Source organism: Cupriavidus necator (assembly GCF_040578825.1).
Lineage (GTDB): Bacteria > Pseudomonadota > Gammaproteobacteria > Burkholderiales > Burkholderiaceae > Cupriavidus > Cupriavidus necator_E.
The window spans coordinates 1-48,373 of the sequence record NZ_JBEFLI010000055.1; the positions used below are offsets into that span (position 1 = coordinate 1).

Annotated in this window: 43 protein-coding genes, 1 pseudogene and 1 riboswitch; of the genes and pseudogenes, 23 read left to right on the forward strand and 21 right to left on the reverse strand. The window is 67.1% G+C overall.

What is annotated here, in order from left to right; genetic code table 11:
* Positions 1-2,292, reverse strand: a 2,292-nt coding sequence (locus tag AB1I47_RS23660) for a type VI secretion system Vgr family protein (protein WP_354686151.1), incomplete at its 3' end; no start/stop codon positions are given.
* Between the two features lie 345 nt (positions 2,293-2,637).
* Here AB1I47_RS23660 and AB1I47_RS23665 point away from each other — a divergent pair.
* Positions 2,638-3,567: a helix-turn-helix domain-containing protein gene (locus AB1I47_RS23665; RefSeq protein WP_354686152.1), complete on the forward strand. Its 930-nt coding sequence runs from the start codon at positions 2,638-2,640 to the stop codon at positions 3,565-3,567.
* Here AB1I47_RS23665 and AB1I47_RS23670 read toward each other — a convergent pair.
* Positions 3,536-4,075, reverse strand: a complete 540-nt coding sequence (locus tag AB1I47_RS23670) for an acyloxyacyl hydrolase (protein WP_354686153.1) — start codon at positions 4,073-4,075, stop codon at positions 3,536-3,538. The genes AB1I47_RS23665 and AB1I47_RS23670 overlap by 32 nt on opposite strands.
* Before the next feature lie 347 nt (positions 4,076-4,422).
* Positions 4,423-4,581, forward strand: a riboswitch (FMN riboswitch).
* Between the two features lie 180 nt (positions 4,582-4,761).
* Between AB1I47_RS23670 and ribB the strand changes: the two genes are divergently transcribed.
* The 3 genes from ribB to AB1I47_RS23685 all read left to right on the forward strand — a co-directional run bounded on the left by ribB (position 4,762) and on the right by AB1I47_RS23685 (position 6,529).
* On the forward strand, positions 4,762-5,439 hold the full coding sequence (gene ribB / locus AB1I47_RS23675) for a 3,4-dihydroxy-2-butanone-4-phosphate synthase (protein WP_354686154.1): 678 nt from the start codon (positions 4,762-4,764) through the stop codon (positions 5,437-5,439).
* 125 nt (positions 5,440-5,564) lie between these two features.
* Entirely contained in the window at positions 5,565-6,128 is a 564-nt protein-coding gene (locus AB1I47_RS23680; RefSeq protein ID WP_354686155.1) for a surface-adhesin E family protein, read from the forward strand.
* Positions 6,129-6,295: 167 nt separating this feature from the next.
* Positions 6,296-6,529 (forward strand): hypothetical protein, encoded by a 234-nt coding sequence (locus AB1I47_RS23685; protein ID WP_354686156.1) that lies wholly within the window; start codon positions 6,296-6,298, stop codon positions 6,527-6,529.
* A 255-nt stretch (positions 6,530-6,784) separates the two neighbouring features.
* On the opposite strand, the gene AB1I47_RS23690 is transcribed toward AB1I47_RS23685, so the two are convergent.
* A complete protein-coding gene (locus AB1I47_RS23690; protein WP_354686157.1) occupies positions 6,785-7,213 on the reverse strand; it encodes an RT0821/Lpp0805 family surface protein in 429 nt (142 codons plus the stop codon).
* 650 nt (positions 7,214-7,863) lie between these two features.
* Here AB1I47_RS23690 and AB1I47_RS23695 point away from each other — a divergent pair.
* Together AB1I47_RS23695 and mdoH are read left to right on the forward strand one after the other, a co-directional pair.
* The gene (locus AB1I47_RS23695; RefSeq protein ID WP_354686158.1) at positions 7,864-9,471 is read left to right on the forward strand and encodes a glucan biosynthesis protein G; all 1,608 of its coding nucleotides are present in this window, start codon (positions 7,864-7,866) and stop codon (positions 9,469-9,471) included.
* Positions 9,444-12,053, forward strand: a complete 2,610-nt coding sequence (gene mdoH / locus AB1I47_RS23700) for a glucans biosynthesis glucosyltransferase MdoH (protein WP_354686159.1) — start codon at positions 9,444-9,446, stop codon at positions 12,051-12,053. Before AB1I47_RS23695 ends, mdoH begins: the two co-directional genes overlap by 28 nt.
* 136 nt (positions 12,054-12,189) lie before the next feature.
* Here the strand turns inward: mdoH and AB1I47_RS23705 are convergent, their stop codons facing one another.
* A complete protein-coding gene (locus AB1I47_RS23705; RefSeq protein WP_354686160.1) occupies positions 12,190-12,774 on the reverse strand; it encodes a hypothetical protein in 585 nt (194 codons plus the stop codon).
* A gap of 369 nt (positions 12,775-13,143) precedes the next feature.
* On the opposite strand from AB1I47_RS23705, the gene AB1I47_RS23710 reads away from it, so the two are divergent.
* Entirely contained in the window at positions 13,144-14,349 is a 1,206-nt protein-coding gene (locus tag AB1I47_RS23710; protein ID WP_354686161.1) for a Bcr/CflA family multidrug efflux MFS transporter, read from the forward strand.
* Between the two features lie 10 nt (positions 14,350-14,359).
* Here the strand turns inward: AB1I47_RS23710 and AB1I47_RS23715 are convergent.
* Positions 14,360-14,832 (reverse strand): annotated as a pseudogene (locus tag AB1I47_RS23715) (mechanosensitive ion channel family protein).
* A gap of 218 nt (positions 14,833-15,050) precedes the next feature.
* Positions 15,051-16,253, reverse strand: a complete 1,203-nt coding sequence (locus tag AB1I47_RS23720; RefSeq protein WP_354686162.1) for an ammonium transporter — start codon at positions 16,251-16,253, stop codon at positions 15,051-15,053.
* A 493-nt stretch (positions 16,254-16,746) separates the two neighbouring features.
* Between AB1I47_RS23720 and AB1I47_RS23725 the strand changes: the two genes are divergently transcribed.
* The 3 genes from AB1I47_RS23725 (at position 16,747) to AB1I47_RS23735 (ending at position 18,216) form a co-directional block, all read left to right on the forward strand.
* Positions 16,747-17,028: an HU family DNA-binding protein gene (locus AB1I47_RS23725; protein ID WP_010814166.1), complete on the forward strand. Its 282-nt coding sequence runs from the start codon at positions 16,747-16,749 to the stop codon at positions 17,026-17,028.
* Positions 17,029-17,233: 205 nt separating this feature from the next.
* The gene (locus tag AB1I47_RS23730; RefSeq protein WP_354686163.1) at positions 17,234-17,719 is read left to right on the forward strand and encodes an acyl-CoA thioesterase; all 486 of its coding nucleotides are present in this window, start codon (positions 17,234-17,236) and stop codon (positions 17,717-17,719) included.
* Positions 17,720-17,736: 17 nt separating this feature from the next.
* A complete protein-coding gene (locus tag AB1I47_RS23735) occupies positions 17,737-18,216 on the forward strand; it encodes a CreA family protein (RefSeq protein WP_354686164.1) in 480 nt (159 codons plus the stop codon).
* A 9-nt stretch (positions 18,217-18,225) separates the two neighbouring features.
* On the opposite strand, the gene AB1I47_RS23740 is transcribed toward AB1I47_RS23735, so the two are convergent.
* The 4 genes from AB1I47_RS23740 to AB1I47_RS23755 all read right to left on the reverse strand — a co-directional run bounded on the left by AB1I47_RS23740 (position 18,226) and on the right by AB1I47_RS23755 (position 22,695).
* Complete coding sequence (locus AB1I47_RS23740) at positions 18,226-19,989, reverse strand: class I adenylate-forming enzyme family protein (protein ID WP_354686165.1); 1,764 nt, start codon at positions 19,987-19,989, stop codon at positions 18,226-18,228.
* 98 nt (positions 19,990-20,087) lie between these two features.
* Positions 20,088-20,852, reverse strand: a complete 765-nt coding sequence (locus tag AB1I47_RS23745) for an SDR family oxidoreductase (RefSeq protein ID WP_354686166.1) — start codon at positions 20,850-20,852, stop codon at positions 20,088-20,090.
* Between the two features lie 254 nt (positions 20,853-21,106).
* On the reverse strand, positions 21,107-21,964 hold the full coding sequence (locus tag AB1I47_RS23750; RefSeq protein ID WP_354686167.1) for an arylamine N-acetyltransferase family protein: 858 nt from the start codon (positions 21,962-21,964) through the stop codon (positions 21,107-21,109).
* Between the two features lie 26 nt (positions 21,965-21,990).
* The gene (locus tag AB1I47_RS23755) at positions 21,991-22,695 is read right to left on the reverse strand and encodes a Crp/Fnr family transcriptional regulator (protein ID WP_354686168.1); all 705 of its coding nucleotides are present in this window, start codon (positions 22,693-22,695) and stop codon (positions 21,991-21,993) included.
* Positions 22,696-23,007: 312 nt separating this feature from the next.
* On the opposite strand from AB1I47_RS23755, the gene AB1I47_RS23760 reads away from it, so the two are divergent.
* Together AB1I47_RS23760 and AB1I47_RS23765 are read left to right on the forward strand one after the other, a co-directional pair.
* Entirely contained in the window at positions 23,008-23,505 is a 498-nt protein-coding gene (locus tag AB1I47_RS23760; protein ID WP_354686169.1) for an Mpo1 family 2-hydroxy fatty acid dioxygenase, read from the forward strand.
* Positions 23,506-23,808: 303 nt separating this feature from the next.
* Positions 23,809-24,267, forward strand: a complete 459-nt coding sequence (locus AB1I47_RS23765) for an HU family DNA-binding protein (protein ID WP_354686170.1) — start codon at positions 23,809-23,811, stop codon at positions 24,265-24,267.
* A 243-nt stretch (positions 24,268-24,510) separates the two neighbouring features.
* Here the strand turns inward: AB1I47_RS23765 and AB1I47_RS23770 are convergent, their stop codons facing one another.
* The 3 genes from AB1I47_RS23770 to AB1I47_RS23780 all read right to left on the reverse strand — a co-directional run bounded on the left by AB1I47_RS23770 (position 24,511) and on the right by AB1I47_RS23780 (position 27,565).
* The gene (locus tag AB1I47_RS23770; protein ID WP_354686171.1) at positions 24,511-24,879 is read right to left on the reverse strand and encodes a 5-carboxymethyl-2-hydroxymuconate Delta-isomerase; all 369 of its coding nucleotides are present in this window, start codon (positions 24,877-24,879) and stop codon (positions 24,511-24,513) included.
* Positions 24,880-25,155: 276 nt separating this feature from the next.
* Positions 25,156-25,758 (reverse strand): HAD domain-containing protein, encoded by a 603-nt coding sequence (locus tag AB1I47_RS23775; protein ID WP_354686172.1) that lies wholly within the window; start codon positions 25,756-25,758, stop codon positions 25,156-25,158.
* Between the two features lie 190 nt (positions 25,759-25,948).
* On the reverse strand, positions 25,949-27,565 hold the full coding sequence (locus AB1I47_RS23780) for a methyl-accepting chemotaxis protein (RefSeq protein ID WP_354686173.1): 1,617 nt from the start codon (positions 27,563-27,565) through the stop codon (positions 25,949-25,951).
* 228 nt (positions 27,566-27,793) lie between these two features.
* On the opposite strand from AB1I47_RS23780, the gene AB1I47_RS23785 reads away from it, so the two are divergent.
* Positions 27,794-29,659, forward strand: coding sequence for an EAL domain-containing protein (locus AB1I47_RS23785; protein WP_407935897.1), 1,866 nt, complete (start codon positions 27,794-27,796; stop codon positions 29,657-29,659).
* 50 nt (positions 29,660-29,709) lie between these two features.
* On the opposite strand, the gene AB1I47_RS23790 is transcribed toward AB1I47_RS23785, so the two are convergent.
* Positions 29,710-30,477, reverse strand: coding sequence for a response regulator transcription factor (locus AB1I47_RS23790; protein ID WP_354686174.1), 768 nt, complete (start codon positions 30,475-30,477; stop codon positions 29,710-29,712).
* A 395-nt stretch (positions 30,478-30,872) separates the two neighbouring features.
* Between AB1I47_RS23790 and cls the strand changes: the two genes are divergently transcribed.
* From cls to AB1I47_RS23810, 4 genes are all read left to right on the forward strand, one after another.
* A complete protein-coding gene (cls, locus tag AB1I47_RS23795) occupies positions 30,873-32,309 on the forward strand; it encodes a cardiolipin synthase (RefSeq protein WP_354686175.1) in 1,437 nt (478 codons plus the stop codon).
* Between the two features lie 133 nt (positions 32,310-32,442).
* Positions 32,443-33,087 carry a TetR/AcrR family transcriptional regulator gene (locus AB1I47_RS23800; RefSeq protein ID WP_354686176.1) on the forward strand — a complete coding sequence of 215 codons (645 nt, stop codon included), beginning with the start codon at positions 32,443-32,445 and terminating at the stop codon, positions 33,085-33,087.
* A gap of 363 nt (positions 33,088-33,450) precedes the next feature.
* Positions 33,451-33,822, forward strand: coding sequence for a hypothetical protein (locus tag AB1I47_RS23805; protein ID WP_354686177.1), 372 nt, complete (start codon positions 33,451-33,453; stop codon positions 33,820-33,822).
* An 87-nt stretch (positions 33,823-33,909) separates the two neighbouring features.
* Positions 33,910-34,107: a hypothetical protein gene (locus AB1I47_RS23810; RefSeq protein WP_354686178.1), complete on the forward strand. Its 198-nt coding sequence runs from the start codon at positions 33,910-33,912 to the stop codon at positions 34,105-34,107.
* A gap of 87 nt (positions 34,108-34,194) precedes the next feature.
* Here AB1I47_RS23810 and AB1I47_RS23815 read toward each other — a convergent pair whose 3' ends face one another.
* Positions 34,195-34,620 carry a hypothetical protein gene (locus AB1I47_RS23815; RefSeq protein ID WP_354686179.1) on the reverse strand — a complete coding sequence of 142 codons (426 nt, stop codon included), beginning with the start codon at positions 34,618-34,620 and terminating at the stop codon, positions 34,195-34,197.
* 270 nt (positions 34,621-34,890) lie between these two features.
* Positions 34,891-35,868 carry a site-specific integrase gene (locus AB1I47_RS23820; protein WP_354686180.1) on the reverse strand — a complete coding sequence of 326 codons (978 nt, stop codon included), beginning with the start codon at positions 35,866-35,868 and terminating at the stop codon, positions 34,891-34,893.
* 262 nt (positions 35,869-36,130) lie between these two features.
* Here AB1I47_RS23820 and AB1I47_RS23825 point away from each other — a divergent pair, with 262 nt between their 5' ends.
* From AB1I47_RS23825 to AB1I47_RS23835, 3 genes are all read left to right on the forward strand, one after another.
* On the forward strand, positions 36,131-37,105 hold the full coding sequence (locus tag AB1I47_RS23825; protein WP_354686181.1) for a DNA-binding protein: 975 nt from the start codon (positions 36,131-36,133) through the stop codon (positions 37,103-37,105).
* Between the two features lie 296 nt (positions 37,106-37,401).
* Positions 37,402-39,708, forward strand: a complete 2,307-nt coding sequence (locus AB1I47_RS23830) for an ATP-dependent DNA helicase (RefSeq protein WP_407935898.1) — start codon at positions 37,402-37,404, stop codon at positions 39,706-39,708.
* 119 nt (positions 39,709-39,827) lie between these two features.
* Positions 39,828-40,151, forward strand: coding sequence for a thioredoxin family protein (locus AB1I47_RS23835; protein WP_354686183.1), 324 nt, complete (start codon positions 39,828-39,830; stop codon positions 40,149-40,151).
* Positions 40,152-40,185: 34 nt separating this feature from the next.
* On the opposite strand, the gene AB1I47_RS23840 is transcribed toward AB1I47_RS23835, so the two are convergent.
* Together AB1I47_RS23840 and AB1I47_RS23845 are read right to left on the reverse strand one after the other, a co-directional pair.
* On the reverse strand, positions 40,186-40,521 hold the full coding sequence (locus AB1I47_RS23840) for a cupin domain-containing protein (RefSeq protein WP_354686184.1): 336 nt from the start codon (positions 40,519-40,521) through the stop codon (positions 40,186-40,188).
* A 237-nt stretch (positions 40,522-40,758) separates the two neighbouring features.
* Positions 40,759-41,313: a hypothetical protein gene (locus AB1I47_RS23845; protein WP_354686185.1), complete on the reverse strand. Its 555-nt coding sequence runs from the start codon at positions 41,311-41,313 to the stop codon at positions 40,759-40,761.
* Between the two features lie 273 nt (positions 41,314-41,586).
* Here AB1I47_RS23845 and AB1I47_RS23850 point away from each other — a divergent pair, with 273 nt between their 5' ends.
* The 3 genes from AB1I47_RS23850 to AB1I47_RS23860 are packed head-to-tail and all read left to right on the forward strand — an operon-like array spanning position 41,587 to position 44,033.
* On the forward strand, positions 41,587-41,838 hold the full coding sequence (locus tag AB1I47_RS23850; protein WP_354686186.1) for an acyl carrier protein: 252 nt from the start codon (positions 41,587-41,589) through the stop codon (positions 41,836-41,838).
* Positions 41,835-43,037 carry an acyl-CoA dehydrogenase family protein gene (locus tag AB1I47_RS23855; protein WP_354686187.1) on the forward strand — a complete coding sequence of 401 codons (1,203 nt, stop codon included), beginning with the start codon at positions 41,835-41,837 and terminating at the stop codon, positions 43,035-43,037. Before AB1I47_RS23850 ends, AB1I47_RS23855 begins: the two co-directional genes overlap by 4 nt.
* Positions 43,038-43,046: 9 nt before the next feature.
* Entirely contained in the window at positions 43,047-44,033 is a 987-nt protein-coding gene (locus tag AB1I47_RS23860; protein WP_407935899.1) for an amino acid--[acyl-carrier-protein] ligase, read from the forward strand.
* 33 nt (positions 44,034-44,066) lie between these two features.
* On the opposite strand, the gene AB1I47_RS23865 is transcribed toward AB1I47_RS23860, so the two are convergent.
* The 3 genes from AB1I47_RS23865 to AB1I47_RS23875 all read right to left on the reverse strand — a co-directional run bounded on the left by AB1I47_RS23865 (position 44,067) and on the right by AB1I47_RS23875 (position 48,368).
* Positions 44,067-44,732, reverse strand: coding sequence for an acetyltransferase (locus tag AB1I47_RS23865; RefSeq protein WP_354686188.1), 666 nt, complete (start codon positions 44,730-44,732; stop codon positions 44,067-44,069).
* 272 nt (positions 44,733-45,004) lie between these two features.
* Positions 45,005-47,368 carry a cytochrome P450/oxidoreductase gene (locus AB1I47_RS23870; RefSeq protein ID WP_354686189.1) on the reverse strand — a complete coding sequence of 788 codons (2,364 nt, stop codon included), beginning with the start codon at positions 47,366-47,368 and terminating at the stop codon, positions 45,005-45,007.
* A gap of 25 nt (positions 47,369-47,393) precedes the next feature.
* The gene (locus tag AB1I47_RS23875; RefSeq protein WP_354686192.1) at positions 47,394-48,368 is read right to left on the reverse strand and encodes a Bug family tripartite tricarboxylate transporter substrate binding protein; all 975 of its coding nucleotides are present in this window, start codon (positions 48,366-48,368) and stop codon (positions 47,394-47,396) included.
* Positions 48,369-48,373 lie beyond the last annotated feature (5 nt).

Here is a 48,373-nt window from a genome sequence, read left to right on the forward strand (position 1 = left end):
GTCAGTGCTATAAGGCAAGGAGGGTTTCCGTACCTCCGAGCCCGGCTCTTGCCGCTGCCAGGACAAGGCTTTCTCCTTCATGTCGCCCGGCGTCACCTGTTCGATCCGGCAGGCGTCAATCCGGATATAGGAGCCGCCCGCGCCAATCCAGACTTCCTTGTCCGCCGTCAGGATCAGCTTGCCGTCCGTGCTGGAAATGGTGAGGTCCTTCAAGGCTGACATGGTAAGCTCATCGCTCTGCGCTTGAATCTGGACCTTGCCGCGTGCCGCAAATAGCTTGATGCCAAGGCTATGCGCGAACAGGGACAGGGCATCACCCGCCGCCATCGCGATATTCTTCAGCGCGCTGACGGCAAAGCCCGTGCCCGTTGCCACGTTCACGTCTTTTCCCGCGCCCACGCAGACGCGATCCGGCGTCGAGACCGCAATGCCCTTTGGTGCGGATATCAGCATCACAGCCTCTTTCAACTCGTTTACGCTCGCCTGGAGCCAGGCGTTTTCGGCCTTCAGGTCGGCAATCTCCGCCTTGGCGAGCGTGGCCGCATCAGCCAGCATCTGCGCCTGCTCCAGCGCGAGCGTTAGCTGGCTCATCGCGGCGGCGGTGTCGTTCTGCTTGCCGTTCGCCTGCTGCTGAATATCTGCCGACAGCAGCAGACCGCCCCCTGCGCGTACCGCGCCTTGCGCATCGGTGCGCAACTCGAACCCTTCGCCGCGTTTCTTGCGTTTTCCATTGACGATGTGGCCGAGGGTCAGCTGGCTTTTGCCCGAATGCTCGGTAGAGAACTTGACGTGTTCCTCCCCCTCCCAGTCCTCGATCTCGAATTTGCTGTCGCCCTGCGTGCGGATGATGTTGCGCGACAGCCAGCGGTCCTGATTGGTGATCAGGTCCGGGTGCTGGCTGTTGTGCTGCACGTGGGCGATGTACGGCTTGTTGGGATTGCCGTCACGGAAGGCCACGTCCACATAGGTGCCATCGATCAGCGGAAAGTGGAAGCCCGTCTGGTTCGCCCCCGCGAACGGCTTGGCGAACGCGAGCGGCACGCTCTCGCCGCCATTGGGCCATTCCTCAAAGTCGAAGTCGAAGCGGACGACATAACGGCCTTCCTGCGTGAGGTAGGCGTATTTGTACTGGCCGGGCGATGTGACGCGCGCGCTCAGCGTGCCGGAAATGCGCGGCCATTTCGCTTCGTCCATCGGCAGGCGGAAACGGCGGTCACATGGGATGGCCTGGTACGTGTTTCGGTAGGCGGCATCGCGCCCGCCGCTATGGATCACCTCGGTGATCACCTGGCCGTTGGGCGCATCGAGCAGCGCCTGGTCCATGCGCAGGATGCGTGCCGGGCACAGTGCCAGCACGTTGCTCTCGCCCGCGAAGATCAACTGCCCGGCATACTCCACCTCATGGCGCAATTGCGCCTCCCACTTGGCCCCCTCGAAGTCCAGGTGGTGGGTGCCATAGACATAAGACTGGCCGTAGGTCGTCTTCTCCTTGCGCGCGACGTTGGTCTCGCCGGTGGGGCGCTCCCAGGCCTTGTCGGGGTTGAAGTCCGCAACCCGGAACGATTTCGGTATGGTCTTCGCGTGCACCTTGAGCGAGAACACTGCTTCCTGGCCGGATTCCAGCCCGGCCGATTCCCGGTAGGGCACTCGCAGTTCCGGCTGGTAAATGTAGTGGTCGATGTCGTCGCCGAACACAATCATCTCGCCGAACTTGCCAAGGCTGAAATAGCTATATATGCCTTCCTGTTCCATGAGCAGCCGGATATAGTCCCAGTCCGCCATCTCGTACTGCATGCGGAAAGTGTGCTGCGCATATTTGCGGCGCAGCTTGAAGGCGAACTGGTGGCCCTTCAGCCCGTGGCGGCGCAGGATTGACTCGATGATCTGCGGGGCAGTTTTCTGCTGATGGATGCGGCTGGCGCGCGTAAGCCTCAAGCGCGCGACGAGCGGCTGGACTACGATCTCGTAGCCGCTGAAGTCCCGGGTCTGCCGGGTTCTGGAAAAGCGCGTGATGCAGCCGGCAAACTTGCGCGGCTCGGTGGCGTCGGCGGGAGTGATCAGGAAGGTGGCTTCCTTGCCCAGATAGTCGGCCCGATCCAGTTCGAGCGGGTGCGTCAGCTGGATGGTGACGGTATAGGGATCGCCCAGCCGCTCCACCGCTTCGAAAGACACCACCGACAGCGCGGAGGCGCTCACGGTGCCGGGCACTTTCAGGAAGTAAGCCTGCCGCCCGGTCACTCCCTTGCGCAGCGCATCTCCATACGTCTTCAGTTCTTCAACCAAATTCGCCATTGCTTGCGCTCCGTTGTCAGCGTGATCGAATTGCTGCAGGTGCCAAGCATCGTGCGACGCATCGCCCCGCGCACCACAAGTTAGCCGTGTTCCGTAACGCCGGAAACGCTGTAGGAGGGGGCTAATGCGCCTTTTCAGCTTGCATCAACGTCTAAGCACAAGTCCGAATGATCCTGTAGCGGTTGTCTCTCTTCCGTGTTAGCCATCGCCGGGGCGAGGGGCGAGTATGAACGGGCAAAAGGGTGGCCACTCAGAGGGCGACGTGGCGAGACGCTACCCGTTTGAATTGCTGCCATTACTTGCCAGGTAATCGTCACCCCCTGCCATCCATGCTGTAATGGAGCCATGGAAACGCTGACCCCCGCCTCCGAGACCACGCTGGATTTCCCCGGACTGCTGCGTTACTGGCGCAGCAAGCGCGGCTACAGCCAGCTCGCGCTGTCGCTGGCCGCCGGGGTGTCGCAGCGCCACATCTCCTTTCTCGAATCCGGGCGTGCCCGCCCCAGCCGCGAAATGGTCCTCGCGCTGGCCGACCGGCTTGGGGTGCCGCTGCGCCAGCGTAACCGGCTGCTGCTGGCCGGCGGCTTTGCGCCGGCCTACAGCGAGCACGCGCTGGCGTCGCCGCCGCTGCAGATGGTGCAGCAGGCCATCGCGCTGATCCTCTCCAAACAGGAGCCGTACCCGGCCGTGGTGCTGGACCGCTTCTGGAACATGGTCGACGCCAACCGCGCTTACCGGCGCATGCTCGATACGCTGCTGGACGGGCGCGCGCCGGCGTCGCTGTCCGATCAGCCAGGCGAGGATGGGGCGGATGGGGGCAGGCGCCGCATCAACCTGATGCTGACCGTATTCGATCCCGATGGCCTGTGGCCGGTGATAGAGAATGCGCGCCAGGTCGGCCGCTACCTGCTGCGGCGCGTGTGGCAGGAGTTGCAGGTGCAGGCCCACGACCACACCGCGCGCGAGATCTTCCGGCGCATCGCCGCGTGGCATCCGGACATGGTGGGCGCTGGCGGCGCGCTGCTGCCCGAGGACGACGGCACCGAAGGGACGCCGCCGCCGGTGCTGCCCGTGGTGCTGCACGCCGGCCCGTTCCGTGCGTCGCTGTTCTCGACGCTGACCACGCTGGGCATTCCGCAGGACATCACGCTGCAGGAGCTGCGCATCGAGTGCTTCTTCCCGGCCGACGACGCTACCCGCGTCCTCTTTGAAACGCCGGGCGAGCCGCAGCCACAGCCGGCGGTCAGAAGCGGTAACGCAGGTAAAAGACGTTGAAGGTGGTGCCGGGATTGGGCTCCTTGATGCCGGCGTTGGACAGGTGCTGGTAGCGATAGCCCACGGTCAGGCGCCGGTCCTTGCCGAAGGTCACGCCGATGCCGGCGTATTCCGAGAACTGGAACGCGGTGGAGATGACATGGTCATCGGAGGTGCGTGTGCCGGTCAGCAGGCGCGCCCCGACCGACAGCTCCAGGAACGGCACCCAGCTATGGCGCCACCACGCGACGCGCACCACCGGCGCCGCGCCAAACTCCCACAGGTCGTTGGGGTTGTTATCGCTGTCACTGAACCAGCGCGCGACATTGACCTCCCATTGCAGGTCCACCTGCCAGCCCTGCGGATTGCCCCACGCCCAGCCCGAATCCCACAGCATCGCCACCTCGGCTTTCTTCACATGGTGCCGGTCGTCGAAGCCGTAGTTGAGCTGCACCGCGGGCTCGGCGCGCGCCGCGGACGTCAGGCACAGGGGCAGGGCGACGAGGGCTGCAACAAGCGCTTGGCGCATCCAGTGCGGCGGCGAGCGCCATCGCGATCGCGTGGCAAGAATGGATGAATAACCCGGGTAGCAACTCGCACGGCGGTCTTGTCTGGCTTCCTGGTCTTGTCGGTGCATGGGACGCAAGGCGAAAAGATGCTGCGTTGTTGTCGGGCGCGGCATGCAGGCAACCCGGGTCCGGGTTGTTAGTACTGTGCCACTGTACCTATTTGTAGTACACGGGAAGCTGGTTGCCGAGTTCAGGCTTGCCCGGACATCGCCGCGGCCCGCATTTCACTCCATCGGTGCGCGCCAAGGGAAAAAACAATCTGCTAACATTCGCAGGCTGGTGCCGGCTCAATTGCCGCGCCGGTTCGTTACGTCTTCAGGGCGGGGTGAAAGTCCCCACCGGCGGTATGCCACGGTGCGCAGTGCGTGCCCGGCGAGCCCGCGAGCGCTCGCATTCCCGTGCGAGGTCAGCAGACCTGGTGAGAGGCCAGGGCCGACGGTCATAGTCCGGATGAAAGAAGATGGGCGGAGCTTGCCCGCGTTGGCCTGGCGCAATTGCCCGGCCCGGCGGTGTTGCCGTTTCCTGCGCCGTTGCCTCGTGCCACGCGTGCAGGGCGCGGCTGTCCGCGCGCATGTGCGCGGCGTGGCTGCTCCGTTTGATCCTTCCCCTGGAACGCCCAAACCATGCAGAACAAAGGAGCGTTTCAATGCCTAGCCTTTCCACCGAAGCTGTTGTCGCTGATGCATCCACGGCGGTTGCCGCCGATGCGCATTCGCTTGCCGCGCGTATCGCGCACGCGCTTGAGGCCATGCGCGAAGGCCGTCCCGTCGTATTGCTCGACGATGACGACCGCGAGAACGAGGCCGACCTGATCCTCGCCGCCGAGCGCCTGACCACCGCCAACATGGCGATGATGATCCGCGAATGCAGTGGTATCGTCTGCCTGTGCCTGACCGAGGAAAAGGTGCGCCGGCTCGGCCTGCGGCCGATGGTCGAGAACAACCGCAGCCAGTACGGCACGGCCTTCACCGTCTCGATCGAGGCGCGCGAAGGGGTCAGTACCGGCGTCAGCGCCGCGGATCGTATCACCACCATTCGCGCCGCAATTGCAGCGGATGCGGGCACCGACGCCGTGGTCAGCCCCGGCCATGTGTTCCCGCTGGTGGCGCGCGACGGCGGCGTGCTGGTGCGCCGCGGCCATACCGAGGGCTCGGTCGACCTGGCGCGCATGGCAGGACTGTCGCCTGCCGCAGTGCTGTGCGAACTGATGAACCCGGACGGCACCATGGCGCGCCGGCCCGAGGCACTGGCCTTCGCAGGGATGTACCAGTTGCCGGTGCTGACCATCGAAGACCTGGTGGCCTGGCGGCGCACGCACGACTGACTCCGCTGCGGCAGCCGTGCCTGCCGCGCGCGTTCCGGTCTGAAAATGTATCGGAATGTGTCGGCATGTGGCCCTCGTATGCGACAATGCCGATCGCTTTTTCCCGTCAATACGAGGGCAATTCCATGACGTTCCGCATTTTTAGGGTCGCTGCCACGCTCGCTGGCTGCGTACTCGCGCTGGCCGCGCCGCTGGCGCATGCCGAGGACGGCACCAGCCAGGCCTCCCGACCGGCCGCTGCCGCCGGCCTGTACGAATGCCAGGTTCCTGGCGCCGGCACCGTGTTCCGCTCCACTCCCAGGGAAGGCTGCCGCCTGGTAGCGCCACCCGATCCGGGCGCGCCGGACCCGCAGCGCTGGATTCCGCTGATGGGGGCCAACGGCGTGATCTCCTATTTCGACCAGACCGCGGTGCGCCGCCAGGGCACTGAGATTGGCGTGGTGGTGATGCGCAATTCGCCGTCGGGCGTGATCCGCACGGCCAGCGGCGAGCCGATCCGCTCCTCGCTCAAGCGCATGGTGCTGAACTGCGCCACGTCGATGTTCGCGGTGGTGGAGCAGACGCTCTACAGCAAGCGCTTTGCCCGCGGCGATTCGCTCTACACGATTCGCGCGCCGCAGGATGGGACTTTCCAGGCGGCCGGGCCGGGCACCATCGCCGGCGAACTGCTGCGACGGTTGTGCCGCTGACCGGATAAGCCAGCCGGCGCTCGCCGATCAAAAAAATCCATCGTCTCAGGGTTTGTCCTCGTCAACCGCGGCCAAACCAGCCTCGTTGATGCGGATGACAGGGCGCGGGCCAATGCGCCCCGGTCATTGCAGGCATTCCCACACGCAGGGCTCAAGAGGAGAGCAACATGAAGAAGTGGATCGTCATGCTGTCGATGGCAATGTTCGGTGCAGGCGCGATGGCGCAGACGCCGGCCACCCCAGCCACCCCGGCCACGCCCGCTACACCGGCAGCACCGGCTGCTGACAAGGCGGCGCCGAAGGCAGACAGCGGCAAGACCAAGGCGAAGAAAACCAGCACCAAGAAAAAGCACGGCCACTCGCACAGCGCCAAAGAAACGAAGGCCAACAAGGGCGCCTGAGCGGCGGTGCCATGGGCGGCGGGCGCACGGCTCCCCGGCAAGCGGGGACGCAGGCGGCGCCCGGTCCCGCCATGCCGCCACGCATCGACAGCGGGCCGCGCCGAAAGGCACGGTACTGCTGCGCGGTTGACAGCCCTGTGGCACGCAACGCGTGCCGTCCGGGGGGAAGTCAGGGTTTGTCAGGCGGATCAGCACAGGAGGCTTCGGCCTCCTTTTTTTTCGTCCCGGCAGGCGGCGCTGCCGGATCAGCAGGCCTTATTCACCCACATGCCGCGACTTCCACTGGCCGTTGGACTGCTTGCAGAACCAGCCGGCCCAGTGTTCCTCGGAACTGCCGCGCTTGAGCTCGGACTTCAGGCGCCGGCACGGCTGGCCCTTGTCGGTCTTGCTCTCGACCGGCGTGATGGTGCCGTCGATCTGCTGGCGCCGGCCCGCGGCCGGGAAGGTCCATGCGACCGCCTGGCCATCGGCGGTATCGTTCAGCGCCTTGCGCACTGACTTGGCGAGCGACGCGCCTTCCTTGTCGTTCAAGGTGCCGATGATGGTGCCGGTCAGGTAATTGTCGAAGTACGCCTGCGCGGGCGCGGCCATGGCGAACAGCAGCGCGGCGCCGAGCGCGCCGGATATGGCGGCACGCAGGGCAGGGCGGGTACGGACAGCAGAGTCGGTTTGCCGAGGCAGCATGACGATTCCTTGTGGCTTCGTGGTGGCGTTCGGGTGGCATTGTAAGCGCATTGAACGCTGCGGACGACAGCAGCCATGCGCTGCGGCGGCGCGATCGGCAGCCATGCATGCGTCGCGGTGCGGTTGACACATGCGAGGGCCTGACCTAGCTTTGAGTGCTGCACGTCGCCGGCCCCATCCCTCTGCAGCGAGGGCGGCATGAACGGCGGCAAGCTCGATACGTATTCAAAAGACGCCAGCAGCGGCAAGTCCGATACGTACCCGAAAGGGGCCAAAAAGTAACACGCTATTAAAGGGCCAGCCGACCGGCTGAGCCTGTCACGCGGGGTCATGTCATCAGCCGGCAGGCATTGTCCGCGCCGGGGAAGGAGCGAGTGTGACTCCGGCGCCCGCAAAGCCTTGCCTGGAGCGGCTTCCAGGCGACCTGGCAAACATTTTGTTTCAAACCTTGCGTGATCGAAACGTGACTTCCGCGTCTCGAATTGTTATGGTTTATTGCGCATCGCAACAAACCGGACACAGTGCCCCACGGGCCTACCGCTTCGTGTCCGGGCCACGCCACCTGGCGCCGGGCCCGTCTCTTGCTGTGCCGTCCTTCGATCTGACCGCTGATGCCGGTCGCCCCGATTCAACCGTTCACCCTGGCATACATGTCACAGACCGCCACGCCACGCCTGTCCGCTTTGCTTTTCCCGACCGCCAGCGCGCCTGCTGCCCGTGTGGGCGCCCGCCGCCGCGCGCCGCGCCTGGGGTTGCATATTGCGACATGGCTCGGCGGCAGCGTGCTCGCGCTGTGTGCAATGGCGGCGCATGCGTTCGACTTCGACACCGTGGCGACGCGCGCGCGCCAGCTTGCCGCATCGCCCTACAAGGCACCGCCGCAGAACCTTCCGCGCGAATTGCGCGAACTGACTTACGAGCGCTATCGCGAAATCGAGTACAAGCCCGAGCGTTTCGCGTGGCGCGGCACGCGCTCGCCGTTCGAGCTGTCGTTCTTCCACGAAGGCATGGTGTTCGACCAGCCCGTGCGCATCAATGAAGTGGTGGGCAACAGCGTGCGCGAATTCCGCTTCGATCCCGCCGCGTTCAACTACGGACCGCACAAGGTCGATGCCGCCAAGCTCAAGGGCCTGGGCTATGCGGGCTTCCGCATCCTGTATCCGCTCAACGGCAAGCGCAAGGACGAGCTGGCATCGTTCCTCGGCGCGAGCTATTTCCGCGCGCTGGGCAAGGACCAGTGGTACGGGCTGTCGGCCCGCGGTCTGGCGGTGGACACCGCGCTGAATTCCGGCGAGGAATTCCCGCGCTTCGTCGAATACTGGATCGAACGACCGGGCCCCAACGCCAAGGAAATCATCGTCTACGCGCTGATGGATTCGCGCCGCATGAGCGGCGCCTACCGCTTCACCATCAAGCCTGGCGAAGAAACCGCGATGGAGGTCAAGTCGCGCCTGTTCCTGCGCGAGAACGTGACCAAGCTGGGGCTGGCGCCGCTTACCAGCATGTACCTGTTCGGCGAGAACCAGCCGGCGCCGGCGACGGATTTCCGGCCCGAGGTGCATGACTCGGACGGCCTGTCGATCCACCTGGGCACCGGTGAATGGGTGTGGCGCCCGCTGGTCAATCCCAAGCGGCTGCTGGTCACGTCCTTTGCCGCCACCAATCCGCAGGGATTCGGGCTGATGCAGCGCGACCGCAGCTTCAACAGCTACCAGGAACTCGGCGCATGGTACGAGCGCCGGCCCAGCGGCTGGGTGCAGCCGCGTGGCAACTGGGGCTCGGGCCGCGTGGAGCTGGTGCTGATTCCGACGCCGGACGAGACCAACGACAACATCGTCGCGTACTGGGTGCCGGACAACCCGCCCAAGCCGAAGCAGCCTTTCGATTACGAGTACCGGCTGCTGTGGCAGAAGGACGGCGAACAACAGCCGCCGCTGTCGTGGGTGACCCAGACCCGCCTGGGGCAGGGCCAGACCCGCAACAAAGAGGACACGAGCTTTTCGCTGGTGGTGGACTTCGAAGGCCCGGCCTTCCGCCGGCTGCCGGCTGACGTTCGCATCGACCCGGTGGTTTCGGCCGATGCCAACGGTGAATTGCTGAAGACGTCGGTGCAGCGCAACGAGGCGACCGGCGGCTGGCGCATGACCATGGTGATGCGCCGCAAGGACGAAACCAAGCCGGTTGAGTTGCGCGGCTATCTTCGCAACGGCAATACGACCCTATCCGAGACATGGAGCTACATCTTACCCCCCGCCTAAAGCATCGACCGGCCCAGGCGGCGGCATGCGAGCGCTATGTCGACCGGCTGCCGCTACCGCCTGAAGTGCGCAACGAACTGCTGGCCGATGGCGTCAGCATGCCGGTTGCGAACGTCGGCCCCGCGCTGCCCGTGATCGACGCACGCGATGCGCAGGACGCGATCCAGCGCCTGCAGTCGCGCCTTGCGGCCAAGGACACGGCCCGCGAAGCGCATGCACCCGCCACGCCAGGCGGCAGCGCCTACGCTTCGGTGGGCCGCCGCTTCACCATCGCCTACGGCAATCCGCAGGTCGGCGGCGAACCGCTGCTGCAGCGGCGCGAAGACGGCACCGTCAAGGTCGACACGGGCCCCGAGCCCGAGCGCAGCTCGATGGTGCCGCGCCAGTGGCCGCCGCATCTCGTCACCGGCTGGTTGCGCAACACCTGGCGCCGCATGCTGGGCCGCCCCCCGGTGCCCGAGACCTGGGACACGCTGCACGACGGCCCCGATGCCGAAGGCAAGTGGCACCCGGCGGGTTCGCACCGCCGCTGGTTCCTGCTGGGCCTGGTCGTGATCCAGACTGTGCTGGCCACGTACTTCATGACCAGCGTGCTGCCGTACCACGGCGCCGACCCGCTCGAGATCGCGATCCTGGCGCTCTTTGCCGTGCTGTTCTCGTGGGTGTCCGCCGGCTTCTGGACGGCGATGATGGGCTTCCTGGTGCTGGCCAAGGGCGGTGACCGCCACCTGATATCGCGCTCCGCCGCGCCGGAGGGGCCGCTTGCGCCCGAGGCGCGCACCGCGATCATCATGCCGATCTGCAATGAGGACGTGACGCGGGTGTTCGCGGGCCTGCGCGCCACCTACGAATCGCTGGCGCGCACCAGCCACCTGTCCAACTTCGATTTCATCGTGCTGTCAGACAGCGGCAACCCGGACCTGCGTACCGCCGAACACGATGCGTGGATGGAACTGTGCCGCGCGGTCGGCGGCTTCGGCCGCATCTTCTACCGCTGGCGCCGCCACCGCGTGAAGCGCAAGACCGGCAATGTGGCCGACTTCTGCCGCCGCTGGGGCAGCAAGTACCGCTATATGGTGGTGCTCGATGCCGACAGCGTGATGAGCGGCGATTGCCTGGCCACGCTGGTACGGCTGATGGAAGCCAACCCCGGTGCCGGCATCATCCAGACCGCGCCGCTGGCAGTGGGTCGCGAGACGCTCTATGCGCGCGTGCAGCAGTTCGCCACGCGCGTGTACGGGCCGCTGTTTACCGCGGGGCTGCATTACTGGCAGCTTGGCGAGTCGCACTACTGGGGCCACAACGCCATCATCCGCGTCAAGCCGTTCATCGAGCACTGCGCGCTGGCGCCGCTGCCGGGCCGCGGGCCGCTGTCGGGCGAGATCCTGTCGCATGACTTCGTCGAGGCCGCGCTGATGCGCCGCGCCGGCTGGGGTGTGTGGATCGCGTACGACCTCGAAGGCTCGTACGAAGAACTGCCGCCGAACCTGCTCGACGAGGTCAAGCGCGACCGCCGCTGGTGCCAGGGCAACCTGATGAACTTCAGGCTGTGGCTCAAGCAGGGCTTTCACGTGGTGCACCGCGCGGTGTTCCTGACCGGCATCATGGCCTACCTGTCGGCGCCGCTGTGGCTGCTGTTCCTGCTGCTGTCCACGGCGATGCTGGCCAAGCACGCACTGGTACCGCCGGAGTACTTCACGCAGCAATACCAGCTGTTCCCGACCTGGCCCGAATGGCATCCCGAGAAGGCCTTGGCGCTGTTCTCCGCCACCGCGACGCTGCTGTTCCTGCCCAAGCTGGCCAGCGTAGTGCTGTTGATGAAGCAGGCGCGGCGCTACGGCGGCGCGGTGCAGCTCTTCGCCAGCATGCTGATCGAGGTGCTGCTGTCCGCGCTGCTGGCACCCACGCGCATGCTGTTCCACACCAAGTTCGTGATCGCCGCCTACAGCGGCTGGGGCATCTCGTGGAAGTCGCCCCCGCGTGAAGACGCCGAGACCACCTGGGGTGAAGCCTTTCGCCGCCATGGCTGGCATACCGCGCTGGGCCTGGCGTGGGGCGGGCTGGTCTACTGGCTGAACCCGTCTTACGTGCTGTGGCTGCTGCCGATCGTGGGCTCGCTGGCGCTGTCGATTCCGCTGTCGGTGATGCTGTCGCGCGTGTCGCTGGGCCGCGCGTCTCGCAATGGCGGGTTGTTCGTGATCCCCGAGGAAACGCTGGTGCCGCGCGAGATCGTCGAAACGCAGCAGCATGTCGAGGCCGCCGCCGATACGCCGGACTTTGTCGATGCCGTGGTCGACCCGGTCACCAACGCGCTGATGTGCGCCACCGCCACGCCGCGGCTGGTCCAGCCGGAATCGGCCCGTATGCGCCACGACGCGCTGGTCGAGCATGCGCTGACCAACGGTCCGCGCGCACTGACGCCGGCGCAGAAGCATGTGCTGCTGGGCAATCCGTTTGCGCTGGCGCGCCTGCATGAACTGGTGTGGGGCTCGCCGCTGGCCGATGCCGGCTGGAAGGATACCCGCATGCTGGTGCGGCGCGCGGCCAACGTGCTGCCGCTGCGGCCGCGGGCGGCTGCATGAAAATGGCTATGGGCTAACGACCCGCTGCAGGTTGGCTCTTCTCTCCCGCAAGCGGGAGAGGGAGAGCCCATGAGTCATTCAAAAGCAATGGCTCTTGGTGCGCGCCGTTGCAACCGATTCTTGTTTGCCTTCTTGTTCAACGCAACGCCGCAGTACAAATCGGCGCGTTGATATACACATCGCCCACGCGGCGCTCGCCGCGGTCCTTGCGCGTCATGTAGCGGAACATCAGGCTGACGCCGAGCTTGGTCAGGATTTCCACGTCACGGTTTGCACAGATATTGCGTTGCAGCGGCGCGGCGTAGTTGACCTCGAAGCTGGCCAGGTCGAGCATCGGCCCGCGATAGTTAGTCAGTTCCAGCTGGAACAGCACGTGCTTGCCTGGCACCGACTGGCAGCGGCGCAGGCGCGTTTCGGCATCGATCTCGATCGGCAGCGCGTCGTTAAGCAGACGGCAGGCGCGCGCCAGCACATTATCGGGGCGGGTGGTGTTGCGCAGCAGTTCGGGCACGCCGGCGGCGCCGGTGTTCTGGCCGGTGGCCGCGCCCTTGAGCATGCGCGACAACGCGTCGGCTTCGTCGATCGCGGGGGCGGGCGCCGAGGCGGCGCTGCGCAGCATTGCCGGTGCGGCCGTCGCCGTCAGCGGCAAGGGCAACAGCAGCGCAGCCGCTAGTGCGGCCGGGCCAAGCGAAGAGGAAAGCGGCGTTTGTCGTATTCTCATGCAGGCTAACGTTGCCGGGACCGGTACTGTCGTCCGTCTCTGCGTGGCCGCCGGCGCCAATCGTGAGCATTGATTTCGTGCGCCGACAGGGACGCATTGTACCCTCCACCCCGGCGGGCGCGAAAGGCACGGCACACTGCGAGCATCCCCGCATGGCATTGGCGGCGCGCATCTGCATGGGCTGATGCGCGGCCGCGTGACATCCCATTGCCGCACGGCAGATGTTTTCTCGCGCTGACAGCAATTTTCCTGAACAACTGTTTCAAACCGCTGCGCGCCCGTGCCCGGCTGCTGTCGTTATGCTGTGCAACAATTGCGCCCTCTGTACGCACCATCTGACTCGTTTTGACGAGACCCCGGATCCTTCCCATGTCCCATTCCCCGAGCGCTGCCACATCGGCACGCTTTCCTGCCTGGCTGCTGATCTGCGGCTCGCTGATGGCGATCGCGCCGCTGTCGATCGACATGTACCTGCCCAGTTTCCCGTCGCTGGCGGGCGACCTTGGCGTGGACATCGGGCAGGTGCAACTGACGCTCGGCACCTTCCTGGTCGGGCTGGCGCTGGGCCAGGCCTTCTACGGGCCCTTCAGCGACCGCTTCGGGCGCAAGCCGCCGCTGTATGTCGGGCTGGGCCTCTATGTGGTGGCCGCGGTCGGCTGCGCGCTGGCGCGCAACGTGGAGTCGCTGATGCTGTGGCGCTTCCTGCAGGCGCTGGGCGGCTGCGCCGGCATGGTGATGGCGCGCGCGGTGATCCGCGACCGGCTGGAGGCGCATGAATCGGCGCGCGCGTTTTCGTCGCTGATGCTGGTGATGGGGCTGGCGCCGATCCTGGCACCGATCATCGGCGGCGCCATCCTGACGGCGTCGGGCTGGCGCACGATCTTCTGGGTGCTGGCGGGGGCCGGGACCCTGATCCTGCTGCTGGTGCACTTGCGCATGGAAGAGTCGCTCGACCACAGCCGCGCGGCGCCGCTGCGGCTCGGCAGCGTGGCCCGCAGCTATGCCGAGCTGCTGCGCGATCGCGAATTCCTGGGCTATTCGCTGTCGGCGGGCTTTGGCTCGGCGGGCATGTTCGCCTATATCTCGGGGTCGCCGTTCGTGCTGATCGAGTTGCACGGCATCGCGCCGTCGCACTACGGCTTTGTGTTCGGCGCCAATGCGCTGGGGCTGATCGCGATGTCGCAGCTCAATGGCCGGCTGGTGCGCGGCCGCTCGCTCGATCATGTGCTGGGCGGCGCGCTGCTGGGCGGCTGCGCCGCAGGTGTCGGACTGGCCGTCGCGGCGCTGGCCGGCGTGGCCGTGCTGCCAGTGCTGCTGGCCGGCTTTTTCGTGTTTATCGCTGCGCTGGGCTGTGTCAACCCGAATGCTTCGGCGCTCGCGCTGGCGCATCAGGGGCATCGTGCCGGCACCGCGTCGGCGCTGATGGGCACGCTGCAGTTTTCACTGGGCACCCTTGGCGGCGCGGCCGTCAGCGTATGGCGCGACGGCACGGCGCTGCCGCTGGCGGTGGTGATGGCGGTCTGCGGCATCGGCGCGGTGGTGATGCGGCACTACGGCCGCTCGGGCACGCGCTGACGCCGCTGGCTCAGGCCGCGGCCTGCTGCACCACCACCATGTGGGCGGGCATCGGCGCGGCATAGCCGGCCTGGCCGAAGCATTCGCGGATGATGCGGTTGGTATCGAAATAGACCTGCCAGCAGTGGTCGTTGTGGCAGTAGGGGCGTACCGCCAGCACCGGGGGCCCGACCACGCCATGCCGATGGCCACGCCCGCGGCGGCGATCAGCGCGGCAAAGGTCGTGGTCTGGATGCCGAAATAGCCGAGGATGCCGATCACCAGCACCACGTTCAGCGTCACCGTGACAATCGAGCCGACATAGCGCAGCAGCGTCGGATCCACCTTCTGCTTGCCCAGCGCGTTCTGCACCAGGCGCACGACGAAATGGATCAGCCAGCGGCCGATGACCCAGAAGGCCAGCGCGGCCAGGATCTTGATGCCGAACTGCGTGGCATAGGCGACAACCAGGGTCTTGAGGTTGTCGAAGGTGGAGGCGTCCATCGGCATTTCCTTTCGGTATTGGAGAAGTCCCGGCCAGCTGCCGGCGGCAGACCTCCCCACCGACGCAGCCGGTTACCGGGTGCAAGCCCTGCGCGTTGACGCGGCGCAATACGTGGGCACGGCAATTTTTGGAATGCCGTGCAACGAAGTGCAAGGAAACAATGGTGAAGACAGGCTGCCTCCCGGCAGCCCGTTCATTTAATTCACTGCCGTGCGGATTACCAGTTGGTTTCGCGCTCCGGCGTCGCGGATATCCGGTGCAGCGTCAGGTCGGCGCCGTTGAACTCGGCCTCGGCGTCGAGCCGGATGCCGACCAGTTTCTTCAGCATGCCATACACCAGCGTGCCGCCGGCCAGCGCAATCACGATGCCGAGCACGGTGCCGATGACTTGCGCGCCCAGCGACACGCCGCCCAACCCGCCCAGCGCTTTCGCCCCGAAGATGCCCGCGGCAATGCCGCCCCAGGCGCCGCACAGGCCATGCAGCGGCCACACGCCCAGCACGTCATCGATATGCCATTTGTTCTGTGCCAGCGTGAACAGGTAGACAAAGAGCGCGCCGGCGACGCCGCCGGTGATCAGCGCGCCCAGCGGGTGCATCAGGTCCGAGCCTGCGCAGACTGCCACCAGCCCCGCCAGCGGGCCGTTGTAGGCGAAGCCGGGATCGTTGCGTCCGGCCGCCCACGCGGCCAGCGTGCCGCCGGCCATCGCCATCAGCGAATTGATCGCCACCAGGCCGCTGATCTTGTCGACGGTCTGCGCGCTCATCACGTTAAAGCCGAACCAGCCCACCGCCAGCACCCAGGCGCCCAGTGCCAGGAAGGGGATATTGGACGGCGGATGCGCGCTGATGCGGCCATCCTTCTGGTAGCGGCCGCGGCGCGCGCCCAGCAGCAGCACCGCGGGCAGCGCGATCCAGCCGCCCACCGCATGCACCACCACCGATCCGGCAAAGTCGTGGAACGGTGCGCCGGCGACGCGCGCGATCCAGTCCTGCACGCCATAGCGCTGGTTCCAGGCGATCCCTTCAAAGAAGGGATAGACAAAACCCACCAGTACGAAAGTCGCCACCAATTGCGGATTGAAGCGCGAACGCTCGGCAATACCGCCAGAGATAATCGCCGGAATGGCCGCGGCAAATGTCGCCAGGAAAAAGAACTTGACCAGTTCGTAACCGCTTTTCTGGGCCAGCGTTTCTGCCCCGGACATGAATTGCACGCCGTAGGCAATGGTGTAGCCGATAAAGAAATAGGCAATCGTCGAAACCGCAAAATCCACCAGAATCTTTACCAGCGCGTTGACCTGGTTCTTCTTGCGCACCGTGCCCAGTTCAAGGAAGGCAAAGCCGGCGTGCATGGCCAGCACCATGATGGCGCCAAGCAGTATAAACATGGCGTCGGTGCCAGTCTTCCAGTTGTCCATTGTGACCTCATGCTCAAAATGGGAGCGTGGGTATGCAAAAAGTATTCCAGCGGTGGCTACATCCTGGTGCTTGTTGCACCTTCCTGAGCAAAACCGCACCGGAATGCCGCATGGCGGGTGCCAGGGGGCGATCGGGGCAGATTAGGGACTTCGGTCAGCAGAGCTTCGGATGCGCCAGAATGGCGCGTGGCAGGGTGTGCGGGCGATCTGTTGTGGTGCAATGCCCCATCAATGGGCATTTGTCCCATCGCGGGGAAGTGAATGAGCGCGTCGGAGCTGTCACCGGCGACCTTGCAAATCGGGCCTCTGGCAAGCGGAAAAAGAGCGGTAAATTGCCCGCTAACCGGCCTCAATCAAGGATTTGCGGGTTTTTTCGTTGCATTGGTGCCACTGGGGATTGCTCAACGCGCGAGGGGCAGATTAGACTGCGCCGATCGATGGCTTGCCGCCAGGCCGGCTCATCGGTGACGACGACCAACAAGGGAAATCAGCCATGAATAAAGGTGAACTGGTATCGGCCATCGCCGCGGAAGCAGAACTGAGCAATGCCGCCGCCGAGCGTGCGCTCAACGCAGCGCTGGACAGTATCAAGAAGGCAGTGGCCAAGGGTGACTCGGTAACGCTGGTGGGCTTCGGCAGCTTCAGCGCCGGCAAGCGCGCCGCCCGCACCGGCCGCAACCCGCGTACCGGCGAAACCATCAAGATCCCGGCCGCCAAGACGGTCAAGTTCTCTGCCGGACAGGGTTTCAAGGACGCCGTGAACAAGAAAAAGTAAGCGGTTTGCGTCCACAGCGAGAAAAGCGGCCTGGCAGGCCGCTTTTTCTTTGGGGCCGTGCCGCCGGCCGCACGGCGGACGGCAACGGTTGCCGCGAGCGGGCCGGATCGGGTTAAACTGCCGGCGCCCGGGGTCGCCGCTGGCGACGCCCGGGCATCCGCCCCCGATTTTCGCCCCCAATCCGCCCCGCACTCCGTACTGCATCATGAACGACCAGTCCCACCAGCTTTCCATGACCGTGCTGATGACGCCGGACATGGCCAATTTCTCCGGCAACGTCCACGGCGGCACCATCCTGAAGTATCTGGACATGGTCGCCTATGCCTGCGCCAGCCGCTATGCCGGGCGCTACGTGGTAACGCTGTCGGTCGACCAGGTGGTGTTCCGCCAGCCCATCCATGTGGGCGAGCTGGTTACCTTCCTGGCCTCGGTCAACTACACCGGCCGCAGCTCGATGGAAATCGGCATCAAGGTGGTGACCGAGAATATCCGCAGCAAGCTGGTGCGCCACACCAATAGCTGCTACTTCACCATGGTGGCCGTCGATGACAACGGTACGCCCGCCGAGGTGCCGCCGCTGGAGCCCCGCGACGAAGTGGAGCGCCAGCGCTTTGCCGCCGCGCAGCAGCGCCGCGCGCTGCGCCAGGAAATGGAAAAGCGCCACGACGACATCAAGACGTCGGTGACCTGAGGAGCGCGATCCCAGCCATGAAGTCCAACAGCATCCGCATTATCCTGGCCGCTGCAACGTGCGCGTTGGCGGCTACCGGCGCGCACGCCGAGGAAATCGGCAGCGTCAGCACCAATTTCCGCGTGACCGGTTCCGACAAGGTCGTGATCGAAGCCTATGACGATCCGCAGGTGGACGGCGTCACCTGCTACGTGTCGCGCGCCCGCACCGGCGGCATCAAGGGCCAGCTCGGCATGGCCGAAGACCCGCCCGAAGCGTCGATCGCCTGCCGGCAGGTGGGCACGATCGCGTTCAAGGGGCCGCTCAAGCAGCAGGACAACGTCTTCTCCGAACGGATGTCGATCCTGTTCAAGACGCTGCACGTAGTGCGCGCGGTGGACCGCAAGCGCAATACGCTGGTGTACCTGACGTATTCCGACCGCATCGTCAGCGGCAGTCCGCAGAACAGCGTGACCGCCGTACCGGTGCCGGCCGGCACGGCGATCCCGGTCAGGTAGGGCGGCAGATCAGGGCACGCTGTTGCTGGCGCCTGTTTCGAACAGCTTGCGCAGGTTCGACTTCATGATCTTGCCATTGGCATTGCGCGGCAGCATCTCGGCGAGCAGCAGGATGCGCACCGGCACCTTGAACGCCGCCAGCCGCTCGCGCACGAAGTCCTGCAGTTCGGCCTCGGTTGCCTGCATGCCGGGCTTGAGGCTAACCACCGCCGCGGGCTCTTCGCCCAGCGTCTTGTGGGCCAGGCCGACCACCGCCGCATCCATCACCGCCGGGTGTTCGTACAGCGCGCTTTCCACCTCGATGCAGTAGATGTTCTCGCCGCCGCGGATCAGCATGTCCTTCATGCGGTCGACGATATAGACAAAGCCTTCCTCGTCGAGCCGCGCGATATCCCCGGTGCGCAGCCAGCCGTCGACAAAGGTCTGCGCGGTGGCTTCCGGCTTGTTCCAGTAGCCGCGCACGACATTGGCGCCGCGCGCCATCAGCTCGCCGGTTTCGCCCGGCGGCAGCGCGTTGCCGCGCCCGTCGACCACCTTCATCTCGCCGATCGGCAGGGCCGGGCCGCTGCTGTCCGGGCGCGCAACGTATTCCTCTGCGCTGTGGCTGGTGAAGGTCGACGACGTCTCCGTCATGCCCCAGCCAATACCAGGCGCTGCCTGCGGAAATACCTCGCGAATGCGCCGCACCAGTTCAGGCGATGCCGGCGCGCCGCCGTAATTGACGTTCTCCAGCGATGACAGGTCGAAGCGCGCGCGCTCCGGATGCTCCAGGATCTGCCAGGCGATGGTGGGCACGCCGCCGGCCGAGGTGCAGCGCTCGCGCTCGATCAGTTCCATGCCGCGCAGGGCATCCCAGCGGTGCATCAGCACGAGCTTGCCGCCGGTGGCCAGCGCGCCGTTGAGCACCGCCATGCAGCCGGTGACGTGGAAGAACGGCACTGCCAGCAACACCGCCTTCTGCGGCGCGGCGGGGTCGGGCGCGGGGATTGGTTCGCCCCGGCGCAGCAGGTTGCGGATCTGGCTGAAGGGGCCCGCTGCCGCAACCGCGGCGGAATTGCGGTGCGTGCCGAGCGCGCCTTTGGGTTTGCCGGTGGTGCCCGAGGTGTAGAAGATGGTGGCGTCGTCTTCGGGGTCGATGTCGATTCGCGGCGGCGCCTGGTCCGGCAGTGTCGCCCAGCCGATGGGAGGGCCGATCAAGTTTTCCAGCGGCGCCACGCGCGGCTCGGCCACCGTGCCGCCGGCGCGCGACACGTAGACACGCTCCAGCGCCGGGCAGCCGGGCAGGTGTTCAAGGATGCGGTCGAGCCGTTCGGCATCGACGATGGCCACGCGGCTGCCGGAATCGGCCAGGCCGTATTCCAGTTCGGCGCCGGTCCACCACGCGTTGAGCGGGGTCACGATGGCGCCGGCCAGCAGCGCGCCGTAGAACGCCACCGGCCATTCCGGCAGGTTGCGCATCGCCACCGCGACGCGGTCGCCCTTGCGCACGCCGTCGCGCACCAGTGCATGGGCCAGCGCGATCGCAGCGCGCTGGAACGCATCGTACGAAACGCGCTCGTCCTCGTAGACCACGAAGGTGCGGTCGGCGAACGCGCGCGTGGCCAGGAACAGCTCGCGCAGCGTGTGCGGGCCGTTCTTCCAGACGGTGGTGGGGATGCCGCGGATGGTGCGCGTTTCGGTCTCGAACGGCGCGCCGGGCGCGGTCAGCCGGGCATGGGCCTCGGCCAGGGACATGACCGGCCAGGTGCCGGCCGCTTGCGGATTGCTTGACATGACTGCCTCCCGGAACTGCACTGCAGGTTGAGGGAAATGCAGGAAAGCGGCGGGCGCCGGCCATCGCCGGCACCCGCGCAACGCTTGGCGTCAATAGCTCAGATGGTGACGCCGCCGTCGACGACCAGCGCCTGGCCGGTCATGAAGGTGCTGGCGGCGGAGGCCAGGTAGACGGCCGCGCCCGCGATCTCCACGGGCTCGCCGATGCGGCGCAGCGGGGCACCCTGGGTCGATTGCTTGTAGCGCTCGGGGTCTTCCCACAGCGCGCGCGCGAAGTCGGTCTTGATCAGCCCCGGCGCAATGCAGTTGACGCGCACGTTGTGCGGCCCGAATTCCACCGCCAGGTTGCGCGCGAGCTGGAAGTCGGCGGCCTTGGAGATGTTGTAGACGCCGATGGTCGGCGAGCCGCGCAGCCCGCCGATCGACGACACGATGATGATCGAGCCATCCTTGCGGTCGATCATCTGCGGCGCCACCATCTGGATCAGCCAGTGGTTGGAGATGACGTTGTTGTCCAGCACCTTGCGGAACTGGTCGTCGGACACGCCGCTCATCGGGCCGTAGTACGGGTTCGAGGCGGCATTGCAGACCAGCACGTCGATCTTGCCGAACACGCGGTTGGTTTCGTCGACCAGGTGCTGCAGGTCGTCCTTGGAAGAGATGTTGGCGGGGACCGCGATCGCGGTGCCGTCGCCGTGGCGGGCATTGATGGCGTCCACGACTTCCTGGCAGGCCTCGGCCTTGCGCGAGGAAATCACCACCCTGGCGCCCTGTACCGCCATCTGTTCGGCGATGGCGCGGCCGATGCCGCGCGAAGAGCCGGTGACGATGGCAACCTTGCCCGTCAGATCGAACAATGACATGGAGTCTCCTGTATGGCTGTGCCGGCATCAGGGGCCGGCTTTGTGCAGGCGGCGTATGCCGCGCTGTTGTGCTGGCGATGCGCCACATGGGCACCATCGCCGGAACATTATGGTGGCGGCTTGGCACCCAGTCCACAGCGCAAGGGGCTGCGCGGCAGCCATATCAGCAATCTTTCTGCGGGCAATGCGCGCCGTGCATGGCGGCATGCTGCATAGCGGCACGCAGCCGTACTCCGGCGCTTCAGGTGGCGGCTTCAGGTGGCTGTTGATGCAGCCAGCAGCGGCGGCAGCGCCGCCATCACCCCGCGGCGCAGTTCGTCGTCAAGCTGTATGCCGAAGCGCTCCGACAGCACCTGCACCACGGCTTCGGCCGAGTCCAGCCGCTGGTGCCGCACGCTGCCGTCCGGCGCGCGTTCGGCCAGCTCGCCATCGGCCAGCGTCACACGCGTGCCGGCATCGGTGCGCGCGGCCATCAGCCGGCGCAGGAAGAGGCTGTCCGGATGCGTCGATACGTACCAGTTGCGCGACACGTAATCGATCCACGGCTGGGGCGTCAGGTCGAAGCGGTAGATCTTTATCCAGCCGGCATCGCCGCGCGCCTCGAGGTCATAGCTGTGGAACGCAGTGCCGGCCGCTTCCGGCGGCGAGTTCACCAGCCGGTAAGGAAAGCTGTCGTCCATCGGCGCCGACAGCGGCATCGCCCTGAACGGCGTGGGCCCGCCAAAGCCGACGTCGGCCAGGTAGCTTTGATGCGCCACTTCCACGCGCAGCAGCATATGCGAGGTCATGGTCGGCACGTCGTCCGGCACGCCCCAGCGCACACGCGCGGCCAGCGGCGTCACGCTGAAGCCGAGCGCGGTCAGCGCGGCCGCCAGCAACGTGTTCTGCTCGAAGCAATAGCCGCCGCGTCGGCGCGTGACCAGTTTGTCGAAGACCGCATCCGGTTCGATGCGCACCGGGCGGCGCAGCAGCGGATCGATGTTCTCGAACGGGATGCTGGCCAGGTGCGCGGCCAGCACAGTATCCAGCGCTTCCAGCGTGGGCGAGGGTGGGGCGGCAATGCCCAGACGCGCCAGGTAGGCGTCGAGCTGAGCCGCGTCGAGGGAGATCATGGCGTGGGGACTCCGGTCAGGATCATTCAGTTGAGCGCTTCCAGCGCGGGCAGGTCGAGCAGTTCGATGCCGCCGTATTGCAGTCGCAGCAGGCCACGCGCTTCCAGTTCGCGCAACGCATGGTTGACGGTCTGGCGCGACAGCCCGAGCATCTGCGCCAGCTGCTCCTGCGGAATGCGCACGCGCAGCATCGCATGCGCCTGCGCCGGCAGGTTGCCGTAGCCATGCGCGATGGCAGCGAGGCGCCGGGCGATACGCGCGGCCGGCGGCAGCAGTTGCGCCTCTTCGACGTAGTTGAAGGCCTGGCGCGTCTTGGCCGCCAGCAGCTGGCCAAACGCCTGCCACCACGCCGGCTGCTGCGCCAGGCGCCGTTCCAGCGGCGCGCGCGGCACGTGCCACAGCGTGGTGGCGCTCACCGCGCGGGCGTCGTGGGTGCGCGGCAGGCCGTCGAACAGGCAGATCTCGCCGAACCAGGTACCGGGTTCAAGCAGCCCGAGCAGCGCCCCCTTGCCCGATGCGCCGCTGGCGTGGATCTGCACGGTGCCGCTGGCGACACAGTAGAGACCGTCGAAGCGGTCGCCGCGGGCAAAGAGGGTTTCGCCGGGCACGAGCCGGCGCAGGCTGCCGTCATCGAGCAGCGCCTGGCGCAATGCCGGCGGAAGCTGGCTGAACCAGGCGCCGGCGCGGACCGCGGCGAGCGGATCTTCGCTGTGCGCTGTGGCTTCGGCCAATGCGCCGTGCGTGGGGCCTGGCGAGTGCGCTGGTGGATGCATGTGGGGCGGTGCGGCGGGGGCGCGAGGCCCATGCCGGTCTCCTGTCGATTTAAGGTCTTGAGCCGCTGTATCTGCCAGAACACGCAACGGCACGCGGCGCCGGCGCGACTGTCAAAAACCTGACAGACCCGCGGCGGGCGCGCCCACTACTATAAATCCACATCGCGCCCGACGTTCAGCAGCGGGCAGCAGCGGACGGCAGCGCCTGGCAGCACAGAGCCCCCCGGCGCGCGCCCGCGCATCGCGCCCGCGCATATAAGGAGACGCCCAGTGAAAACCCTGATCGAACACCTGGCCAACTACGCCGCCTACCACCGCGACCGGCGCAACATCTTCACGCATTTCATCGGCATCCCGATGATCGTGCTGGCGGTGACCACGCTGCTGGCGCGCCCGGCTCTGCCGTTGGGCGACGGTTCGGCCTACCTGACGCCGGCGATGCTGGTGTATATCCTGTCGAGCCTGTTCTACCTGCGCCTGTCGCTGGGTTTCGGCGTGGCGATGGCGGCGATCCTGGCGGTGTTCCTGTATGCCGGCGCGCAGATCGCCGCGATGCCCACCGTGTGGTGGCTCGTGATCGGCATCGGCCTGTTCGTGGTGGGCTGGATCATCCAGTTTGTCGGCCACTACTACGAGGGTCGCAAGCCAGCCTTTGTCGACGACATGGTGGGGCTGCTGATCGGGCCGCTGTTCCTGGTCGCCGAAACTGCCTTTGCGCTGGGCCTGGCCCGCGAAACGCGCGAGGCCATGCTCGCCCGCGCGCACTGATGCCCCGCACGCGTGAGTGAAAAACGCCGCGCTGCGGCATCGCATCGCAGTGCGTGCGGACCCTTCGCGCAGCCGTCGCGAACGCCAAAACGGGGGACGTAGGCCCTCTTTGCGAATGACTGAGGCAAAGCCGCGACAAAACACGGGATTTTCACGGGGTTTTACGTTTCGCATGCACGAAAACCCCTTGACTTACGGCTGTTTCCGCTATGATTCAGTGGGCGCCGGCAGGGCGATTCAGCAACGCTGCGAAGCGTGCATGACGACCGCCGGCATCCATCGTTCAAACTCACGTATATCGATATGGCGACCAAAGCGAAACCGACCGCGAAGACTGCAACCAAGCCCGCTGCCAAGAAGGCTGCGGCAACCAAGGCACCCGTGAAGGCTGCCGCCAAGAAGGCCGCGCCGGCCAAGAAGGCTGCTTCCGCTGCTGCGCCCGTGGCGCGTCCGCTGAAGGACACCTTCAACAAGTCGAGCCTGGTCGCTCACCTGGTAGCCCAGACTGAACTGGAGCCCAAGGCCGTGAAGACGGTGCTGGCCCATCTGGAAAACACCATCATCAGCGCGCTGAACAAGAAGGGCGCCGGCGAATTCACGCTGCCCGGCCTGCTGAAGGTCACGGCCCAGCAAGTGCCGGCCAAGAAGAAGCGCTTCGGCAAGGACCCGTTCACGGGCGAAGAGCGCTGGTTCCCGGCCAAGCCGGCCAGCGTCAAGGTCAAGGTCCGTCCGCTGAAGAAGCTGAAGGACGCGGCAGCCTGATCTGCGCCACGTTGTACTGTATGAAAAAGGAGCCGGCTTGCCGGCTCCTTTTTTTATTTGCGCAGCGCCGGTAGCGATCCAACCTGGCTTCATTTAAGCCAGGTCAAATCCCTGGCACGGCGCCACGCCTAGAATCCGGAACGTCATGGGTGCGGGGGCGCTCCCCATGACAGGGCTCCGGCGTCTTCCCCGGAGCTTCCGCCCGCGGCCATCGGCCGCGGGTTTTTCTTTGGCTGCGTGGATTCAGGCCACTACCTGCTTGGCGTACGTGGCGCGCTCCATCTCGCAGACTTCCACCGATACCTGCACGTTCTGGCCGCTGTCGGTGCCGGTGCGTACCGCTTCGGCGATCACGTCACAGACTGCCTGTGCCAGCGCCTGGCGCACGGCGGCGTCGCGGCCGTCGAGGATCGACAGGCGTGCGTGGACGAAGGCCCGCTCGATGGCATCCACGCCCTGGCGGTAGGTAGACAGCGTGACGCAGCGCGACTTGATGTCGGCTTCCTGGAATTGCCCCGAGGCTAGCAGCGCCGCATTGGCTTCATCGAGCAGTTCGTCCGGCGAGCAGTTCAGGCGGGTGTTTTCGGTGAGTTCGATGACGAGATGCGGCATGGCGTGGTCCTGGCGAAAGAGATCGGCGAAACTCCGCATGATACGGGAATCGCGTGACGCGCAGGCCCGCCGCCTCCGCCCTGCCGATTGCAGCACCGCATAGAAGGCGTTGAGCAACTGCTCGACTTCCCCGGGATATACGTGAAGCCCGAGCGGATGATGATTTCCTCGGAACGGCCGACGATCGACACGCGCCGGCCGGGTCCGCCCCAATGCAAAACGGGGCGCCAAACTGGCGCCCCGTCAGGACTACGGCAATTAACTTTGAATCAACGCTCAGGCGTGCACCAGGCTCTGTTCCACTTCGGTGCCGGCACGCGCCGCGCTATTGAAGCGCTCCGGGTTTTCCCGGGCCAGTTGTTGCAGTTGATCGAGCTTGGCCTTCAGGTCCGGGTCCAGCCGCGGTGCGGGTGCAACCGTGGAGGGGCAGGCCACGCCCAGGATATCGAGGGCCTGCTGGAAGTTCTCGACGGTCAGGCCGACGGCCGGATCGACGCTGACCAGATGTGCGCGCTGCGGCTGGGGGATCGATTCCGGCGCCGCGCACGACATGATCACGTAGTGGATCGGGGTATTGCCCTGCGCAAAATAGGCGGCGATTTCCGCACCGTGGCCGCCTTCGGCCGGCGGGGTCATGCCTTCGACCTGCAGGTCGAGCTGTTGCAGGATCGCGGCCGGCTTGCCGCGGCGCCACGCGTCGGATACCACTACGCGCGCCCCGGCAACGCCGAACAGCCTGCGTACGAATCCCAGTGCGATGGGGTCGAAGAACCTGACATCGCGCACCGTACCCGAATCCGGGATACCGCCGAGGCGGGTGCGGGAGCGGTCGGAGTACAGGACGCCGGGGATGTCCAGCATGATGATTCGTTCAGCCATGATTTCCTGTGCGGGTGCCAGATCAGTTGGTGTGAACCAAGATTACCCGCCACGGGCCGGTCTGCACGTAACCAGTGCCCGTGTAGTTGAAACAGATCTGTAACTTTGTGGGGAAGACGTAAATGCCGGTTACTTCGGCATGTCAGATGTTTCATGCAGACACATCTTTGCGACACATGCCGAAAAAACCTTAGAACCGGAAGCGCGCCACATCGTCGACGAGCGCCGCCGCCTGGTGATCCAGCCGTGCCGCCTGCTCCGCCAGTTCCCCTACCAGCGCGGCGTTCTGCTGTGCCGTCTGCCGCAACTGCGACACCGAGGCGCCCGCGGTCTGCACGCTGCCCGCCTGCTCGTCGGCAAGCGTGCGCAGCGCCTCTGCCAGCGCATGGCTGTGTTCGACGGTGGCGGCAATCCGGTCCATCGCCGCGACCACGTTTCCGCTCAGCCGCGCGCCTTGCTCGATCTCATGCGTGGCGGTGCCGATAATGCCACCGATCTCGCGCGCCGCATCGGCGCTGCGCTGCGCCAGCGCGCGCACTTCCTGCGCCACCACCGCGAAACCGCGGCCGGCAGGGCCGGCCCGGGCCGCTTCCACGGCGGCGTTGAGCGCCAGGATATTGGTCTGGAAGGCGATGCTTTCGATCACGCTTACCACCTCGGCGATATGGCGTGAGTGGCCGTGCAGCGCATCCATGGCGCCGCGCATCTGCCGCACCACGTCGGCGCCGGCATCGGTGGCGGCGCGCGCCTGGCTCGCCATCTGGCTCGATTCGGTCGCCTGCGCATGGGCGTCGGCCACGCGCGCGGCCAGCGCCTGCATGCTGTCGGTAGTGGCGTCGAGTGCGCTGGCCTGCTGCCGGGTGCGCGCCGACAGCGCCTGGTTGTCCTCGGCGATCTGCTGGCTGGCGGCGGTGATCTCGTGCGCGGAGCCCTGGATGCGCGCCAGCACGCCGGCGAGCTGGTCGCGCATGCCGGCCACGTGGTGCAGCATGCTGGTGCGGTCCGAGGCACGCAGCGCGATGTTGGCGGTCAGGTCGCCACCGGCGATGCGGCGCGCGATCTCGGCGGCGTCGCGCGGCTCGCCCCCAAGTTCCGCACGCAGGCTGCGCGCCGCGACCCACGCCAGCGCCGCGGCGGCCAGCAGGCTGGCGCCCAGCAGCGCCACCATCCATATCTGCGCACGCAGCTGACTGGCCGTCACGCTGGCTACCGTCGCGGCGGCCTTCTTCTCCTGCAGCCGCCGCACTTCTTCGACCTGGTGGCTCAGCGACTGCAGTTGCTCGGTGACGAAATGGCCATCGACCGAGACCGCGCTGTCGAACTGCAGCGGGTCGAGTGGCTGCTTGCGCAGCAGCCCAATGTAGCCCTGCACTAGTTCGGCGGCGCGCTGCCGCTCGCGCGCCAGCAGCCCGGCGTGCGCGGCGCCCGCCTGGCGCACACCGGCCAGCGCGGCGTCGAGCTGCGCCAGCGCGCGGCCGACATCGTCGGCGGCGGCGTCGCGCTCGGTACTGCTGGTGGCCATGGTCAGCGCCAGTTGCGCACGGCCCAGGCCGGCGAGCGCCGATTGCGCGCGCTCGGCCGAGACGGCGCCGTGCATATCGTGCTGGTACAGCGTATCGGTGCGTGCCTTGATCGACACGAGGTTGACGATGCCGGTCAGTCCGACGGCGGCGCCGAACAGGTAGACCAGGGCAAAGGCGGCGCACAGGCGCACCACCAGCGGCAGGCGGACCAGCCGCGCAGCCAGGCGCACCGGCGCGGCGGCAAGGCCGGTGCCGGGATGGTTTGTCTTGATGACTTGCAACACGGAGATGACTCCAGACGGGCGCGCGAACGCTGAGGACGCGCAGCCCGGGGTTGACCCGAATTGCCGGCGCGCCGTCCTCTGGACGGGACGGTGGCGGACGGCGCACGGATGGTCGGGCATCAATGTGATGCCGGCGTGACATTGCGCCAGGAGGACTGTCATCGTGCTGTCATATCGATGTCATGCAATGTGGCCCGCCCACCCCCTTGCACACTCCCGGATTCCGTCATGACCGGCAACCCTGCTGCCGCGCTTGCGCGCGACCTCACCCCCGGCACACCCGCCGCGCCCGCTACACTTGCCGCCGCTGCGGCACCGGCACTGCCGCTTGCGCGGATGCCGCCGCTGCACGCGGTATTCCAGCCGATCGTGCTGGCGGACAATGCCGAGATCCTGGGCTACGAGGCGCTGATCCGCGGTCCGGTGGGCTCACCCTGGGCCGCGCCGGATGTACTGTTCCGATTGGCGCAGGGCGTGGCCGCCACGATCGCGCTGGAGGTGCACGCCGCCCGCACCGCGCTGGCCGCGTGGCGCAGCCTGGACCTGCCCGGCAAGCTCTTCCTGAATTTCAGCCCGCAGACCTTGCGGCACTTGCTGGCCGACCGGGGGCGGCTGATGGCGGCGCTGCTCGAGGTTGGCATCGCGCCGTCGCAGCTGGTGATCGAGGTGACCGAGCAGACCCCTATCGGCGATGCCGCCAGCTTTGGCCAGGCCATGTCGGTGCTGCGCGAACTGGGCATGCAATACGCGCTGGATGATTTCGGTACCGGCCACGCCAACCTCGATCTGCTGGCGCACCTGTCGCCGCAGTTCGTCAAGATCGACAAGTCGCTGGTGCGCGGCATCGCCTCGTGCTCGCGGCGGCTGGAGATCCTGCGCGGGGTGCTGCGCATGATGAGCGCATTCGGCGGGCGCGTGATCGCGGAAGGCATCGAGGATGAGGAAGAACTCGCGGTGATCCGCGACCTTGGCGTCACCGGCGCGCAGGGTTATTACATCGGCCGGCCCGTGGCGAAGCCGGCCGCGCGGGCCGCGACGCAGGTGCGCCAGGCGCTGGCGTCGCGGCATATCGCGGTGTTTCCGCAGATGGTGCGCTCGGGCTGGTCGGGCATGACCGCCGGGCGGCTGCTGCGGCCGGCGCCGACGGTATCGCCCGGCACCAGCAACGATGCGGTGCTGCGCACCTTCCAGGACCAGCCCGAGCTGCAGGCAGTGGCCGTGGTCAACGACGAAGGGCGGCCGCTTGCCATCATCAGCCGGCAGGCCTTTATTGACCGCTACGCGGCGCCGTTCCATCGCGAGCTCTATGGCAAGAAAGTCTGCATTGCCATGGCCAATCGCGAGCCGGCGTGCTTCGACCGGCGTGCGAGCCTCGAAGAAATGGCGCAGATCCTGTCCGGCGAAAATACGCGCTCGCTGGCCGATGGTTTCGTGATCACGGACCAGGGCCGCTATATCGGCCTGGGCACCGGCGCGGACCTGATCCGCGCGATCACCGAGGTGCGCATGGAAGCGGCGCGCTATGCCAACCCGCTGACCTTCCTGCCGGGCAATATCCCGCTGAACCAGCATATCGAGCGGCTGATTGCCGCCGCCAGCGAGTTCCACGCGTGCTATGTCGACCTGAATCACTTCAAGCCCTTCAACGACAAGTACGGCTACTGGAAGGGCGATGAAATGCTCAAGGGCGCGGCCGCGATCCTGGCCGAAGCGTGCGACCCCGCGCGCGACTTCCTTGGCCATGTGGGCGGCGATGATTTCCTGGTGCTGTACCAGAGCGGCGACTGGTCGGCGCGCATAGAAAATGCGATCTGTCGCTTCAACGACGCGGCGCGCGCGATGTACTCGGCGGCCGATCGCGCGGCCGGTGGCATGCATGGCGAAGACCGGCGCGGCAGCCCCGTGTTCTTTCCGCCGGTGTCGATGGCGGTGGGCGTGGTGTGCGTGAGCGGCGAGGGCGTGGCCGGCTTGCAGCGGCTGGGCAGCCAGCAGATCGGCGCGGCCGCGGCGGCGGCCAAGCGCGAGGCCAAGCGCTCGGCCACGGGCATGGCAGTGCTGGACTTCCTGGCGTTGGCGGCGACGTTGCCCGGTTAGTGTTGCGCGGATGTCCCCCTGATGTCTCCCTGATGTCCCGCTGGTGCCGGCTAGCTTTCGGTAAAGCGTCGCACCACGGTCCTGCGGCCCGCCGCGGGCAGGCGGGGCGCGGCGTCTTCTTCCAGCACGTCGAGCCGGTACCCGTGCGCATAGACCACAGTGATGGTGACGCCGTTTTCCGCGCCGATGCGCAGCGTCTTGCGCAGCCGCGAGACCAGCCCCGCCAGCGCGCGCGACAGCGGCGCCAATTCATGGCGCCACACGGTCTGCTCGATGCGGCTGCTGGGCAATACCCGTCCGACATTGGAAAACAGCAGCATGGCCAGGTCGAACTCTTTCGGTGTCAGCGCGATGCGTTCATCGCGCAGTGTGGCAAAGCGGCCGACGCTGTTGAGCTGGTAGGGGCCGGCACGAACCACCAGCCCCTGGCGCAGCCGCTCGCCGGTGACGCGGCGCCGCAGCGCCGCGATACGCGCCATCAGCACGCGTGAACTGAGCGGACGGCACACGTAGTCATCAGCGCCGGCGTCGAGTGCATCGACCAGGCTGTCTTCGCTGCTGTCCGTCGCCAGCAAGATGATCGGCACGTCGCGGGCGGGGGCGCCGCGCACCGCGCGTACGACGTCGATGGCGGGGATGTCGGGCAGCTCGTCGTCGATCAAGAGCATGTCGTAGCGCACCTCGGCCACGCTATGGATCAGGTCGCGTCCGGCCTCGAAGATGCTGCAGTGAATGCCGGAGCGGGCCAGCAGTTCGGACACGGCCTGCAACTGGGGCGACTTGCCCATCAGCAGCGCAATAATGATCGACGGCGACATACGAGACTGGACGAGGAACGGTGAACCGCGGCGGACCGCGCGGACCTGTGACGACGGGGACCCAACAGGGTAAGAAGGTGCGATCCGCTAAACAATCGGACATTTCTGAAAGATCTGCGGTTTTTGCTCCGGTTTGCGGTACCGGAAAAAGCCGCGCGCTGATGGCGCGACGCAGGGCAGCAGGCGAGCGCCTGGCCGGCGTAAAAAGTTGTCCACAGTTCCTGTGGACAAGGCGGGGGTAGGGCGCCGGACTTCGGCCTGGCACCGTCAATCCATCGGCGTGCCAAAAAAGGAGGCAGCACGGTGCGGCACTGCGGGAGACCTGCCGTCAACACCGGGACGGCGGTGTGCCAAAATGGCGCATCGCGTTCCGGTCCGGGGACTCAAGCCCACTGATGCTGCAGAGCCCGAGTGTCATCGTCATCGTCATCCTTGCCTTTCACGCTGTCGGCGTGGTGGCAGCGCTGCATGCCGTCATGACGGTACGCACCGCACCCGGCGCGATCGCGTGGGCCGGGTCGCTGGTGATGATGCCTTACTTCACGCTGGTGCCGTACCTGATCTTCGGGCGCAGCACCTTTGCCGGCTATGTCGACGCGCGCCGCTTCAATGACGACCGGCTGCGCGAGATCCGCCACGGCATGACCCCGCGCGAGCGCGAGGCGCGCAGCGCCTGCGTGGTGCACACGCCGCCGCAGGCCTGCATGCGCGCGCTGCCGCGGCTGACGGGCATGCCGTGCCTGGCCAACAACGACGTGCAGTTGCTGATCAACGGCGCGGAGACCTTCGAGGCCATCTTTGCTGCGATCGAGCGCGCCAGGCAGGTGCTGATCGTGCAGTTCTTTATCGTGCATGACGACGCGCTCGGCCAACGCCTGCAGGCGCTGCTGTGCGAGCGGGCGCGGGCAGGCGTCAAGGTGTACTTCCTGTTCGACCGCATCGGCTGCCACGGACTGCCGCGCCGCTTTGTGCGCACGCTGCTGGAGGCTGGCGTCGATGCGCGCCCGTTTTCCACGCATCGAGGGTTCGTCAATCGCTTCCAGCTCAATTTCCGCAATCACCGCAAGCTGGTGGTCGTCGACGGGCGCGAGGCCTTTGTCGGCGGCCATAACGTCGGCATCGAATACCTCGGCGAGCGTCCGCCGCTGGCGCCATGGCGCGACACCCATATCGTGTTGCGCGGCAGCGCGGTGCTGGACCTGCAGATGGCCTTTGCCGAAGACTGGTACTGGGCCGCGCGCGAAGTGCCGCACCTGCTGATTCCGCCACCCGAGGAGGGCGGGCGCATGACCTGCCAGGTGGTGCCTTCCGGTCCGGCGGACTCGCAGGAGACCTGTTCGCTGTTCTTTGTCGAAGCGATCCAGTCCGCGCGGCAGCGGCTGTGGATCACGTCGCCTTACTTCGTTCCGGACGAGGCCGTCTTCGCGGTGCTGCGGCTGGCGGTGCTGCGCGGTGTCGACGTGCGCATCCTGATCCCCGCGCGCCCCGACCACCTCGTGGTTTATGCTGCCTCCACCATCTACGCCTACCAGGCCGAGGTCGCTGGCATCAAGCTGTACCGCTACCAGCCGGGGTTCCTGCACCAGAAGGTCATCCTGATCGACGACGAGGCGGCCGCGGTCGGCACCGCCAACCTGGACAACCGCTCGTTCCGGCTCAACTTCGAGCTGATGGTGATGACCGCGGACAAGGGCTTCGCCGCCAAGGTGGCGACGATGCTCGAGGCCGATTTCGCCCAGGCGCAGCGCATCGGGCTGAACGAATTCCTTGCCGCGCCGGCGCCGCTGCGCGTGGCCATGCATGTCGCCAAGCTGTTCGCCCCCATTCTTTGAGCGACCCCCTTCCTTCGCAAATTTCTGAACTGTGAGAAACCTGTGACGGTTTGATTGTGTACACTGTTCACTATAAGTCGTTACACATGATGAACCGCGATTCGATTCACCATCCGTATTCAAGGGAGTTCGCATGACCCGGGTTGTCCCCGCGCCGCCGGCGCGCGCGACCTATCGCCACGGCGACCTGCGCCGCGCGCTGCTCGACGCCGGCATCGACCTGGCGCGCGAGGGCGGCCCCGACGCCATCGTGCTGCGCGAAGCCACGCGGCGCGCCGGTGTCGTGCCCAATGCGGCGTACCGGCACTTTGCCAGCCGCCAGGACCTGCTGCAGGCGGTGCGCGCGTCGGCGCTGTCGTCGCTGGCCATTGCCATGGAGGCCGAGATCGGCGGCCTGCGCCCGGGCCGTGGCGCTGCCGCCCATGCGCGCGCCTGCCTGCGCGCGGTCGGTACCGGCTACCTGCGCTTTGCGCTGACCGAGACCGGGCTGTTTCGCACCGCATTCTCGGCGCCGGATGAAGTGGAAAACGATGCCGACCCGGCCAAGGCCGGCAACAGTGGGCTGAACCCGTTCGAGCTGCTGGGCGCGGCGCTTGACAAGCTGGTGGAGGCTGGCGTGCTGCCACCGGAGCGACGGCCCGGGGCTGAGTACCTGGCCTGGTCGGCGGTCCATGGGCTTGCCATCCTGCTGATCGACGGGCCGCTGCGCAGCCGGGCAACGGAGCAGGCCGAGAGCCTGGGCCAGCGGTTGCTCGATATGGTCGAGAAAGGGTTGTAGCGAAAGGGGCAGCGAAAGGCGTGCAGCGCGACGGGTGACGCCGCATCGCGGATTCGCCTAAAAAGACTGCCACGATGGCAGGGACCATCGTGGCAGCGCAAGGAACCAGGAAGGGGGTCAACCTGGCTCAGTCGGGGCACCCGCGGGTCGGGTGCAACACGACTGTATTACGTGGTTTCTCATCCGAAAATCGGACTAGTCCTAAATTCATGCGTGATTTGTCCCGACGTGCGCGTCCAGTGTCCGTCTCTCCGATAAGACCGGACTGTCACTGGCGCGTTTTTTGCGGAATTGCCTGACACGGACTGCGGTCTAACGTTGGCAGACGGCCTCTGCAAGGCCGGCGTCACAGGGGAGGGAATCATGAGATTCGGCTTTGGATTCATTCCCGCTGTGGCGCTGGCGGCACTGACGGGCTGCGTGGCATATCCGTATGCCGGCGATGACTACGTGGGCTATCCGGCCTATCCGGTCAGTTCCACCTATTACTCCGGCTACCCGGTCGCAGCGGGCTATCCGTACTACGGGGCCTGGCCCGGCTACGGCGGGTTCTACGGCAGCCTCAGCTTTACCCACCGCAGCGGCCACGGTGGACACCACTGGCATCACGGCGGTCACCGCCACGGCGGGTGGCACCACGGCGGTCACCGCCATGGCGGATGGCATGGCGGCGGTCGCGGCGGTGGCAGGGGTGGCTGGGCCGGCCGGGGCGGGGACGGCGGCAGGGGTCGATGACACCCGCATCACGACGATGGCCATTGCAACGCGGTCTCAGGGTCCGGTCATGGTCGCCAACACAGCCCTGAACGGAGCCTTATCGCCATGAGCAAGCCTGCACCGCAGAAGCACCAGACCCCTTCGACAGCGCGCAAGCCGTCCCCGGTCGAGCAGAAGAAGAAGGATCAGGACGAGGCCCTCGAGCGCGAACTGGACGAGGGACTGAAGGAAACCTTTCCTGCCAGCGACCCGGTGGCCGTGGACACGCATCAGCAGCCACGGCCGCGGGTAGAAGGGAAGTAGGCAAGCGCAGGCCGCACCGGAGGGGCAACCCCTCCGGTGCGGTTTAGTTTTTCGCCGGTCCGTTGCCTACTTCGCGATCCGCACTCGCTACGGCAACTGGCGCAACTGCCCAATCACGGACATCAGGCGCCCGTGCGCCACGATGACGCCGGACTCGTCCTGCAGCGCTTCATGGTAGCGCTTGCGAAACGCCGGATCGGTGCCGTCGCTGAAGAGCTTCTCGGCGGCACGCGCCACTGCACGGCAGGTCTCGTCGTGGTGTTCCTTGGAATCGAGCTCTTCGTCGATCTCGATAATCAGGCGCGACAGCGGGTCGAGCCAGCGAAAGAAGTTGTCCTCGGTCACCAGTTGCACGAACAGGCCCGCCGGTATGGGGCCGTTCAGGCGCTCGTACTGGCCTCTGTCATAGCCGATGACTTCCTTGTGAACCTGCAGCAAGGCCGCCCGCAAGGCTTTGAGCCCCGAGCGGCGTGTTTCCTGGGTGGCGAGGAATTGTTCGTTGGGCATGCCCATCTCCGTTTCCACTTGTTCGGGTCCGGCGCAGGCGGTCCGAAAGCGCATCCGGGGCCCATCCTCACTGGATGGGCACATCCGGGCCGGTCTGCATCGCCTGCCCGAACCTCCGGGCGCGGCCGGCCAGCTCACCTGGCACTGTCCGGCGCGCCTGCCAGTATAGGCAGGGCATGCCCCCCAGACCAGCGCCGCCGGCTAGCGAAATACCCGTATTTGCGACGGCGTCGCCGCATGCTGTGCCCTCTGTCCCCCGGTCGTTCCTGGTCGTTTTTAGTCGTCTTCAGCCGTTGGCGGCGCCCCCGCCAGCAGGTCTGCTGCGCGCGAGCGCCGTACATCCGCCGCGCGGAAATAGCGCACCACCGTCGCAACGCTGGCGTGGCCGGTCATGGCCATGGTTTCCGCCAGCGGCACCTGCTGTGCCGCGGCTTCCGTAACAAAACCCGAGCGCAGCGAGTGCGCGGAGTAGTCGCCCTCCAGCCCGGCCTGCGCGCAGCGCGTCTTGACGATGCGGTTCACGGCGGCGTCCGACAATCCTTCTCCCACATGCCCGCCGCGACGGATGCGCCGGAACAGCGGTCCGCTGTCGATGCCCGCGGCGGCGAGCCACGCTTGCAGCGCCGCGCCGGCCGCGCCGGTGACCGGCTTGGCGGTATCGGCGCGATCGCTGCCTGACTGGTTGGTCTTGGACCACCCAAGCGTATAGACGAATTCGCCCGGGCCGAGCCGGGTCAGGTTCTCCAGCGTCGCGCGCGTGACTTCCGAACGGCGACGCCCGCCGCTGGCCCAGGCAAACAGCAGCAACGCCCGGTCGCGCAGGCCGCGCAGCGAGTCGTCGCAGGTGTCCAGCAACTGCATCAGGGGATCGCGCGTCAGCGCGGCCTTGCGCGACTGGCGCAGTCCGCGGCGCGCATAAGCGCGGCGAATGCCGGCCATCAGTTCGCGCACGGCAGCATCCGCGCACGGGTTGGGCATGGCCTGCAGCCGGTGGGCCTTGGCCATGACTGCCAGACGGTGCGTCAGCGTGGACAGCGCGGGCGGGCCGGGTCGTGCCTTGTGTCCGTCAGCGACCAGCGCCTGGTCGATGGCCGCGGGCATCTCACAGACGGAGCCTTGCGGCGTCTGGCGCGCGGCGTGGTCGACGATGAACTGGATAACGACGGCGGGTGCCAGCGGCAGGCGCACTGGCTGCCGGTAGCGCAAGGCGTACCAGGCAGACCAGTAGCGCAGCGCAGAGCGGTAGCTCGCCACGGTGTTTTGCGATTCCCCTTCGCGGCGCAGCGCCTTAGCGGCTTGCTCGGCAAGAGGGTCAAGTTCGGACGGGCGTAGCGGCGCCGGTAATTCGACATCGGGAACGATGGGTGGGAAGTAGGCCTCGTGGGCTGGCTGATCTCGACCATATTAAATATGATGTATGCTGTAATATATCATACATAGATAGCGAATAACACCCGATAAGTCACCATTATCGAACCTTATTTGCGATGTTTTCGACTTTTGAACGGACCCCATCATGCAAACGCTCCGCAGCCGTGGCATCACCCGAGACGACGTCTGGGAAGCGGCCGACCACCTGCTGAAGGCGGGCCAGCGGCCGACCATCGAACGTATTCGCCTGCATCTGGGGCGAGGCTCGCCCAATACGGTGAGCCCGCATCTTGACGCCTGGTTTGCCGCGCTGGGCGGCCGCCTCCAGGATCCGCAGGGGTTCGCGCCCGCGCCGGGCTGCCCGGAGCCGGTCACCGAAGCGGCGCGTTACCTGTGGGAGGCCGCGCAGCAGGTGGCCAAGGCTGCCGCTGAAGCCGCGCTGGCGCAGCGCGAGGCGGCGCTGGCCGAGGCGCAACAAGCCGTAGCGCAGGAGCGCGAAGCGCTGGCGCAGGAACGCCAGGTCATGCAGGCACGCCTGGATGGCGCGGAAACCGCTATGGCGGAACTGACCCGCGCTCGTGACGAGGCCGCCGATCGCGCCGCGCGCGCCGAAGCCGCGGCTGCATCCTTGCAGCGGCAGGTCGACGCGCTGCGCGCCGAGTCCGCCGCCGCGCTGGAGGCCCGCGATGCGTTGCAGCAGGACTTCGCCGTCCAGCGGGCAGCGTGGGACCAGGAGCGCGACACGCTGACGCAGCGCACCGCCGCGAACGAGCGCCGCATGGCCCTGGAACTGGATGCCGCCCGCGTCGCGGCAAAGGAAATGCAGAAACAGCTCGAGGCCGAGCGCAAGGCCGCGATGGAGCGGCTTGCGCGCGCTGCGGAGGCCGCGTCGAAGCAGGGCAACGAAATGAGTCGCCTCGGCCAGACGCTCGCGGTGCTGGAAGAGCGCGTCCGGCAGCGGGAAAGTCTCCTGGCCGAGTATCGCGAGCAGCTTGGCGGGGGCGGAGCGGTGCCGGCAACCGCGACTGGCGCCGCTGCGCGCCGCGGCCGGCCGGCACGTGGCGCGCCGGCGGGCGGCAAGAGCGGGCGGCTTCGGACTCGCGGCTGGGCAGCAGGCTGAGGGCGCCTTCCATCGTCATTCCGGAGGAGCACAACGTGCTGATCAACCCGGCGCACCGGCATGTCGCAAAACTGGTCTACACCAAGCTGCGCCGCTGGCAGTACGACGCGCGGCTGTGCTGACCTTGACTTCTGCCGGCTCCATGGCGGGAGTTGCTGTAAGCCGGGCAATATAGAGCGCCGCCCCGCGCACATTGAAATAACGATTCGCGTTTTCCTTATACAGGGCCGCGCCAGCCACCTGCGGTGCGGGCGCCATACTGTATATTCATACAGTTTCCCGTTGTCCTGTCTGCCGTGTCCATCGTGTTGCCGCCCCCGCCCGAACCAGCCTCAGCACCCGCGCCGGCCTATGTCGTCGCCGTGCGCGCGCTGTGCGAGTTCACCGCCAAGGCGGGCGACCTGGACCTGCGCTTCGTGCCGACGCCATCCGCGCAGGAGGGCGTCGCCGGCCATGCCGTGGTCACCGGCCGGCGCGGCGAGGGCTACCAGTCTGAGGTGGCGCTGGCCGCGGATTTCGGTCCGCTGCATGTGCGCGGGCGCGCCGACGGCTACGACCCGGCGGCCAACCGCCTCGAAGAAATCAAGACCGTGCGCGGCGAAGCCTCGGTGCCGGACAACCATCGCCACCTGCACTGGGCCCAGGCCAAGATCTACGGCTGCCTGCTGTGCCGCAAGCTGGCGCTGCCCGGGTTGGAGGTGGCAGTCGTCTATTTCGATATCGTCGGCCAGCGCGAGCATCCGGTGGTGCAGCACTTCACCGCGGCCGAGCTGGAAGCGTTTTTCGTGCAGACCTGCGAGCGTTTCCTGCACTGGGCGCAGGCGGAGCTGGCGCACCGGCAGGCACGCGATGCCGCGCTGGCGCAGCTCGCCTTTCCGCACCAGGGCTTTCGCCCCGGCCAGCGCGAGCTGGCGCAGGCCGTCTACAACGCCAACCGCGCCGGCCGCAGCCTGCTGGCACAGGCGCCCACCGGCATCGGCAAATCGGTCGGCACGCTGTTCCCGGTGCTCAAGGCGATGCCGGGGCAGGGCATCGACAAGGTCTATTTCCTGTCGGCCCGCTCCACCGGCCGCGGTGTCGCGCTGCATGCCGCGCAAGCGCTGCGGGGCCATGGCGCCCAGCCGTTGCGCGTGCTGGAACTGGTCGCCCGCGACAAGGCCTGCGAACATCCCGAACTGGCGTGCCATGGCGAGTCCTGCCCGCTGGCCCGCGGCTTCTACGACCGGCTGCCGGCCGCGCGCGAAGCGGCACGCGAGCTGCCCGTGCGCGACCGCGCCGCCGTGCGCAAGCTGGCGCTCGAGCACGACATCTGCCCCTATTACCTCGCGCAGGAGCTGGTGAGATGGAGCGACGTGGTGGTGGCCGACTACAACTATTACTTCGACCGCAGCGCCTTGCTGTACGCGCTGACCGCCGCCAACGGCTGGCGCGCCAGCGTGCTGGTGGACGAGGCGCACAACCTGGTCGAGCGCGGCCGCGCCATGTACACCGCCGAGCTCGATCCGCAGGCGTTGCGCGAGGTCCGGCGCAGCGCGCCCGGGACGGTAGCCAGGCCACTGGCCCGGCTTGCGCGCCAGTGGGGTGCGCTGGCCCGGCAGGGTGACGCCGAGTACGAGGTGCTGCCCGACGTGCCCGCGGCGTTCCTGCGCGCGCTGGATGAATGCTGTGGCGCGGCCCTGACGCATATGACCGAGCACCCCAACGCGCACGATCCCGCGCTGCAGCGCTTTTATTTCGATGCGCTGCATTTCGGCCGCATGGCCGAGCAGCTCGATGCCAACTCGCTGTTCGACCTGCATCGCCCGGCTCGCGCCGGCCGCGGCAACCACGCGCGGCTGTGCATCCGCAATGTCATCCCCGCGCCGTTCCTGCGGCCGCGCTTCGCCGCCGCGCACTCGGTCACGCTGTTTTCCGCGACGCTCGATCCGGCCGGCTATTACCTCGATACGCTGGGTTTGCCGGCCGATTGCGCGCGTGTGGAAGTCCCTTCGCCATTCCGGCCGGAGCAACTGGCGGTGCGGATCGCCGGGCGCATCTCCACGCGCTACGGGCAGCGCGAACGGTCTCTGCCGGCCATCGTGACGCTGATGGCCCGCCAGTTCCACGCGCGGCGCGGCAACTACCTGGCCTTCTTCAGCAGCCATGACTACCTGCAGCAGGCGGTGGCGCGCTTTGCCGAAGCCCATCCCGAGATCCCGCACTGGGTCCAGTCGCGCGGCATGGATGAGGCGGCGCAGGCGGGGTTCCTGGCCACCTTCAGGGAAGGGGGCGAGGGCATCGGCTTCGCGGTGCTCGGCGGCGCCTTTGCCGAGGGCGTGGACCTGCCCGGCGAGCGCCTGATCGGCGCCTTTGTCGCCACGCTGGGCCTGCCCCAGTTCAATGCGATCAATGAACAGTTCCGCGCGCGCATGCAGGCCGTGTTCGGCCAGGGCTATGCCTACGCCTACCTGTATCCCGGCCTGCGCAAGGTGGTCCAGGCGGCGGGACGCGTGATCCGCACGCAGCAGGACCAAGGCGTGGTCTACCTGATCGACGACCGCTTTGCCGGCGCCGAGGTGCGCCAGTTGCTGCCGGCATGGTGGGAAATCGGCCCGGCGGCGTAGAAATTACACGGCAGGCAATGCCAGATCGCGCTGCCTGCGCCGCGCGGGCGCTGGAACGAATCTGGCAAGCTGTGCGGGTGTGACAAGCCGCCACGAAATGACAGGAAAGGACCAGACCCATGTCAATGACCCAACACTACGCGGCCACCGAGCCGCCCCGTACCGAGGTGGACGCCCTGCCGGGCGGCACCGTGGTGGAATTCGGCGCGCCCTGGTGTGGCTACTGCCAGCGCGCGCAACCGGCGCTGTCGGAGGCGTTCGCCGCGCATCCGCAGCTACGCCATATCAAGATCGAAGACGGCAGCGGCCGGCCGCTGGGACGCTCGTTCCGGATCAAGCTTTGGCCGACGCTGGTATTCCTGCGCGACGGCCAGGAAGTGGCGCGGCTGGTGCGCCCGACCCATTCCGAGCCGATCCGCGAGGCAATGCGGCGCATTGCGTGATCTCTCTGATGCCGGCCGCCTGAGACCTTCCGGATCAGCAGCCGCCAGGCAATACCATCGTCACTAGTACCGAGGCATCGGTCATGGCCGTCACGTCATAACGCACGCACGGCCCGAGGTAGAGCAGGTCGCCCGGGCGTAGCTGCCGCTCGGCGCCATCGACGCGCAGCCGGACCTCACCCTCCAGGCATTGCACCGTCATCGGGCCGTCGACCGAGTGCGGCGGCACATGCTTGCCCGCCTTCAGCACCAGCCGCATCACTTCCAGCGGCCCTTCCTTGAACAGGGCCTGGGTGGCGGTCTGGTCCAGCCGTGCGCCCAGTGGCAGCACGCTGGCAATCTGTCCTGACGAAAGGTGGGGCAAAGACATGCGCGGCTCCTCGCTTGTAGGGTGTGCTTGTAGTGGTAATGCCCTGCTGGTGTGGCTTGTCAGGCGCAGCCGGGGCGCTTGGCGGCCACATGCCTTCCAATCTAGCACCGCAGGGCGCGCATCCCTAGCATTCAGCGTGCCGAACCGGCGCAGGAAGGAGAAGAACCGACCGGAAACTGGCGATGCGGCGAGCCGTACCGCCACGGCGGGCAGCCGTGGCAGTGGGCTGAACCCAGGTCATTTGGGCAGGCACCGGTTCGGCGGGATATCCAGCATCACCAGCGACTGCCGGCCCGCCACATAGTGGTAGAGCAGCGTTACGCCGAGCTTGCCGAGCACCGGCACGTCCGGGTTGCGGCAGATGCCGCGCTCCAGGATCGGCTTGGCCGACGCCATGAACTCGCGCGTGCCATCGCGTGACGCGTCCACGCCGGAAACCTTGAGCTGGAACTCCACGACCTTGCCGGGCTTGGTCACGCAGCCGTCGAAGCGGGTGGTGTCGTCAAGGTCGACCGGGCCGGCCCGCATCAGCTCCTGGCACGCCAGCCGCAGCTGGCGGTCGGCATCCGCCGCGGTCAGGCGGGTGACGCCGGTCATCCCCGTGGGCTTGCCGCGCACCGTGCCCAGCAGCAGCGTGGCCAGCCCGGACAGTTGCGAGGTGTCCACGGTGTTTGCCGCCATGGCGGGCGGGACCCCTAGTGTGGCGACCAGCAAGGGCAGGCACAGGCGCGCGGCGGCGTGGCCGGGCAGGGACAGCAGGGGAAGCAGGGCGGGCAGGGGCGGCTGGGGCATCTGAGGGCATGGCGATACGTGAACGGTGTACCTTGGGGTTCGCGCTGCTACTGTAGCCCTGGCCCCTTGCCGCCGTTGTCAGGCGCTGTCCTACAGCGCAACGGGGGCTTGCAAAACGGCGGCGGTCTGCCGGGGGGCCATCCCGCACTGCGTGCGGTGTTGCCTGCGTGTCACGCGCGCCCCCGGGAATTGTGCGTGAACGTACCGAAGACCAGGCGGCGCTTGTGGCGCAATACGGTCATCCCCTAAGGGGCGATTCCCGGAGACGCAGGCATGAAAACCATCATCCGCGGCATCCTGGCCCAGGTGGCCCGGCTCGACGTGCCGGTCGACACGCTGGCCGACGATGCCGATCTTTATGAGGCGGGCCTGACCTCGGTGGCCAGTGTCCACCTGATGCTCGCGCTTGAGCATGCCTTCGACTTCGAGATCCCCGACACCATGCTTAACCGCGAGCTGTTCCGTAGCATCGACTCGCTGGCGGCCGCCGCGACGAAGCTCACCGCCCCGCGGGAGGTCGCATGAGGGCTGACCTCGCAAGCGTAGATGGCGGCGCCGCACCAGCAGGTGTAGCCGATGCCGCCATGCTGCTGGCCGCGGCTCGCACCGTTGCAGGCATTGCCGCAAGCCATGCCGACCAGGTCGACCGCGACGCGGCCTTCCCCGGCCAGGCGCTGGCGGCCTTGCGCGAGCAGGGGCTGCTCGGTGCGCTGGTGCCGCGCGAGTACGGCGGCGCCGGGGCCTCGATTGAAACCATCGCTGCCATCTGCCGGATCCTCGGCGGCGGCTGCGCGGCCACCGGCATGATCTACGCGATGCACCAGATCCAGGTGGCTTGCGTCGTCGACCACGGCATCGGCAGCGCCTGGCATCAAGACCTGCTGCGCCGGCTCGCCGCCGAGCAACTGCTGCTGGCCTCGGCCACCTCCGAGGAGAGCATCGGCGGCGCGCTGCGCACCAGCAGCTGCGCCGTCAATGCGGATAGCGGCACGCTGCACCTGCTCAAGATGGCGCCCACCATTTCTTACGGCGCGCATGCCGACGGCATCCTCGTCACCGCGCGCCGCCATCCCGATGCCGCGCCATCGGACCAGGTGCTGGTGTGCATGCTCAGGCCCGACTACACGCTGGAGTGCCTGTCCGGCTGGGACACGCTGGGCATGCGCGGCACCTGCAGCAACGGCTTCCGGCTGGAAGCGCGCGGCAGCGTCGAACAGGTGCTGCCGGTGCCGTTCGGCGAGATCGCCGAAGCCACCATGACGCCGTTCTCGCATATCGTCTGGGCCGCGCTGTGGACCGGCGTCGCCGCCGATGCGGTGCAGCGCGCCAGGACCCTGTTCCGCGCCCAGGCCCGGGCGCGCCCGGGCGTGCTGCCGCCCTCGGCCACGCGCGTGGCCGAGGCCGTGGCCATTATCCAGTTGATGGAGGGGCGCATCGAACTGGCGCTGAACCACTATCGCCAGCACCGCCAGGGCAGCGGCGGTATGTCAGCGGGATTTGCGCTGGCAGCGGAAATGAACAGCGTCAAGACCAGCGTCTCGGCGCTGGCCATCGAGGCCGTGCAGACCGCGCTGCTGGTGTGCGGCATGGCGGGCTACAAGCAGGGCACGCCCTACAGCCTGGGCCGTCACCTGCGCGACCTGTGGTCCGCGCCGCTGATGATCAACAACGACCGCATCCTGACCAATACCGCCCACCTGTTGCTGGCGGACCGGTCCTCCTGAGGAGACAGCATGGAAGCCAGCCTCGACAACGCCAGCGAGCTGCCGGGCACAGAAAACGTGGACACCGCCGATCCCAGGGGGGCGAGCTATACAACGCCCACCTTCCTGCAGTCGCTGATCGACGCGGGCATGCTGATCCCCACCGGCGTGGATGGCATCTATGGCCGCGGCGGCGCGTACGAGGCCATTGCCGAGGGCATGAACGCGCTGGTCACGCAGGCCGGCGCAGACCAGCACGCCGAGCTGATGCGCTTTCCCCCCACCACGCCGCGCAAGGACCTGGAAGACAGCGAGTACCTGAAGAGCTTCCCGCAGCTTGCCGGCACCGTGCACAGCTTCTGCGGCAACGAGCGCGACCACTTCCGCCTGCTGGCGCGGCTGGACGAGGGCGAGGACTGGACCGACCAGCAGCAGCCCACGCGCGTGGTGCTGACGCCCGCCGCGTGCTATCCGATCTATCCGGTGATTGCGCGGCAGGGACCGCTGCCGCCCGCAGGCCGCGTGGTCGATGTGTTTTCGTACTGCTTCCGGCACGAGCCGTCGCTGGAGCCCACGCGCATGCAGATGTTCCGCATGCGCGAGTACGTGCGGCTGGGCAGCGCCGAACAAGTGATGGCCTTCCGCCAGATGTGGATCGAGCGGGGACGGGCGCTGGCCGACGAGCTGGACCTGCCGCACACGCTGGACGTGGCCAACGATCCGTTCTTCGGCCGCGGCGGCAAGCTGGTGGCCGACAACCAGCGCGAACTGAAGCTCAAGTTCGAGCTGCTGATCCCGGTCAACGACGGCGCGCCGCCGACGGCGTGCATGAGCTTCAACTACCACGTCGACCATTTCTCGACGGTGTGGACCTTGCGCACGTCGGATGGCGAGAAGGCGCATACGGGCTGCGCGGCCTTTGGCATCGACCGGCTGACGCTGGCGCTGCTGCGCCGGCATGGGCTCGAGCTGGCGCGCTGGCCCCGGCGCGTGCGGGCGGTGCTCGGCAATCTCTGACGGCGGCACCTGTCGCAGGCGGTTCGCCTTAGGCTATACGGCGATCCGCCTTGCCGTGACCTGCTGCAATCCCGAGGTAATGAACTTGCGCTCGCCGGTGCCGTTCGACACGCCGGTGTGCGAATCCACCACGCAGTGGTCGCCGATGCGCACGCCGGGATAGAGGGTCGCGCGCGTGCCCAGGAAGCAGCAGGCGCCCACCGCGGCATCGCCGTTGAGGATGGCGCCGGGCGACAGCACCGAATAATCCCCCACGCTCGCGCCATGGCTGACGCTGGCATGGACATTGACCAGCACGCCCGTGCCCAGCGCGGCGCCGCGGTTGACGATGGCAAGCGGGCATATGATGCTGGCCGGGCCGATCGTTGCCGCGTCCGAGACGATCGCGGCGCCGTGGACGTAGGTCGGCACCGCCACGCACCGCGCCGCGAGCCTGCCGATGATCTCGCGCCGGGCTTCGACGGCACCGACGGCGACGATCACCGCCTGCCTGTCATCGGGGTGGTAGTCGCGAGTGGTGCCAAGGTGCGGCAAATCGATGCCGTCGAGCGCCTTGCCTGGATCATCATCGATAAAACCGGCAATGCGCGGCCCACCCCGGCGCGCTTCACGCTCCAGGTATTCGAAGATTTCCAGCGCGAATCCACCCGCGCCTGCGATCACGACGGACAACACGCGCGGGGCGTTGAGCAGCGGCATGGCGGCGCTTCCTGCGGCAGGAGTTGGAGGGTTGGCATGGACATGAGTGCGTCCATGCGTTTCGCGCCATTATTGCTCTCCGCAATGCGCCTGTGACGGGCGAACGTGCGCGGACGCACGCACTGAGGCCAGGCGTGTGTGCCGCGCCTGCCCTTGCGTGGACGCTGGTGCAATAGTTACCCGGCGCAGCGCGCTAGAATCGCTGACCATGACCATGCATATCCGCCCTGAGACCCCGGCCGATGCCGACGCCATCGCGCAACTGAAACGGCCTAAAGCTCCAACACCAACCTCCCACTCCCACACCCCCGCGAACAACAAGCCATCATCCGATTGTTAGTCTCCCGCTCACTGCGCGTCAGCACCACATCGCGATGATCGACCTGCCCCGCGAGCACCCGCACCTCGCACGAACCGCACAGCCCTTCCTCGCAATCGCTCTGCACGTCGATATTGGCCCCGCGCAGCGCCGCCAGCAGCGTCTGGCCGGCCGGCACTTCCATCACCAGTCCTGAATCCTTCAGTTCGACGGTGAAAGGCGTCTCCTTCGACGCATCCAGTGTGCCCAGCTTTGACACGAAGTGTTCCACGCGCAGCGCATCTTGCGGCCACGCCTCGCAGCACGCGGCCAGTGCATCCAGCATGCGCTGCGGGCCGCAGGCGTAGATATGCGTGCGCGCATCCGGCTGCGCCAGCAGGCTGGCGAAATCGGCGCGCCGGCCTTCGTCGCTGGCATGGACGTGCAGCCGCTCGCCATGCCAGGCCTGCAGTTCGTCGAGCATCGCCATCGCGCGCCGCGAGCGGCCGCAGTAGTGGAATTCGTAGTCGATGCCGAGGGCGCGCGCACGCCGCGCCATCGCGCTGACCGGCGTGATGCCGATGCCGCCGGCGATAAAGATCGCGCGCCCGCAGCCCTCGTCGAAGCGGAAATGGTTGCGCGGTCCGCGGATGCGCAGCCGGTCGCCGGCGCTGACGCTGGCATGCACCCAGACCGAGCCGCCGCGGCTGTCAGGGTCGCGCAGCACGGCGATCTCCAGCGCGCCGGCGTCATCCGGATCGCCGCACAGTGAATACTGCCGCGACAGCCCAGTATCCCCGCACTCCACATCGATATGCGAGCCCGGTGCCCAGCGCGGCAGTGGCTTGCCATCGGGTGCGACCAGCCGCAGCCGCACCACCCCATCGGCGGCCGCCGTGACGCGCTCGACCACCACCGTGCGCGCGATGGTGTGCGTGGACGGCTCGCCAATGCGCACCGGCTGGCGTATCTCGAGCAGCGCCGGATTGCGCCGCTCCGGGTTCTGCGCCGGATCCCACTCCACCAACAGATGCTCCGGCCCGCGGAACGAGGTGTTGGGCACGTAGGTAAACGTTTGCTCCGCCAGCCGCATATGTGGCAGCCGGCGCGTCAGCTCTTCCAGAAAGACCTGCATCTCCATGCGCGCCAGGTTCTTGCCCATGCACTGGTGCGAGCCGTAGCCGAAGGTCAGCTGTTCGCTGGCATTGTCGCGGCGGATGTCGAACAGGTCGGCATCGGCAAAATGCCGTTCGTCATGATTGGCCGACGAGGTCACGATCAGCAGCTTGCTGCCCGCCGGCAGGCGGATGCCGCCCACCTCCGCGTCGCGCGTCACCAGCCGGCGCCATGCCGCCACCGAGCCGTTGTGGCGCAGGCATTCTTCCACCGCGTTGGGGATCAGCGACGGATCCTCGCAGATCTCGCGCCATGCATCGGGATGCTGCAGCAGCAGCTTGATCGCATTGGCCGACGCATTGGCGGTGGTCTCGTGCGCGGCGACAATGCCGGCCATCATCATCGAATGCAGGTAGGAGTCGGTGACGACCTCGGGCAATTCTTTCTGCTTGCGCAGGCCATACTGCATCCAGCCGGGGCCCGAGGGGTCTTCGCGCATCTTGTCGAGGATGCGGCCGGCAAGCTGCCAGAAGTTGCCCACCGCATGCGCCACCGCAACCTGCTCCTCGGGCCTGGGCCGGCCCCAGGTGTTGACCGTATGCGCGATGGAGTACTGGCGCAGCAGGTCCATGTCTTCTTCCGGCACGCCGAGGAAATGCAGCGCCACGGTCAGCGGCACTTCCCACAGCATCTGGTCGACCAGGTCGGCGCGGCCGTCGTCGATAAAGCGATCGACATACTCGCGCGTCAGCCGGCGCACCAGGGGTTCGTGATGGGCCAGTTCCGCGGGCGTGAACGGGGCCATCAGCGCGCGCCGGCGCGGCATATGCGCGGGCTCGTCCTCGTTGACCAGCGTGCGGTTCATCGCGTAGCCGTAGGAGGCGAGCACCGCGTTGGCCTCGTCGCCGGTGGGCGTGATCTTTTCCAGCGCGATCGACGGGCTGAAGGTCAGGTTGTCGCGGAAGATCGCCTTGATATCGTCGTAGCGGGTCACCACCCAGTAGCCGAGCTTCGGGCTGTAGAACACCGGCTCCTGCTCGCGCGACCAGCGCACGTAGTCGGGTGGGTCCTGCTGGTAGCCGTCGCCGAACGGATCGAACTCGGCCGCGTTGTGGCTGACCGGGCAGCCGTTGGGCGCGGTAAAGGGCGCGGTGCAGGGCGCAGTAAACGCCGAATGGTCGATGGGGCAGCCGCCGCGCGCGGCGGGGGAGGTGTTTGCCATGCTGCGTACTCCTTGTTGCCGGACCTCAGTTGTCCAGCGTGATCTTCAGGTCGCGGATCAGCCTGGTCCACCGCGCCGACTCGCTGCGCAGCAGTTCGCTGAACTGCGCCGGCGTGTTGCCCACCGGCTCCACGCCAAAGTCCACCAGCCGCTTGTTGACGGCCGGCTCGCGGATTGCCGCGACCACGTCCTTGTTGAGCGCGTTGATGACGTCCGGCGGCGTCGCGGCGGGCACTACCATGCCCACCAGCGCGGCGGCTTCCACGCGCGGATAGCCCAGTTCGGCAAAGGTCGGCACGTCAGGCAACTGCGGCAGGCGCGTGGCATTGGCCACCGCCAGCGGGCGCACCTTGCCGCCTTTAATAAAGCCGGCGCCGGCGGCGTAGTCGACCATCATCGCCGCAACCTGGCCGGCGGCCACGTCCGACAGCGCCGGCGCGGCGCCGCGGTACGGTGCATGCGTCATAGGCAGGCTGGCTTCCACCTTCAGCAGTTCCATCGCCAGGTGGTGCGGGCTGCCGGCACCGGCTGAGCCGTAATTGATGCCGCCTTGCGTGGTCTTGGTCTGCGCGATGAATTCCTTCGCGCTCTTGACCGGGCTGGCGGCGCCGACCACCAGGATCATCGGGAAGCGGCCCAGCAGCGTCACCGGCGCCAGGTCCCTGGCGGGATGGTAGGAAAGCGATTTGTACAGCACTGGGTTAAACACCAGCGTGCCGTTGTCGGCCGACAGCACCGTATAGCCATCGGCCGCCGAACGCGCGGTTTCGGCCGCGCCGATGGCGGTATTGCCGCCGGGCTTGTTGTCCACCACCACCGGCTGGCCGACCTTGGCCGACAGCCCCTGGCCGATGGTGCGGGCCAGGAAGTCCGAGCCGCCGCCGGCGGCGTAGGGGACGATCCAGCGGATCGGCTTGGCCGGGTAGGTGTCGGCGGCGTGAGCGGGGATAGCGGCGAGCATGGGCAGGGCCAGTGCGGTGAGGGCAAGGCGCTTGAGCAGGGGGC

What these genes read in the sequence shown, in the direction of transcription:
- AB1I47_RS23705 (WP_354686160.1), bottom strand. Translation starts at nt 12,774, where the DNA reads ATGAGAATACGACAAACGCCGCTTTCCTCTTCGCTTGGCCCGGCCGCA.
- mdoH (WP_354686159.1), top strand. Translation starts at nt 9,444, where the DNA reads ATGGAGCTACATCTTACCCCCCGCCTAAAGCATCGACCGGCCCAGGCG.
- AB1I47_RS23735 (WP_354686164.1), top strand. Translation starts at nt 17,737, where the DNA reads ATGAAGTCCAACAGCATCCGCATTATCCTGGCCGCTGCAACGTGCGCG.
- AB1I47_RS23825 (WP_354686181.1), top strand. Translation starts at nt 36,131, where the DNA reads ATGCAAACGCTCCGCAGCCGTGGCATCACCCGAGACGACGTCTGGGAA.
- AB1I47_RS23685 (WP_354686156.1), top strand. Translation starts at nt 6,296, where the DNA reads ATGAAGAAGTGGATCGTCATGCTGTCGATGGCAATGTTCGGTGCAGGC.
- AB1I47_RS23730 (WP_354686163.1), top strand. Translation starts at nt 17,234, where the DNA reads ATGAACGACCAGTCCCACCAGCTTTCCATGACCGTGCTGATGACGCCG.
- AB1I47_RS23845 (WP_354686185.1), bottom strand. Translation starts at nt 41,313, where the DNA reads ATGCCCCAGCCGCCCCTGCCCGCCCTGCTTCCCCTGCTGTCCCTGCCC.
- AB1I47_RS23680 (WP_354686155.1), top strand. Translation starts at nt 5,565, where the DNA reads ATGACGTTCCGCATTTTTAGGGTCGCTGCCACGCTCGCTGGCTGCGTA.
- AB1I47_RS23865 (WP_354686188.1), bottom strand. Translation starts at nt 44,732, where the DNA reads ATGCCGCTGCTCAACGCCCCGCGCGTGTTGTCCGTCGTGATCGCAGGC.
- AB1I47_RS23805 (WP_354686177.1), top strand. Translation starts at nt 33,451, where the DNA reads ATGAGATTCGGCTTTGGATTCATTCCCGCTGTGGCGCTGGCGGCACTG.
- AB1I47_RS23850 (WP_354686186.1), top strand. Translation starts at nt 41,587, where the DNA reads ATGAAAACCATCATCCGCGGCATCCTGGCCCAGGTGGCCCGGCTCGAC.
- AB1I47_RS23695 (WP_354686158.1), top strand. Translation starts at nt 7,864, where the DNA reads ATGTCACAGACCGCCACGCCACGCCTGTCCGCTTTGCTTTTCCCGACC.
- AB1I47_RS23790 (WP_354686174.1), bottom strand. Translation starts at nt 30,477, where the DNA reads ATGTCGCCGTCGATCATTATTGCGCTGCTGATGGGCAAGTCGCCCCAG.
- AB1I47_RS23690 (WP_354686157.1), bottom strand. Translation starts at nt 7,213, where the DNA reads ATGCTGCCTCGGCAAACCGACTCTGCTGTCCGTACCCGCCCTGCCCTG.
- AB1I47_RS23855 (WP_354686187.1), top strand. Translation starts at nt 41,835, where the DNA reads ATGAGGGCTGACCTCGCAAGCGTAGATGGCGGCGCCGCACCAGCAGGT.
- AB1I47_RS23710 (WP_354686161.1), top strand. Translation starts at nt 13,144, where the DNA reads ATGTCCCATTCCCCGAGCGCTGCCACATCGGCACGCTTTCCTGCCTGG.
- AB1I47_RS23860 (WP_407935899.1), top strand. Translation starts at nt 43,047, where the DNA reads ATGGAAGCCAGCCTCGACAACGCCAGCGAGCTGCCGGGCACAGAAAAC.
- AB1I47_RS23665 (WP_354686152.1), top strand. Translation starts at nt 2,638, where the DNA reads ATGGAAACGCTGACCCCCGCCTCCGAGACCACGCTGGATTTCCCCGGA.
- AB1I47_RS23765 (WP_354686170.1), top strand. Translation starts at nt 23,809, where the DNA reads ATGGCGACCAAAGCGAAACCGACCGCGAAGACTGCAACCAAGCCCGCT.
- AB1I47_RS23720 (WP_354686162.1), bottom strand. Translation starts at nt 16,253, where the DNA reads ATGGACAACTGGAAGACTGGCACCGACGCCATGTTTATACTGCTTGGC.
- cls (WP_354686175.1), top strand. Translation starts at nt 30,873, where the DNA reads ATGCTGCAGAGCCCGAGTGTCATCGTCATCGTCATCCTTGCCTTTCAC.
- AB1I47_RS23745 (WP_354686166.1), bottom strand. Translation starts at nt 20,852, where the DNA reads ATGTCATTGTTCGATCTGACGGGCAAGGTTGCCATCGTCACCGGCTCT.
- AB1I47_RS23725 (WP_010814166.1), top strand. Translation starts at nt 16,747, where the DNA reads ATGAATAAAGGTGAACTGGTATCGGCCATCGCCGCGGAAGCAGAACTG.
- AB1I47_RS23775 (WP_354686172.1), bottom strand. Translation starts at nt 25,758, where the DNA reads ATGGCTGAACGAATCATCATGCTGGACATCCCCGGCGTCCTGTACTCC.
- AB1I47_RS23835 (WP_354686183.1), top strand. Translation starts at nt 39,828, where the DNA reads ATGTCAATGACCCAACACTACGCGGCCACCGAGCCGCCCCGTACCGAG.
- AB1I47_RS23750 (WP_354686167.1), bottom strand. Translation starts at nt 21,964, where the DNA reads ATGATCTCCCTCGACGCGGCTCAGCTCGACGCCTACCTGGCGCGTCTG.
- AB1I47_RS23740 (WP_354686165.1), bottom strand. Translation starts at nt 19,989, where the DNA reads ATGTCAAGCAATCCGCAAGCGGCCGGCACCTGGCCGGTCATGTCCCTG.
- AB1I47_RS23770 (WP_354686171.1), bottom strand. Translation starts at nt 24,879, where the DNA reads ATGCCGCATCTCGTCATCGAACTCACCGAAAACACCCGCCTGAACTGC.
- AB1I47_RS23785 (WP_407935897.1), top strand. Translation starts at nt 27,794, where the DNA reads ATGACCGGCAACCCTGCTGCCGCGCTTGCGCGCGACCTCACCCCCGGC.
- AB1I47_RS23815 (WP_354686179.1), bottom strand. Translation starts at nt 34,620, where the DNA reads ATGGGCATGCCCAACGAACAATTCCTCGCCACCCAGGAAACACGCCGC.
- AB1I47_RS23800 (WP_354686176.1), top strand. Translation starts at nt 32,443, where the DNA reads ATGACCCGGGTTGTCCCCGCGCCGCCGGCGCGCGCGACCTATCGCCAC.
- AB1I47_RS23870 (WP_354686189.1), bottom strand. Translation starts at nt 47,368, where the DNA reads ATGGCAAACACCTCCCCCGCCGCGCGCGGCGGCTGCCCCATCGACCAT.
- AB1I47_RS23840 (WP_354686184.1), bottom strand. Translation starts at nt 40,521, where the DNA reads ATGTCTTTGCCCCACCTTTCGTCAGGACAGATTGCCAGCGTGCTGCCA.
- ribB (WP_354686154.1), top strand. Translation starts at nt 4,762, where the DNA reads ATGCCTAGCCTTTCCACCGAAGCTGTTGTCGCTGATGCATCCACGGCG.
- AB1I47_RS23670 (WP_354686153.1), bottom strand. Translation starts at nt 4,075, where the DNA reads ATGCGCCAAGCGCTTGTTGCAGCCCTCGTCGCCCTGCCCCTGTGCCTG.
- AB1I47_RS23810 (WP_354686178.1), top strand. Translation starts at nt 33,910, where the DNA reads ATGAGCAAGCCTGCACCGCAGAAGCACCAGACCCCTTCGACAGCGCGC.